Consider the following 55,475-nt stretch of genomic DNA (forward strand, 5'->3'; position numbering starts at 1 on the left):
CTTCAGCGGCGCGACGCTCGAGGGTTGCCGTTTCAAGAACGCCGTGCTCTCTCGGGCGCGCTTTGCCGGCGCCTCGATGGCGCGCTGCCATTTCGACGGCGCGAATCTCGGCAAGAGCGAGTTCACTGATTTGCGCGCTGACGGGTGCACCTTCGAGAGCACGATCTTCGAACAGTCGCGCTGGCGCCGCGCGCGTTTCGACGACTGCCGCTTCGTCCACGGCCGCTGGCGCTCGCTGCGGGCCGAGGATGCGGAGTTCACCAGGACGAGCTTCGTCAACTGCACCTTCATGCAGGCCTCGATGAAGGCCTTGCGCTGGCGCGCGTGCAGGCTCGAGCGCACGAGCTTCGTCGAAGCCGAGTTCGAGCAATGCGCGTTCCAGGACTGCGATCTCGCGCCGGTGCTGTTTCGCATGCTGCGCAAATGTGCGCCGACGGTCTTTTCGCAATCGCGCCTGCACCAGTCGTTCTTCTCGCCCGAGTGCGGCTTCGCGGGCTCGCGCTTCGATGGCTGCCGGGTCTCCGAGACCTCGCTGCGCGGCGTGGACCTGTCGGGCTCGGACTTCAGCGACGCCGTGCTCGACGGGCTCGATTTCTCGGAGGCCCGGCTCATGCGCTGCAGCTTCGAGCGCGCCTCCGCGCAGGAGGCGATGTTCATCCGCGCCGACCTGAGCGGCGCCAGCCTGCGTGCCGCGAACCTGGCGCAGTCGATCTTCAAGTCGGCCCGGCTCGACGATGCCTGCCTGGACGGCGCGAGCCTGTACCAGAGCGACTTCTCGATGGTCCGCACGAATGCGGGCACTTCGTTCGAGGCCGCATTGACGACCTGGATGAACACCAAGCCGGCGTTCCGGGCGGAGTGAAGCAACGCCGATGACATCATGGGAAGAACTCGCACAGCAATGCCGCCAGGGCAGGCCGACCGCATCGGCCGTGTTCGAGGGCGCGGCGCCCGCGGGGCTGGCCCTGGTGGGCGGCATCGTGCAGGACTGCAGTTTCCAGGCGGCCCAGCTGGCCGGCAGCAGCTGGAGCGACATGCAGTTCATCCGCTGCCGCTTTGCCGGCGTCGTCTTCGAGCGTCAGCGTTTCGAGCGCGCGCAGTTCATCTCCTGCGTCTTCGAGGATTGCACCTGGACGCAGCTCGAGGTGAGCGGCATGGCCATGGTCTCGTGCGAGCTGCGGCGCCTGGGCTTCGCGCATGCGCGCTTGGCCGATTCGGTGTGGAGCCGGTGCGTGGTCGCCGAGATGCATTTCGAAGGCGGCGAGTTCGACCGCTGCGCCTTCATGGACAGCGCCGACTTCGTGATGTCCGCGCAAGGCACGCGGTTTGCGCGCACCGTCTTTCGTCACGTGTCGCTCGTGCGCTGCGTGCTGCCGGGCTGCACCATCGACAACTGCGTGCTCATCGCCATCGAGGCGGCGGGCTTTTCGTTCGCCGGCATGGCGCTTGCGAAGACCCAGTTCACCGAGAGCGACCTGCGGCGCTGCGACTTCACCGGCTGCGACCTGCGGCAGGCCAACTTCAAGGGCGCGAACCTCGCGGGTGCGGTGCTGCTGCGCGCGATGGCCACGAACGCGCTCTTCATCGGGGCGAACCTGGAAGGCGTCGATGCCACGGGCGTGCAGTGCGCGCAGTCGATCTTCGACGGCGCCACGCTCACGCGCAGCCGCTGGCATGGCGCGTACATGGACCAGTCGATGCTCCGGCGCACCACTTGCCACGAAACCGTTTTTGCGGAAGCATCGCTCATCTACTGCGACTTCTCCCATGCCGGCCTGCGCGCCGCGGACTTTCGCGGCGCAAGGTTCGGACGCACGAACTTTCACCAGGCCGCCCTGGAGGCGACCCTCTTTTCGGACCGCGCCGGCATCCTGCCGGCCGATGACAAACTCAGCGAGGCAGAGAAATGGAAGCAACCCGAACACCGACAGGCCATGTTCCAGCGCACATCGACCAAAGGCCGCTGAGCCCCACCGGCGTGGTGCACGCCGAAGCCGAGGTGGTGGCGCAGGACCAGGGCAACGCGCTGCTGGTGCGGCTGGCGAGCGAGCTGGTCGCGGCACGGCGCGCCGTGAGTTGCCTCGTGGCGCCGATGCCGGGCGACAAGGTGCTGTTGAGCGGCGCGCGCGAAACGGGCCTGTGGGTCATCGCGGTGCTCGAGAGCCGCAACCCCGGGCAGCAGCTCCTGCTGGACGGCGACACGCGGCTGGTGGTGCGCAACGGCGACCTGAGTTTGCAGAGCGATAAAAACATCGCGCTGGATGCGGACTCGATCGGCCTGCGCGCGAAGTCCACGCTGAACATGCTGTGCGAGCGCGCGGTCTCCACCTGCGCGCAATGGCTCGGCCACGTCGGCCTGTACCGGCTGGTGGGCAAGGAGATGGAGACAGCGCACGAGCACGTGAGCACGCATGCAGCAACGGCCGTGCGCACCACCGAAATCAGCGAAACCGTGCGCGCAGGCCACCTGGATTGCCAGGTCGAGGGCGTGCTCGAGATGCACGGCCATGCCACCTTCATGAGCGGCAAGACGCTGCTCAAGTTCGACAGCGAACAAGTCCATCTGGGCTAGGAGCAAGACCATGTGCTTTGCCTGCTGTCAGCTCATGGGCTTCGACACCGGATTCCCGGATGTGTGCCTGACGCCGCCGGGGCCCGTGCCGGTGACCTATTTCAACATCGGGGCGGGCATGACCGCCATTCCGAACGTCACCAACATCCTCGTGCTGGGCATGCCCCAGCACAACATGGGCACGCGGATTCCGTTCACCAACGGCGACAACCCGGGCATCGCGCTGGGCGTGGCCTCCGGCTCGGTGATGGGGCCGACCCAACCGATCGCAAACTGCGCCTGCACGGTCATCGTCAAGGGAATGCCGGCGATGCGCATGGGCTCCGTGTCGCTCGCGAACCGCACCAACACGGTCTCCGTGCGGTCTTCGCCGAGCCAGGGCACGGTCGTGATCTGCGCGCCCTGAGCCTCACCGGCGGCTTGCGCGCGCGGCGCGAGCCTCGAGAAAAACTTCAGGCCGGCCGCGCCGTCCCCGCCAACGTCACCTGCTGCGGAAACCCCACCCACACCGCCAGCGCCGAGTAGTTGTCCTGCGACTTGTCCGCCTTCGCCTCGGCCGCGCGGCGCAGGAGGGCGAGCCATTCCTCCGCGCTGTCCGCCAGCTGCAACGATCGCTCCATCACCTGCTGCGAGATGAGCTGCCAGAGCCCGTCGGTGCACAGCAGGAATGCATCGCCATCGGCCAGCTGCTGCGATGCGGACACCGTGGTCTCCGCCGTCGCGCGCGCACCGAGCGCGCGGTACAGGAGGTTGGTCTTGACCAGGCGCTCGCCGCCATTCGCGCCGTTGCCCATCGCGGCTTCGCCCGAACGCTCCGACAGGCTGTGGTCTTCGGTGCGCTGCATCAGCGCGCCGCGGCGGAACCAATAAAGGCGGCTGTCGCCCACGTGGGCCCACGTGGCCTGGCCGCTCGCGCGGTCGACGAACAGCGAGACGATGGTCGCGCTCATGCGGCTCTGGTCGGCCAGTTCGCGCTGCCTGGCGAGGATGGCGTCGTTGGCCGCCTTCACCGCGTGGCGGATGTCGTCGGCCGCGACCGAGGGGTGGTCCACGAAGGTGTTGAGCGCGGTGTCCACCGCGATGCGCGCGGCGAGCTCGCCGCCCGCGTTGCCGCCGACGCCGTCGCTCACCACGAAGCAGGCGTTGTGCTCATCGAGGTGGTAGCCGATGGCGTCCTGGTTGCCGGAGCGTTCGCCTACGCAGGAGAACTGCGAGGTCGAGATGGGAACCGCGAAAGCGGCGCGGGTGGCTTCAAGCACGGCGCGCCTCCTTCAAGCGTTCCATCTCCCGGTCGTAGGCCTGCTGGAACGCGCGGCCGAAGACGGCCTGGAAATCGTCCTCGACGGCCGCAGTCGTTTCCGCGTGCAGTTGCCGCAGCTCGCGCCACAGGCGCGCCTCGCGGCCGCCGGGCAGCATCTTCTCGGCGAGGCTGCCGTCGTGCGGCGTGGTGCGGTTGAGCGTTGCGGGGTCGAAGCGCTGCAGCACGGTGAGCAAGGCCGCGCGCATGCCGGCCACCATGCCCAGCTGGTGCGACTGCAGGTCGCCGAGCGCATCGTGCACGGCGGCCTCCGGCGTGAGGAAGCCGGGCATGCGCGCGCCGAACATCTGCATCAGCACGGCGCGGCCGTTGGGCAGGATCTTGAACGGGTTGTTCTCCTCGTCCACGATCATCGTGATCTCGGCGCGCACTTCGCGCTTGAGCATCGCGCGCGAGGACAGGAGTTCGATGGTGCCGTCGGTGAACGCGCGCATCAGCCGGCCGAGGTGGCGCATGGCGTCGGCATCGAACGGCTGCTGGCCCGCGACGTCGGGCACGCCGGCGCCTTCGAGGAATGCCTTGAAGAGTTCGTCGGAAGAAGCGGGCGACGACGCCGCCGTCGTGGGCGGAAGCGCTGCGGCCACGGCGGACGGCGCGGTGGACACCGGTTCGGGTTCGGGCTCGGCGGGTTCCGGTGACGCGATCTCGACCGGCGGAACGACCTCTGCGGGTGCCGTCGCGACGGGTCGTACAGCGGCGGGCGTTTCCGGTTCAACAACCGGCGCGGGTGCCGATGCCGCTTGAGGAGGTGGCGGCGGAGGAGGAGGAGGCGGTGGTGGCGGTGGTTCAGGCGGCGGACTCGCCTCCACCTTCACCGGCTTCCCCGCCGGCGCATCGAACGGCACCGGATTCGGCGGCCTGAACTGTGCCCCCACTTCGCGTGCGTGGTTCGCGTGGTTGTACCCCTGCGCGGCGGGCGGATTCGTCAGCAGGTCTAGGGCCGGGTGCCTGTCGCTGAGCGGGTCTTCGTGGGTCAGCGCGGTGGGCCGCGGATCGGACAGCGGCGAGGGCGCGTTGCTGTCGGCCGCGAAGAACGAGAGCGGGTCCATGCCGCGCTTGAGCGCGATGTCGGACATGCCGTCCGCCGCCTCCGGGTTCAGCTCCGCGAGCGGATCGGCCGGGTTCCTTCGCGCCTGCGACGGCAGCTCGAAGGGCTCGTGCGCCAACGGGTCGGGCATCGGCGCCGGCGTGCTGTCGACGCGGCGCGGCGCGTTCGCAAGGATGGCGTCCCAGTCGGCTGCGGAAGGAATCTGCGACGTGACCGGTGCAGCCGGCTTCGCGAACGGCGATGGTGGCGGTGCCGTCGTGACCGCGGGCGCGGCGAACTGTTCCCTGGGCGGCGGTGCAACGACCGGCGCCGGCGCCGGTGCTGGAGCAGGCATCGCCACGGTCGTCGGCGGCGCATCGCCGATGGGCAGCGCGCCCGCGCCGAACAGGTCCGAGAACACATCGGAGACCGGTGTCTCCGGCAGCAGCGCATCCATCGAACTCGGCGGTGCCGATTGCACTGAAGGCGGACGCAGCGTTGCCGGCACATCGATCGGCGGCGGCGGTGGTGGTGGCGGTGGCGGTGGCGGCGGCGGCGGCGGCGGCGGCGGCGGCGGTGATGGTGTCGGCGGCGAAGGCGGCGGCATCGCTGCAACGCTCGCCGCACGCTGCGCACTCGCAGCCTCCAGCACATAGCTCCCGATGGCCACGCGGTCGCCATCCGCGACACGCGACTCCTCTTCATGCAGGAGCGTGCGCCCGTTCACGCTGATGGGCAGCACCGCGCTCATGTTGCGCAGCACCGCGGCGCCTTCGTCGTCGAAGCGCACGGTGGCCTGCAGGCGCGAGATCTGCCGCTGCTCGTCGGGCAGCACGAGGTGGTTGTCGGGGCTGCGTCCGATGGTGCCTCCGGGCGCTGCAAGCAGTGCCGAAGGGCCTGTTGTCACCGGCCTGCCGGCATGTTCGATCACGGTCCAGCGCATGGCGTCTTCCTGTTGATGGCGAGCGTCGTCGATGGTGTCGGTGTCGGCCGTGGCGGCCGCGCTGGTCAGCGCTTCATTCGCTTGGCTGCCTCGAAGGCGGGGCCCCACACCGGGTGCTTGCGCTCGGCGACGTTGAGTTCGAAGTTGGGGAATACATCCAGGATCTTGCGAAATTGCGTGCGGCATTCCGGGATCTGGTTGCTCACGCAATAGCTGAAGGCCTCCAGCTTCATCGCGCTCTGGCGCGTGGCGGGCTCGGCGCCTTCGAACACCGACACGCCGCCGCTCTTGAGCGTGGTGATGGCCTTGGCGTAGTCGCCTTCGTCATAGGCCTGCTGCGCGCGCTCGAGCGTGTCGCGCGCCACCTTCTGGCTCAGGCGTTCGGGTTGCGGTGGCGGCTCGGGCGTGGTCTGGCAACCAGTGACCAAAAGGAGCGTGAACGCCAGAGCAGGCAGACATGACTTCAATCTTCTCTCCTACCTTGCGAAGGGCAATGAAAGGCAATGCTTGAAAGGGTGTGCCGCGCGGTTGCGAGTGGTTGCGACAGTCGCGGCACCGGCACACGATGCGTCGTCGCCGATGTGCACGACTTCGATAATATAGGCCGCGAACCTCTGGGGGAGATCTCATGCAGCGACGAAGTTTGCTTCAAGGCGCACTTGCAACCACACCGTTGTTTGCGGGCCTCATCAGCGGATGCGCCTCAACAGCGAAATCCCTGCCCACACCTTATGCGGTCACCGTTCGTATCGACGACGGCGTGAACCCCGATGGTCGCGGCCACGCGGCGCCGATTCTCGTGAAGGTCTTCGAACTGAAATCTTCCGGTAACTTCGAGACGGCAGACTACTTCGCACTTCAGGACCGCGACCGCGAGACGCTCGCGACCGAACTCGTGAATGCGGACCAGGCCATCATGCGAAGCGGCGAAGAGCGCGTCTTCAAGCGGGAAGCGGGGCTTGATTCGCGCTCCATCGGCATCATCGCGGGCTATCGCAAGCTGGAGGCCGCGCGTTGGCGCATCGTGCTGCCGCTGAAGGAACCCAAGCAAACCAATCTCTACAAGGTGTGGCAGTTTTCGCCGAGCGAACAGGCCGTGCGCATCGCCATCCGGAAGACAGGCATCGAATTACTACCAAGTCGTTAACCGGCCGGCAAAGGTAGTCAAAAAGTGCGAAGAATTGGCGCGTGAAATGCGGTGCAAAACGCAACAAGCGGCGTGTAGCATCAGAGCAGACCGATCGATCGGGAGGCCGTTCATCAGCGCATCTCCCGCTTCCGTGTGAGCACTCCCCAGGAGGTTCTTTGGTGACAGTTCGCAACTCGGGCTCCGCACGTTTGGGCGCCCATCCGCAGGCATTGGGAAATCGCGTGGTGTGGTCCGAAGGCATGTACCTGCGGCCCCAGCATTTCCAGCAACTGGAGCGCTACGTCGAGCAGTACGTCACGCGCCGCACCGCGGGCCTGCAGGGCGCTTATTGGGGCTGGCTGCACCTGGACATCGACCGCGATGCCTATGCGCTCGGACGCGTGTCGCTGCTCGGCGGCGCGGGCGTGCTGCCCGACGGCACGCCGTTCTCCTTCGGCATCGAGGACGCACCGCCGCCCTACGAAGTGCCCAACGACCTGACCGACGAACTCATCGTGCTCGCGCTGCCGCTGCGAAGGCCCGGCAGCGAGGAAGTGATCTTTGCCGACGACGAAGGCTCGGCCGCGCGCTTCGGCGTCATCGAGCGCGAGGTGGCCGACGGCAATGCGGTGGCGCTCGGCCCTGCGGTGCTGCAGCTGGCCGCGCCGCGGCTGCGTCTCGCGCGTGCCTCGTCGCTCACCGCGGAGTGGCAGGCCATCGGCGCGGTGCGCGTGATCGAGCGGCGCACCGACCACAAGCTGGTGGTCGATGCCAACTACATTCCGCCGGTGCTCGACGCATCGGCGCACGCGATGCTGCGCAGCATGATCGCGGAGTTGCACGGCCTGCTCACGCAGCGCTCCGAGGCGCTGGCTTCGCGGCTCTCGCAGCCGGGGCGCGGCGGCGTGAGCGAGGTGTCCGACTTCCTCCTGCTCGAACTGGTGAACCGTTATCTTGCGACCACCTGGCATGCGCAGCAGGCGGTGCAGGTGCACCCCGAGCAGCTCTTCACCGACTGGCTCAAGCTGGCCTGCCATCTCGCCACGCACACCTCGCCCACGCGGCGCCCGGTGCTGTGGCCGGTGTACGACCACGACAACTTGAACGAGAGCATCCGTCCGCTGATGGAGGAGCTCCGGCGTTCGCTCTCGGCCGTGCTCGAGCAGAGCGCGATCGCCATCGAGCTGGAGGAGCGCAGCCACGGCGTGCGCGTGGGCCGCATGCCCGACCCGGTGCTGGTGCGCAATGCCGGTTTCGTGCTCGCGGTGCATGCGGACCTGCCGGCCGATGCGATCCAGCAGCGCTTTCCCACGCAGGTCAAGATCGGCTCGGTCGAGCGCATCCGCGACCTCGTGCAACTGCAACTGCCGGGCGTTACCGTGCGGCCGTTGCCGGTGGCGCCGCGGCAGATTCCGTACAACGCGGGCTACCACTACTTCGAGCTCGACAAGAGCGGCGACATGTGGCGCCAGCTCGAGAAATCGGGTGGCGTCGCGATGCACCTGGCCGGTGACTTTCCGGGTCTGGCCATGGAGTTCTGGGCCATCCGTCCGTGAGGGAGCCTATGAACGGTGTCAACGACATGGCCGTCGGTGCCGGCGGCTTCGTGCCGCCGAACCCGGGCGGCGGCAACAACAACAACAACGGCGATCCGTCCACGCTGCGCGGCCTCGGCCAGCAGCCCGAATCCTTCACCGCATGGCACGACGCGCGGCGCCCGCACGCGGGCGACACCGCGCTCGCGGGCAACAACGCGCTGGTGGCGGCCGCCAATCCGCTGCTCGACCTGATCCCGCAGATCCGCGCCACCGGCCACCACGATGCGCCCGCCCAATTGCGCGAGCACCTGGTCGATGAAGTGCGGCGCTTCGAGACGCGCGCGCAGCAAAGCGGCATCTCGCCCGAGGTGATCATCGGCGCGCGCTATTGCCTCTGCACGGCGGTCGACGAGGCTGCGGCGCTCACGCCGTGGGGCGGCAGCATCTGGTCGTCGCAGAGCCTCCTGGTGATGTTCCACAACGAGACCTGGGGCGGCGAGAAGTTCTTCCAGCTGCTCTCGCGCCTGGTGCAGAACCCGCAGCAGCACCTGCACCTGATCGAGCTCATCTACTTCTGCCTGGCCATGGGGTTCGAGGGGCGCTTTCGCGTCATCGACAACGGCCGCACGCAGCTGGAAACCCTGAAGCAGCGCCTGCTGCAGATCATTCGCCAGACGCGCGGCGAGATCGCGGTGCCGCTCTCGCCGCACTGGCAGGACGCGACCGCGCCGGTGCGCCGCACGCGCAACTGGCTGCCGGTGTGGGCCGTGGGCGCGGTGGCCGCGGTGCTGCTGGTGCTGACCTTCGCGGTGCTCACCTTCAATCTCGCGGGGAGTTCCGATGGCGCGTTCGCGGCCGTCAACGCGGTGCGCCTGCCGCAGACCGCGCGCGCGGTGGTCATGCAGGCGCCGCAGCCGCGCCTGCAGCGCTTTCTCGAGCCCGAGATCCGCGAAGGTTTGCTGACGGTGCGCGACGAGGCCGACCGCAGCGTGGTCGTGCTGCGCGGCGACGGGCTCTTCGCCTCGGGCTCAGACCGCGTGCTCGACCGCTATGCGCCGGTGTTGAGCCGCGTGGCCGATGCGCTGAATTCGGTGGAAGGCAACGTGCTGGTCAGCGGCTTCAGCGACGACCAGCCGATCAGGAGCGTGCGCTTTCCTTCCAACTGGCAGCTCTCGCAGGCGCGCGCCGATTCGGTCAAGAAGATGCTGGCCGCGCGCATCACGCGGCCCGAGCGCCTGCGCGCCGAAGGCCGCGGCGATGCCGATCCGCTCGCGCCCAACGACTCGGCGGCCAACCGCGCGCGCAACCGGCGCGTGGAGGTCACGCTGCTGGTGGCGCCCGTGGCGCCTTCGGCATCGGCAGCACCGGTGGCACCACAAGGGGGAACCCGCTGATGCTGCGTTCCATCTTCCGTTTCCTCATCGGCCGCGACCTGTGGATTTTTCTCGGCCTGCTGGCCGTGGCGTTCCTGATCTGGGTCATCGGCCCCGTCATCGCGGTGGGCCGCTACCGGCCGCTGGAGAGCGAGTTCGTCCGCATCGTCGTCATCGCGCTGATGTTCGCGATCTGGATCGTGCGGCTGGTCTATCGCAAGTGGCGCGAGCGCCGCCTGAACGCACAGCTGCTCAACCAACTGCGCGTGCCTTCGAAGAAGGAGAAAGAGGCCCGGCCCGAAGACGCGCCCGAGATCAAGGAATTGCAGAGCGGCTTCACCGATGCCACCGCGATCCTGAAGAACATGCGCTTCGGGCAGGGCGCCGACGGCAAGCCCGCGAGCCGCTTCTCGGTGTTCGACCGGCAGTACCTGTACCAGCTGCCCTGGTACATCTTCATCGGCGCGCCGGGCTCGGGCAAGACCACGGCGCTGGTCAATTCCGACCTGGACTTTCCGCTGGCCGACCAGCTGGGCAAGGCCGCGGTGCGCGGCATCGGCGGCACGCGCAACTGCGACTGGTGGTTCACCAACGAGGCGGTGCTCATCGACACCGCCGGCCGCTACACCACGCACGAGAGCAACCGCGAGACCGACGAGGGCGAGTGGAAGGGCTTTCTCGACCTGCTCAAGAAATTCCGCCCGCGCCAGCCGATCAACGGCGCGATCCTCACGATCAGCATCGCCGACCTGCCGCTGGCCGACGACGCGCAGCGCGCGCGCCACGCGATGGCATTGCGCAAGCGCCTGCTCGAATTGCGCAACGACCTGGGCATCGACTTTCCGGTGTACGTGCTGGTCACCAAGACCGATTTGCTGGCCGGCTTCAACGAGTACTTCGGCTCGCTGGGCCGCGCCGAGCGCGCGCAGGTGTGGGGCTTTACCTTCCCCATCGAGGGCAATCCGGCGGAAGCTGCGAAGGCCGACCTTCGCGAGCGCTTCCACCAGGAATACAAGCTCCTGCACCAGCGCCTGGACGAGCGCCTGCCCGAGCTCATGGCGGCCGAGCCCGACCCGATGCGCCGCGCTCAGGCCTACCTGCTGCCCCAGCAGTTCGCGAGCTTCGAGGACATCCTGGGCACCTTCCTGGCCGACGTGTTCAACCCCTCGAAGTTCGAGGCCGCCTCGATGCTGCGGGGCGTCTACTTCACCAGCGGCACGCAGGAGGGCACGGCCTTCGACCGCGTGATGGGCGCGATCAAGCGCTACCTGCAAGTGAACGCGCCGCCCGCGCCGCCGCCGGGTCCGGGCAAGAGCTACTTCCTGAAGGAACTGCTGCAGCAGGTGATCTTCCGCGACGCGGGCGTGGCCGGCACCAACCTGCGCTGGTACCGGCGCCGCCGCGCCATCGACATCGCTGGCTACAGCCTCATCGGCGTGCTGCTGGTGGTGCTGCTGGGCGCCTGCGTGAACAGCTGGCGCAACAACAAGGACTACGTGGCCGAGGTCGACAACAACGCCAAGGCCTTCAACAAGGCCGCGGCGCGCGGCGAGTTGCCGACGGTGGTCGATGCGAGCGGCGACCTCGCGAGTTCGCTGCTGATCCTGGACCGCCTGCGCGACCTGCCCAAGTCGGGCCAGTTCGACATCGGCGATCCGCCCGTCTCGCACCGCTTCGGCCTCTACCAGGGCGAGAAGCTGCAGGCCGCGACCGACGGCGTCTACCAGCGCGCGCTGGAGAGCGTGCTGCTGCCGCAGGCGGCGCAGCGCATCGAGCAGTCGCTGCGCGATGCCGCGAAGATCGATGCCGAGTACAGCTACGAGGCGCTCAAGGCCTACCTCATGCTGTACGACGCCGAGCGCTACGACGCCGACTTTTTGCAGGCGTGGCTCCTGACCGACGTGGACCGCAAGATCGGCGCCTCGCTCACGCGCGAGCAGCGCACCAACCTCGAATCGCACCTGAAGGCGCTGTTCGCGGGTCGCGTGGTGGCCTCGCCCTTCGCCAAGGACGACAAGCTCATCACCCAGACGCGCGAGCGCCTGGCCGGCGTGCCGCTCGCGCAGCGCTCGTATGCGCGGCTGCGCCGCATCCTCCTGCAGACCAGCCCGCCCAATGCCTTCACCATCGCCGAGATGGCGGGGGCCGAGTCGGCGCTGGTGATCCGGCGCGCGAGCGGCAAGCCGTTGACCGACGGCATCCCCACGCTCTTCACCTACCGCGGCTACTGGGACATCTTCGACAAGCGCATGGCCGAGACCACGCTCTCGCTGGAGCAGGAAGACCGCTGGGTGCTGCAGATCCGCGCGCCGGGCATCACCGACGTCACCTCGCGCGAGCTCCTGCTGCGCGAGGTGCGGCGGCTCTACCTCACCGACTACATCCGCGTGTGGGACGAGTACCTGGCCGACGTGCGGCTGGCCGAGAGCAAGTCGCTCCTGCAGAGCATCCAGATGACGCGCGTGCTCTCCACCGGCGAGTCGCCGATGTCGCGGCTCATCCGCGGCGCCGCGCGCGAGACCGACCTGCTGCGAAACCACGACGAGGCCGCGCGCAGCCTGCTGGACCAGGCGCAGAACCGCGTGGCCAGCACGCGCGAGCGCATCGAGCAGCTCATCGGCCAGCCCGACGGCAGCCAGCGCCGCAACGCCGCGCCCGACCGCCCCGAGTCGCTGGTGGACAACCACTTCGAGCCGCTGCGCCGCATGGTGACCGCGCCCAAGGCCGGCGGGCAGACGCCGCTGGATGCGACGGCCGCGCTCATCAACGAGCTCTACACCTTCCTCACCGCCACCGACACCGCGCTGCGCAGCGGCAACATTCCCCCGTCGAGCGATGCGGTCACCAAGGTGCAGGCCGAGGCGGGCCGGCTGCCGGTGCCGTTCCAGGGGATGCTCAATGACCTGTCGGCCACCGCGTCGTCCAAGGCCGCGGCGGTGACGCGGCAGAACATCGGCCAGAACGCGGCGGCGACCATCGGGCAGTTCTGCAACCAGGCCATTGCGGGGCGCTACCCGTTCACGCGCGGCTCGCCGCGCGACGTGGCGGCCGGCGATTTCGCGCAGCTCTTCGCGCCGGGCGGGATGATGGACGACTTCTTCCAGAAGAACCTCGCCTCGCAGGTGGACACCTCGGTGAACCCGTGGACCTTCAAGCGCGGCGTGGATGGCAGCGCGGCGGGGCGCTCGGCGTACCTGGATTCGTTCCAGCGCGCGCAGGCGATCCGCGACGTGTTCTTCACCGGCATGGCGGGCGGGCGCACGCCCTCGTTCACCATCGACCTGCGGCCCGAGGACATGGATGCGGCCATCACCCAGTTCACGCTCGACGTCGACGGCCAGACGGTGCGCTACGCCCACGGCCCGCAGGCGCCCAGCACCGTCAAGTGGCCGGGCCCGCGCAACAGCAACCAGGTGCGCCTTCAGGTGACCACCGCCAACGGCACGCCGGCCGGCGGCATCGTGACCGAGGGGCCGTGGGCGCTGCACCGGCTCTTCGACAAGGCCTCGATCTCGGCGGGCGGCGCGCCCGAATCGTTCAACGCGACGTTCGACCTGCAGGGCAAGAAGGTGGTGCTGGCGGTGACGGCCAACAGCGTCTACAACCCGCTGCGCCTGAACCAGATGAGCGGGTTCTCGTGCCCCGGGAAGTCATAGGCCATGAACAGCAGCATTCCCCCGCAGGCCTGGGTGCCCGTCGACGAGCAGATCGGCTGGTACGGCAAGCTGCCCGCCGCCGGCGACTTTCTCTACCGCCGCATGCCGCGCGAGCTGCAGGCCTGGTGGGACCGCTGGATGCAGAACGGCCTGGGCAGCTTCAAGCGCTGGCCCGACGCGATGACGCGCCACTACGCGGTCGCGCCGGTCTGGAACTTCGCCATTCCCGCGACGCACGGCGTGGACGCGGTGCAGTTCGGCTGCATCGCGCCCAGCTGCGACCGCGTGGGCCGCTACTACCCCGTGTGCGTGACCTTGCAGGTGTCGGCATCGAACTACCGCCCCGCCGTGCTCGAAGGCTCGGCCGCCTGGTACTGGCAGTGCGGCAGCGCCTTGCTGCAGGCCATTCGCCACGGCGTGGCGCCCGACCAGTTCGACGGCCAGATCCTGGCCGCCGCGCGCGAGGGCTTTCGCACGGCCAGCGGCGGCTCGGACGACATCCTCTCGATCCTGGGGCCTACAGCCGCTGGCGCGGCCGCCCAACAGCGCCTGGGCTGGCCCGAGCTTCCACTGTGCTTCGACCCCTTCGGCAGCACCAGCTACTGGTGGACCAACCAGGCCGACGGGTCACCGTTGCGGACCGCGGCCCATGGCGGCGGCCTCAACACACCGCTGTTCTCGAAATTGTTTTCGCAGGGGCACGTGCCATGGGCATGAAAAACCAGCTCCCTGCGGCAGGAGGAGATGCATGACGACGCACGGCACTGGCAACGGCGGCGGCGCAAGTGCGCCGTCCGATGCACAGGACACATCGGAGAAACCGCACCCGCTGGGCACGGGCCACCGGCTGGACGAGTTCGAGCTGCTGGAGGTGATCGGCGAAGGGGGCTTCGGCATCGTCTACCGCGCCTACGACCACTCGCTGCAGCGCGAGGTCGCGATCAAGGAGTACATGCCCGCCATGCTCGCGCGCCGCGTGGGCGACAACAGCGTGCACGTGCGCTCCGAGCGCCTCACGGCCACCTTCCAGGCCGGCCTTCGCAGCTTCATCAACGAGGCGCGCACGCTCGCGCAGTTCAGCCACCCGGCGCTGGTGCGGGTGCACCGGTTCTGGGAATCGAACTCCACCGCCTACATGGCGATCCAGCTCTACAAGGGCCGCACGCTGCGGCGCCTGGCCGACGACGAGCCCGCGAAGATCACCGAGCCGTGGCTATTGAACATGCTCGGCCCGCTGCTCGGCGCGCTCGAGACGCTGCACCGCAACCAGTGCTTTCACCGCGACATCGCGCCCGACAACATCTTCGTCCAGCACGATGACCTGCCGGTGCTGCTGGATTTCGGCGCGGCGCGCAAATCGATCGCCGACCTGGTCGACGAAGTGGCGGTGATGGTGAAGTCGGGCTACTCGCCCATCGAGCAGTACGCCGACGACAACACGCTGCTGCAGGGCGCATGGACCGACATGTATGCGCTGGGCGCCGTGCTGTACCGCGCGGTCACCGGCCACCCGCCGCCCTCGGCCGTGGTGCGCAGCGTGCAGGACGCGTACGTGCCGCTCGCCTCCATGGGCCGCGCCGACCTGAGCCCGGGCTTCTGCGCCGCGGTGGACCACACGCTGGCCGTGCACAGCAAGGACCGCACGCAGACCGTGGCCGCGTTCGCGGCCGAGCTGGGGCTGGTGAAGCTGGGCGACATCTACGTGAACGCGATGGCGGCGCCGACGGTGATCATTCCGTCCGCGCCGGTGGCGGCCACGCCGCCTCCGCCGCCGCTGTCATCGGTGTCGGCGCCGGCGCCGCTCGAAACGGCCGCCTTCGCTGCGCCACCCGCGGCAGTGGCAAAGCCGGTGAAGGCCGCCAAGGCGCCCGCATCGCCGAAGGGCGATGGCCCGCGCAAGCCCGGCCCCAAGCCCGTCGCGGGCGCGAAGTCGTCGGCCTTGCCGCGCTGGGGCGTGGTCGGCGTCCTGCTGGTCGCGCTGGTGTCCGTGGGCTGGTGGATCGGCCTGCGCATGACCTCGGACAAGCCCGACACGACGACGGCGATGGCACCCGTGCCGCCGCCTTCGGCGCCGATGTCCGACCCCAGCGCGCCGCCGGCCGCGATGCCGCAGCCGGGCACGAGCGCCGCGCCCGGCGCATCGTCGGGGACAACGCCCGGCGCAACGCCAGGCACAACGCCTGCGATCGCCGATGGCACGCCCACCGGTGTGGCCACGGTCATCGCCGGTGGCGCCACGCCGCCCGCATCGCCTGCCAGTGCACCGGCGGCAGGGGCGCCGATGGCTCCGCCGCCCGAGAGCACGCCCGCCGCCGCGCCGCCGCTCGAACCCCCAATGGCCGTGGCCACGCCCACCGTGCCGCCCGAAGCCGCCCAGGCCACCAGCGAGGTCGAGGACTGGAACCTCGCGCAGGCCGAGAACTCGCGCGAAGGCTACGAGGCGTACCTGCGCCGCTACCGGCGCGGCCCGCACGCCCGGGAAGCGCGCAACGCCATCGCCGAGCTGAACCGGCTGTCGCCGACGATGCCCGCGCCGCCCACCTCGGCGGCTTCGACGAACAACGTGCCGACCGTGGTGGCGGGCAGCGCATCGCCGACTGCTTCGGCCTCACCGGGCATGGGCCGCGTGCAGTTCAACATCCGGCCGTGGGGCCAGGTGCTGGTCGACGGCGCGGACCGCGGAGTGAGCCCGCCGCTCAAATCGCTGTCGCTGCGGCCGGGGATCTACAACATCGAGGTGCGCAATGGCGACCTGGAGCCGTACCGGCAGCGGGTGACGGTGCAGGACAGCCGGTCGGCGCCTGTGGTGGCGCACGAATTCAAGTAGCTGAATTGCGGGCGGGTCGAATTTCAGTTCCGCCAAATGAATTGAGGTTGGCGGTTTTTTGATATCGCCACGCACCGGGATCAATTGGCTCGTGCAATTGTTCACTGACCTTTAATTTGACTGCCGCGCGTGGTGGCTGCGCGCGAGCAGGTGGTCAATGTCGATCTCGGAAGAATCCCGAATTTGGCAAAAAAGCCTTCTTGCCCTGGAAGGACGTCGGCATAAACTGCGGTGTGGCCGTGTGAATTCAAGAGTTCGCGCATAAGGACGGACCCCAATCCTTTTCCTTGGAAATCGCGGTGAACGGCCAATTCCGCCAGCCAGGTGACGGAATAATCATCTCCAAAAGCTCTGACAACTCCCGCGACCGTCCCGGATGATCGCAAGATGGCGTGATAGCCCCTGGCGTACATCGCGTTTATTTCGCCATGGGAATAGTTGCCGCCCCATCCGATGGAGTTATAGATTTCGGCAATTCCATTGCACTCCGACGAGGATGGTGGCTCGCATATCTTCAGAATCACGTCTGTGGTTTGCAATTCGACTTCCCTGGTTTTTAGCTAATGGATAATTCGCGAAGTTAAATTGATATTTTTTGACGTCAGTTCCATTGGCATATCAACGAAACGCCGCGAATCTGTCGGTCACGCGACGGCGTGCAACCCCCTGCGGTATTGCACCGCCTCCGCCACGTGCGCGATCTGCACCGCTTCCGATGAATCCAGGTCCGCGATCGTGCGCGCCACCTTCAGCGCGCGGTGCGTGCTGCGCGCCGACCAGCCCAGCTTGGCCGCGGCGTTGTAGATGAACTTGAGCGCCGTGGCGTCCAGTGCCGCGTGCGTGTCGATGGCGTTGCCCTGCAGGTTCTGGTTCGCGTAGCCCTGGCGCCGCATGGCGCGTTCGCGGGCCGCCACCACGCGGCCGCGGATGCTTTCGGTCGATTCGCCCAGGGGCGAGTCGAGCAGTTGCTGCGCCGACACGGCGGGCACTTCGATGTGCAGGTCGATGCGGTCGAGCAGGGGGCCGCTGAGCTTGCCCTGGTAGCGCGAGACCTGGTCCGGCGTGCAGCGGCACGGCTTCAACGACGAACCGAGGTAGCCGCAGGGGCAGGGGTTCATCGCTGCGATCAATTGAAAACGCGCGGGGAATTCGGCGCGGCGCGCGGCGCGAACGATGGTGATGGTGCCGGTCTCGAGCGGCTCCCGCAGCGCCTCCAATGCGGAGCGCGCAAATTCGGGGAATTCGTCGAGAAAGAGCACGCCGTGATGCGCGCGTGAAATCTCGCCCGGCCGCGGCGGCGAGCCGCCGCCCACGAGCGCCACCGCGCTGGAGGTGTGATGCGGCGCAGACGTCGGCCGGCACATCCACCGCTCCGTCGCGAAGCGACCGCCCAGGCTGGCCACGGCGGCGCTTTCCAATGCTTCGTCGATGCTCATTGCCGGCAGCAGGCCGGCAAAGCGTTGCGCGAGCATCGACTTGCCCGAGCCCGGCTCGCCCACCATCAGCAGGCTGTGGCCGCCGGCCGCGGCGATTTCGAGTGCGCGCTTGGCGCCGGCATGGCCCTTGACCTCTGCGAGGTCGGCGTACGGCGATGCGGCGACGTCCGGCGTGACATGGATTCGCGCCCAGCCATCGTCGGGCGGCTCGGGGGTCGTGGCCTTGTCGTCCTCGGAAAGGAACTGCCGCACCACATCGAGCAGGTGCCTTGCGCCGTAGACCTCGCCGCCGGGCACCAGCGCAGCTTCCTGTGCGCTCTCGATGGGCAGCACCAGCTTCGTCGCGACGCCGCGCGTGTACAGCGCGAGCGCCATGGCCAGCGCGCCGCGCACGGGCCTGAGCTCGCCTGAGAGAGACAGCTCGCCCGCGAACTCGTGTCCCGCGAGCCGCGCGCCCTGGATCTGCCCGCTCGCCGCGAGGATGCCCAGCGCGATCGGCAGATCGAAGCGGCCGGAGTCCTTGGGCAGATCGGCCGGCGCGAGGCTCACCACGATCTTCTTGTTGTTCGGAAACTCCAGCCCCGCGTTCTGGATGGCCGAGCGCACGCGGTCGCGCGATTCCTTCACCTCGGTCTCCGCCAGCCCGACCAGCGTGAAACTGGGCAAACCGTTCGCCAGATGCACCTCGACCGTGACATCGGCCGCTTCAAGCCCAAGCAAAGCACGGCTTTGCACCAAAGACAGACTCATTCTTCTCCCTCTCCCCAAGATGGTGCGTCCATCTTTTTGTTGGCCCACGGCCGCGCGGCACGCTGGTGCCTGCAACCGATCGAAACATTCCTTGTAACGAATTGGCGCTCATCGGCGGGCGCCCGTTCCCTCTCGGGCGGCCGTATTCGTGCACTTTGGCACGCTCCCTGCTTTGAGGGTGTTCAGGTCCCACAACACTTTCTTACTTGCGAGGAGTTTCCCGATGACGCACCGTTCCGCCGTCCAGGCGCTGATCGTTCTGGCCACTGCATTGACCGCGTCGGGCGCCGCCCTGGCGCAGACGGCACCGGCAGACCCGGCGCCCGCCCCGGCGCCCTCGCTGACCGGCAATATCTCGCTGACCACGAACTACAAGTTCCGCGGCCAGGACCAGGACATGATCGGCCGCAACGACTACGCCAAGACCCGGGGCCTTAAGCCCGCCGTTCAAGGCGGCTTCGACTACGCCTTCGGCGACAGCGGCTTCTACGTGGGCAACTGGAACTCCAGCGTCAACTGGCTCAAGGGCAACAGCATCGAGACCGACCTGTACGGCGGCTACAAGTTCAAGGCCGGCCCGATCGACATGGACGTCGGTGCCCTGACCTACATCTACCCGGGCAACTCCGCGGGCAACACGACCGAGCTGTACCTGGGCGCCACCTACGCCAACGAAACCTTCGGCTCGTTCACCGCCAAGTACTCGCACACGGTTTCCAAGGACTACTTCGGCTACGCCGGCAACAAGGCCGGCTCGGGCCTGAAGGGCCGCAACACCGGCTACCTGAACCTGGCGTACAGCAAGGAAATCGTGCCCAAGGTCACGCTGAAGGCGGCCGTTGGCTTCACGAACATGTCCAGCGACATCCGGAGCCTCGGCTACAAGAGCTACGTGGACTACAACGTCGGCGCCTCGTATGACTTCGGCAACGGCCTGTCGCTCACCGGCTCGGTGCAGGGCGCCAACAAGAAGACCAACTACCAGGTCGTCGCGAACCCGGGCATCGACATCCCCGACTTCGGCACCTTCGGCACCACGTACTACTCGCCGAACAAGGCGCGCTTCATCCTCACGCTGACGAAGACGCTCTAAATAAAACAACGAGGTGCGGCCCAAGTTGCCGCACCATTTCATTTCCATCCAAAGGAGAAGTTCACATGAAGCTGGTCACAGCCATCATCAAACCGTTCAAGCTCGACGAGGTGCGTGAAGCACTCTCGGCGATCGGCGTGCAGGGGATCACCGTCACCGAAGTGAAGGGGTTCGGCCGCCAGAAGGGCCACACCGAGCTCTACCGCGGCGCGGAGTACGTGGTCGACTTCCTGCCCAAGGTCAAGATCGAAGCGGCCGTCTCCGACGACCTGGTCGATCGCGTGATCGAAGCCGTCGAAGGTGCTGCCCGCACCGGCAAGATCGGCGACGGAAAAATCTTTGTCTACAACCTCGAACAGGTCGTACGCATCCGCACCGGCGAAACGGGCCGCGAAGCCCTCTGATCGAGTCTGGCCCGAAAGAACAACGACTATGAAAAAACTGCTTGTCTCTCTTGCGCTCGGCTTGAGCGTTCTCGCCGCCGGCACGACCGGCTTTGCGCAAACTCCCGCCGCACCTGCTGAAGCGCCCGCCGCATCGGCGCCTGCTGCAGCAGCGCCCGCGGCCGCCCCGGCTGCTGCTGCGCCCGCTGCTGCTGCAGCAGCACCCGCTGCCGCTGAAGCCGCACCCGCCGCAGCGCCCGCGCCGTCCTTCAACAAGGGCGACACCAGCTGGATGATGCTGTCCACGCTGCTCGTGATCATGATGACCATCCCGGGCCTGGCCCTGTTCTACGGCGGCCTCGTGCGCAGCAAGAACATGCTGTCGGTGCTGATGCAGGTGATGGTCACCTTCTCGCTGATCGTGGTGCTGTGGCTCATCTATGGCTACAGCCTCGCGTTCACCGAGGGGAACGCCTTCTTCGGCGGATTCGACCGGCTCTTCATGAAGGGGATCTTCGATCCGGCCACCGGCGTCTTCGCACCCGGCGCGACCTTCAGCAAGGGCGTCTACATCCCCGAGCTGCTGTTCGCCGCCTTCCAGGCCACGTTCGCCGGCATCACCTGCTGCCTGATCGTGGGTGCCTTCGCCGAGCGCGCCAAGTTCTCGGCCGTGCTGCTGTTCATGGTGATCTGGTTCACCTTCAGCTACGCACCGCTGGCCCACATGGTCTGGTTCTGGATGGGCCCGGACGCCTACACCGCCGCCAACGTGGTGGACGCCAACAACGCCAAGGCCGGCCTGATCTGGCAGTGGGGCGCGCTGGACTTCGCAGGCGGCACCGTGGTGCACATCAACGCAGCCGTCGCCGGCCTCGTGGGTGCCTTCGTGATCGGCAAGCGCGTCGGTTACGGCAAGGAAGCCTTCACGCCGCACTCGCTCACGCTCACCATGGTCGGCGCCTCGCTGCTGTGGGTCGGCTGGTTCGGCTTCAACGCAGGCTCGGCCCTGGAAGCGGGCACCAGCGCCGTGCTCGCCTTCATGAACACCTTCTCGGCCACCGCCGCCGCCGTGCTCGCATGGTGCATCGGTGAAGCGCTGATGCGCGGCAAGGCCTCGATGCTGGGTGCCGCCTCGGGTGCCGTTGCAGGCCTCGTGGCCATCACCCCGGCCGCCGGCAACGTCGGCCTGATGGGCGCCCTCGTGATCGGTTTCATCGCCGGCTTCGCCTGCCTCTGGGGCGTCAACGGTCTCAAGAAGCTGCTCGGCGCGGACGACTCGCTGGACGTGTTCGGCGTGCACGGTGTCGGCGGCATCGTCGGCGCGCTGCTCACCGGCGTGTTCAACACCCAGGCGCTCGGCGGCCCCGGCCTCGTGGGCGACTGGGTCACGGCCAGCGTCGTGTCCAACGGCATCGGTGCCCAGGTCTGGATCCAGCTGAAGGGCGTGCTGCTGACCATCGTCTGGTCCGGTGTGGTGGCCTTCATCGCCTTCAAGATCGCCGACCTCACCATCGGCCTGCGTGTGTCGGAAGAAGAAGAGCGCGAAGGCCTCGACATCTCCGCCCACGGCGAAACTGCATACAACCGTTGATTCCCCACGGGGACGCCCTTCGGGGCTCCCCGGCCGGATGACCACCATCCTCTTTTTTCACAAGAACAATTCTTCGTAACGAGTTTTTCAAGCGAGGTCTCCTTTGGATGTTCAGCCCGCGAGCGCTCCGGCGCCAGCGGGCTTTTTTTTGCCCGTCGCCGCCATCGCGAGGGGCACAATCGCCACACCATGTGGACCTCCCTCGAAGACAGCCTCTGCGCGCTCGGCGAATCGCCGTTCTGGCACCCTGAAGAACGCGCCCTCTACTGGATCGACATCCCCGGCCGCGCCGTGTTGCGAACGCGCGGCGAGATCGGAACGCCATCCGCCACCGTCGAGCGATGGGCCCTGTCCACCGAGCCCGGCTGCATGGCGCCGGCCCGAAGCGGCGGCCTCGTGATCGCGCTGCGCGACGGCATCTACCGCGCGCGCGAATGGGGCGGCGAGCTGGTCGCGATGGCGCGCGTGGAACACGACGTGCGCACCATGCGCTTCAACGACGGCAAGTGCGATCCGCTCGGCCGGTTCTGGGGCGGCTCGCTCAACGAGGCGAAAGACCGCGCCAACGCCGCGCTCTATTGCTTCGATGCGCGCCCCGGCACCGATATCTCGCCCACGCTCTCGCAGATGGCCAACGAGTCCACCACCGCCAACGGCCTCGCGTTCTCCCCCGATGCGCGCACCCTGTACTGGGCCGACACCGCCGCGCACGTGGTCTGCGCATGGGACTGGGACGCCGAGGCCAACGCGCTCTCGCACGCCCGCGTGTTCCACCAGTTCGACGCCAAGCCCGAAGGCTGGACACCCGATTCGTCCGTTCGCTACGAAGGCCGCCCCGATGGTGCGACGGTCGATGCAGAAGGGCACTACTGGGTCGCGATGTTCGAAGGCGCGCAGCTGTTGCGCTTCGCGCCGTCCGGTGACATCGTGGCATCGGTGCCTGTGCCCGTGCAATGCCCGACGATGCCGTGCTTCGGCGGCGATGACCTCAAGACGCTCTTCGTCACGAGCGGCCGCAAAGGGCGTCCCGCCGCGGAGATCGAACGGCTGCCGGCATCGGGCACGGTGATCTCGATGCGCGTCGATACGCCAGGCTTGCCTGTCAATTTCTTCGAGGACTGAAGTGGGGCGTTCAGGGCGCGATCACGCCGACGGGGTGCCTTGCTCCGCGAATGTCCCCCGCCTTCGGCTCCTCCTTGATTTCGCTGCGCAAGGCACCCCATCGGCGTGCTCGTTTTCCAGTGCAGTCGCTGATCGGCCAGCACCACGACAGCGCTCGGCGTGCGCAGGGCATCGGGTGCTCCCCGCAGCGAAATCAAGGAGGAGGCCGCAGGCCGGGGGACATTCGCGGAGGGGAGTACCCGGTGGCCTGTGCACGCGCCCTGAACAAGAGGCCCGAGCGTAGACCCATGGTCCTTCAACACATCCCACCCATTCAGTGCCTGCTCACCTTCGAGGCCGTGGCGCGTTTGCGAAACGCAAGCCGCGCAGCCGATGAACTGTGCGTCACCCCCAGCGCCGTGAGCCACCGCATCCGCCAACTCGAAGCGCACGTCGGCTTCAAGCTCTTCGGCCGCAGCGACTTCAGCCTGACGGCCGACGGCGCCGCCTATCTTGCGAACGTGCGCACCGGCCTCGCCGCATTGCAGGCCACGCCGCTCGCGAACGCCGCACCGCGCGCCACGCGCCTGCGCATTGCCGTCACACCCACCTTCAGCCGCCAGTTCCTGATGCCCAGGCTCGAGCTGTTCCGCAACATCTATCCGGACATCGAACTCGTGCTGCAGGTGTCGATCCCGCTGCTCGACGTGACGGCCGAGCAGGCCGATCTTGAAGTGCGCTACGGCACCGGCGCGTATGCCGACTGCGAGCACCGCCTGCTGCTCGAAGAAGAAGTGGTGCCCGCCTGCAGCCCGAGCTACCTCAACGAGTTCGGCCCGTTCGATGGCTTTCGCACCGCGGCCGAGATCGCGAGCGCGCGGCTCATCCGCAGTCCGCTCGAACCTTGGGGCACGTGGTTCGCGCACTGCGGCATCGACCAGCCCGAGCCGCACGTCGGCTCGCAGTTCAATGACCTGGGGCTCGTCTACGACGCGGCCGCGAGCGGCTTCGGCGTGGCGCTGGTGCGCCAGAAGATGGGCGCCGCGTGGTTTGAATCGGGGCGGCTCGTGGCGCTGTCCGACCGGGCCGTGCCGTCGCCGCACCGGCACACCATCTGCTGGCAGCCCGGCACGCTGGAGCGCTGGGAGTGCGCGGCCTTCGTCGACTGGCTCGCGCAGAGCCTGCGCTGACCAGCCCGGCTCGCCGGCGAAGTTCTCTCAAGCGCCGCGCGAAAAAGCTTCAACCCGGCGCCGCCGCATTTCCGTAGAGTGCGGTACACCACGAGACATCCCGCCAGAACAAGAGAAAGACGAGGCCGCCGCATGAATGCGCCGCTCACCGCCGTCCAGCACGGCTCGCTACAGAAAACGGAGCGCCAGTCGCAGGTCGTGCGCGCGCTGCAGGCGCACCTGCCCGCGCATGCGCTGATCTGGCACGCCGAGGACACCACGCCCTACGAGTGCGACGGCCTCACCGCCTACCGGCAGCGGCCGCTCGTCGTGGCGTTGCCCGAGACCGAGGCGCAGGTCGCGGCCGTGCTCAAGACCTGCCACCAGTTGGGCGTGCCCGTGGTGGCGCGCGGCGCGGGCACCGGGCTCTCGGGCGGCGCGATGCCGCATGCGCTGGGCGTGACGCTGTCGCTGGCCAAGTTCAACCGCATCCTGAAGATCGATCCGGTGAGCCGCACGGCGGTCGTGCAGTGCGGCGTGCGCAACCTCGCGATCAGCGAGGCGGCCGCGCCGTTCAACCTCTACTACGCCCCCGATCCCTCGAGCCAGATCGCCTGCACGATCGGCGGCAACGTGGCCGAGAACTCGGGCGGCGTGCATTGCCTGAAGTACGGCCTCACGCTGCACAACGTGCTGCGCGTGCGCGGTTTCACCGCAGAGGGCGAGGCGATCGAATTCGGCGGCGAGGCGCTCGATGCGCCGGGCCTGGACCTGCTCGCGCTGGTCATCGGCAGTGAGGGCATGCTGGCCGTGACCACCGAGGTCACCGTCAAGCTCGTGCCCAAGCCGCAGCTCGCGCGCTGCATCATGGCCAGTTTCGACGACGTGCGCAAAGCCGGCGATGCGGTCGCGGCGGTGATCGCGGCCGGCATCATTCCCGCGGGCCTGGAGATGATGGACAAGCCCATGACCGCCGCCGTCGAGGACTTCGTGCGCGCGGGCTACGACCTCGACGCGGCGGCGATCCTGCTGTGCGAATCCGACGGCACGCCCGAAGAGGTCGAAGAAGAAATCGGCCGCATGACCGCCGTGCTGCGCGGCTGCGGCGCCACCGCCATCGCGGTGAGCAACAGCGAAGACGAGCGCATGAAATTCTGGAGCGGCCGCAAGAACGCCTTTCCGGCGTCGGGCCGCATCAGCCCCGACTACATGTGCCTGGATTCGACCATCCCGCGCAAGCGCCTGGCGGACATCCTGCTCGCGATCCAGGAGATGGAAAAGAAATACAACTTGCGCTGCTGCAACGTGTTCCACGCGGGCGACGGCAACCTGCACCCGCTGGTGCTGTTCGATGCGAACGACCCCGACGAGCTGCACCGCTGCGAGCTCTTCGGCGCCGACATCCTTGAGACCAGCGTCGCGATGGGCGGCACGGTGTCGGGCGAGCACGGCGTGGGCGTGGAGAAGCTCAACAGCATGTGCGTGCAGTTCACCGCCGGCGAGAACGAGCAGATGTTCGGCGTGAAGCGCGCGTTCGATCCGGCCGGGCTGCTCAATCCGGGCAAGGTGATTCCGACGCTGCAGCGCTGTGCCGAGTACGGCAAGCAGGTGGTGCGCGGCGGGCAGTTGCCGCATCCGGATCTGCCGCGCTTCTGAGAACGACGAGAACAAAAAAAAGAGACCATGGATTCAGCTCTCAAACAGATCGTCGAGCGCATTCGCGCCGCGGCGGCCGATGCCGCGCCGCTTTGCATTCGCGGCGGCGGCACCAAGGATTTCTACGGCGAGGCGCTGCAAGGCGACATCCTCGACACCACCGCGCTCACAGGCATCACGAGCTACGAGCCGAGCGAGCTCGTCGTCACCGTGCGCGCCGGCACGCCGCTCGCCGAACTCGAAGCCGCGCTGGCAGAGAAGGGGCAGTGCCTGCCCTTCGAGCCGCCGCACTTCGGCAGCAGCGGCGGCACGGTGGGCGGCATGGTCGCCGCAGGCTTGAGCGGCCCCGCGCGCGCCAGCGTGGGTGCGGTGCGCGACTACGTGCTCGGCGCCACGCTCGTCAACGGCCGCGCAGAAGTGCTGAGCTTCGGCGGACAGGTGATGAAGAACGTCGCGGGCTACGACGTCTCGCGCGTGCTCGCCGGCTCGCTCGGCACGCTCGGTTTGATCGCCGAGGTGAGCCTCAAGGTGCTGCCCGTCGCGCCCGCCGAGGCCACGCTCGAATTCGCCTGCGGCCAGGCCGATGCGCTGCGGCTGCTCAACGAATGGGGCGGCCGGCCGCTGCCGCTGAATGCGAGCTGCTGGTTCGAGAACGTCGGTACGGGCACGCTCTACCTTCGGCTGCGCGGCGCGGTCGCGGCCGTGGAAGCGGCATGCACGCACCTCGGCGGCGAGCGCAAGGACAACGCACGCGCCGCCGCCGATTGGCAGGCGCTGCGCGATCAGCAGTTGCCATGGTTCGATACGGCCAACGGGCCGCATGCACTCTGGCGCCTCTCGGTGCCGCAGACCGCGCCCGTGCTCGCCATCGATGGCATCGCGCCGCTGATCGAGTGGCACGGCGGACAGCGCTGGTACAAGGCGCCGCCAGATCGAGCCGCGCGCATCCGCGAGATCGCGCACACAGCGGGCGGACACGCCACGCTGTTCAGGACATCGGCCTCGGACGTCCCCCGCTTCGATGCGATGAGCGCCCCCATCGCCCGCATCCACCGCGCGCTGATGCGCGAGTTCGACCCGCACCGCATCTTCAACCGCGGCCGGCTTTTCGCAGACGAATAAAAAGAGACGACACCCCGCGATGCAAACCGAACTCGCCCCCGAATTCCGCGACACCGACGAAGGCCGCGAGGCCGAAGCGATCCTGCGCAAGTGCGTTCACTGCGGCTTCTGCACGGCCACCTGCCCGACCTACCAGCTGCTGGGCGACGAGCTGGACGGCCCGCGCGGGCGCATCTACCTCATCAAGCAGGTGCTCGAAGGCAAGGCGCCGACGCGCAGCACGCAGCTGCACCTGGACCGGTGCCTGACCTGCCGCAACTGCGAGAGCACCTGCCCGAGCGGCGTGCAGTACGGCAACCTCGTGGACATCGGCCGCAAGATCGTCGATGAGAAGGTGCCGCGTCCCGCGCTGGAATCGGCCACGCGCTGGCTCTTGAAGGAAGGACTGCCGTCGCCGCTCTTCGGCCCCGCGATGAAGCTCGGGCAGTCGGTGCGCGGCCTCCTGCCCGATGCGCTCAAGGCCAAGGTGCCCGCCAAGCAGGAGGCCGGTGCATGGCCCACCGCCATGCATGCGCGCAAGGTGCTGATGCTCGCGGGCTGCGTGCAGCCCTCGATGATGCCCAACATCAACAGCGCCACCGCGCGCGTGCTCGATGCGGCGGGCATCCAGGTTGTGATCGCGAAGGAGGCCGGCTGCTGCGGCGCGGTGAAGTTCCACCTCAACGACCAGGAGGGCGGCAAGGCGCAGATGCGCGCCAACATCGATGCGTGGTGGCCGCGAGTGGAGCGCAACGAGGTCGAGGCCATCGTGATGAACGCCTCGGGCTGCGGCGTCACCGTGCGCGAGTACGGTCACATCCTGCAGCACGATGCGGCCTACGCGGCGAAGGCGGCGCGCATCAGCGAACTGACGCGCGACCTGAGCGAGCTGCTGCCCGATCTCGTGCCGGCATTGAAGGCCCGCGTGCGCGCGCCCGAAGGCGTAATCGCCTACCACCCGCCCTGCACGCTGCAGCACGGCCAGAAGCTGCGCGGCGGCGTGGAGACGCACCTGCGGGCGCTCGGCTTCGACGTGCGCGTGGCCATGAACGAATCGCACCTGTGCTGCGGTTCGGCGGGCACGTATTCGGTGTTGCAGCCCGAACTGGCCTATCCGCTGCGCGACCGCAAGCTGGGGCACCTGAAGCAGCTGCAGCCCACCGTCATCGCCTCGGCCAACATCGGCTGCATCACGCACCTGCAAAGCGGCAGCGCAGAGACGCCGGTGCGGCACTGGGTGGAGCTGCTGGACGCCGCACTCGGCGCGCGAGGGTAGGGCCTGATCGCACAGCAGCGCAGGGCGCGGTCCGACTCGCGCGGCGGGCATCGGCGGCGCATCATGGCGGCACCGAATCTGCAAGGAGCCTGTGCCATGTCCCACGTTACCCAACTTCCGCTGCGACGCGTTCTGCTGGCCTGCGCTTGCGTGGCCGGTGCCATGGCGGCGCACGCCCAGTCCGCGATGCCCGCGTGGCAGGGCGCCGGCCCCACGCGCTACGTGTGCGGCGGCATCGGCTCCGACGAATCGAACGCCATGCGCGCGGCGATGAAGGAGCATCCGCTCTCGCTGCTGTTCGCGCGCGCCGACGGCGCCTACATGGCCAGCGTGGATGTCACGATCAAGGGCGGCGATGCCGGCTCGTCAGCCGCCATGGCCTTTCGCGCCGGCGGCCCGGTGTGCCTGATCGACATCCCCGACGGGCGCTACACCATCGATGTCACTACGCCCGGCGGGCAGGCCAAGAGCCAGGCGGTGACGGTGGGCGGCGGCGCGAAGACCGCCAGCTTCCGGTTCTGAAGAGAGCCGTCGGCCTTCAGCCGGCCGCCAGCGCCGCCTCGACATCGCGCGTGAGCGAGGCGGGCGTATCGAGCGGCGCATAGCGCTTGAGTACCGTGCCGTCGCGCCCGACGAGGAACTTGGTGAAGTTCCACTTGATGGCCGTCAGGCCCAGGAGGCCCGGCTTCTCCTTGGTGAGCCACTGGTAGAGCGGCGCGGCGTTGCTGCCGTTGACGTCGATCTTCTCCATCATCGGAAAACTCACGCCGTAGTTCTTGGTGCAGAAGGCCCCGATTTCCTCGTTGGTGCCCGGGTCCTGCGCGCCGAACTGGTTCGAGGGAAAGCCCAGCACCGCGAGGCCCTGGCCGGCGTACTTCTCGTGCAGCGCCTCCAGCCCGGCGAACTGCGGCGTGAAGCCGCATTTGCTCGCGGTGTTGACGATCAGCAGCACCTTGCCCTTGAAGGCGGAGAGCTTCACCGGCTTGCCGTCGATCTGGTTGGCCTCGAAGTCGTAGACGCTGGTCATGATGGGTGTTCCTCAGGTGGACGCAGAGGCGCGATCATCGCCCCGCGCGGGCGTTCGCGCAAACGCGGCCCAGACGGCGCCCAGCACGATCAGCGCGCCGCCCACGAGGATGCGCGGGTCCATCGTGGAGGCGCCGAGCGCGACCGACGAGACGCTGGCGAACAGCACCTCCGACAGCATGATCACCGAGGTCGCGCTCGCCGCGAGGCGCGCCGCGCCGTACTGCAGGCACACGTTGGCGACGACGAAGCCCGTGCCCAGCAGCGCGGCCCAGCCGAGCCAGCCGGGCGTGGCCTGCAGCGGCGAAGCGATGGCACCGATCGCGGTGCCGCCGAGCGCCGCGACGCCCGCCACGAACGTGCAGCCGCAGAACATCGCGAGCGCGCGCGATTCGCCCGGGGCTTGCCGCAGGTGGCGCAGCACGATGTTGGTCACCGCGAAGCCGAAGCCGGCCGCAAGGCCCAGCCAGTCGGGCAGGCTCGAGGGCACGGGCCAGTCGGTGCCCGGCGCCTTGAGCACCACCACCACGCCGGTGAGCGCCAGTGCCACGCGCGCGAGCGCGCCGCCCGTGGGCCGCTCGCCCAGGAGCAGCCAGCCCAGCAGCACGCTCCACAGCGGCATCAGGTAGAACAGCAGCACCACGCGCACCACGTCGCCCTGCGTCACCGCCCAGTTGAAGCCCACGTTGGTGAAGCCGGCCGCCAGACCCAGCACCGCGAGCATCGGGTAGGCCGCGAAGCCCTTCCATGCGTGGCGGCGCACGAGGGCCATCACGAGCGCCATCACGAAGGTGATAGCCAGGTAGATGAGGCAGGTGGTCCACACCGGATGCAGGCCGTGCCGCTCGATGTGCCGGAAGGGAAACCACGACAGCCCCCAGACGAAGGCGTTGAAGATCAGTGCGAGCGCGGGCATGGTGGCGTTGGAAAAATGAAGGCTTCGGCGCTCGGCGCGCCGGCCGTCTCACCAACGCAGTCGCGCAAGGTCAGTGATGTTTGTCGCTGCGGGCGATGGCAAGGAGGTGCTCGACTTCTTCCGGGTACTTCTTCACGTTGTTCTCGTGCCAGCGCTTGATGAGCCACATGCAGCCCGCCACCACGAGGCCGAAGGCGCTGATCGCGCCGTAGGCCGAGAGACCCAGCCCCGTGCACACGCTGTAGAAGCCGCCCAACAGAAGAATGCAGGCCTGCTCGTTGAAGTTCTGCACCGCGATCGATCGGCCCGCGCCCATGAGGTTGTGGCCGCGGTGCTGCAGCAGCGCATTCATCGGCACCACCAGGAAGCCGCCGAGGCCGCCCAGGATGATGAGGAACGGCACCGCGAGCCACACGTTGCCGATGAAGTTCATGCAGATGACCATGAGGCCCATCGCGATGCCCATCGGGATCACGCGGGTGGCCATGTCCAGCCGCATGCGCATCGAGGCCACGATGGCGCCCACGGCCGTGCCGATGGTCACCACGCCGGTGAGCGCCGAGGCCTGCGTCGTGTTGTAGCCCAGCGCGAGCGAGGCCCACGCGAGCACGATGTACTTGAGGTTGCCGCCCGCGCCCCAGAAGAGCGTGGTGGTGGCCAGCGAGATCTGGCCGAGGCGGTCGCGCCACAGGCGCGCGTTGCAATGCCAGAAGTCGGGCAGCAACGCGGCGATGTTGCGCACGAAGCTGTGATCGGGATTGGAGCGCAGCGGGCGCATCTCCACGCCCGTGTGCGGGATGCGCGTGTTGAACCAGGCGGCCAGCGCGTAGACGAAGATCAGCACCGAGATCGCGGCCTCGGCCGGCGAATCGATGCCGGTGTCGATCATCGGGAAATCGAAGGCCAGCAAGTGGCTGGAGACCGCATGGCCCACCAGCGTGCCGCCGAGCACGATGCCCAGGAGGATGGAGGCGATGGTGAGCCCCTCGATCCAGCCGTTGGCCTTGACCAGCTGGGAGGCGGGCAGCAGCTCGGTGAGGATGCCGTACTTGGCCGGCGAATACGCCGCCGCGCCCAGGCCCACGATCGAGTACGACAAGAGCGGGTGCGAGCCGAACAGCATCATCAGGCAGCCGATCACCTTGATCGCATTGCTGATGAACATCACCTTGCCCTTGGGCAGCGCATCCGCGAAGGCGCCCACCAGCGGCGCGAGCACCACATAGAAGACCGCGAAGATCGGCACCAGGGCCGCGCGTTGCCATTCGGGGGCGCCCGAACTTCGCATGAGATCGACGGCAACAACGAAAAGCGCTTGGTCGGCCAGCGACGAAAAGAACTGGGCCGACATGATCGTGTAGAAACCGCGCTTCATCGATGGGCTGGCTGGCCAGAGGGTCTGCTGGCGGTAGTGAAAAAGTGTCGCGTCCGGAGCGAATGGGCGGTTATAGCATGGGGGTACGACGCGCAAATGGGCATCCCTTCCGTATTCGACCCCATTCCCGGAAATGCTAAAACGTGGTCTGAATTTGCCCTTCATCCGTTTGCAGTCCGATCGCAGCCCGCACAGAGCACCTATGCCGCGCCCCATTCTCGCCACCGTCCACACCGCAGCCCTTCGCAACAACCTGGAGCGCGTTCGTCGCTCGGCCCTGGACGCCCGCGTCTGGGCGGTGGTCAAGGCCAACGCCTATGGCCATGGCATCGAGCGGGTCTACGAGGGCCTGCGCGGCGCCGACGGCTTTGCGCTGCTCGACCTGGCCGAGGCCGAGCGCGTGCGCGCCCTGGGCTGGCGCGGCCCCGTGCTGCTGCTCGAAGGCGTGTTCGATGCGCGCGACCTGGAGCTGTGCTCGCGCCTGGACCTCTGGCACACCGTGCATTGCGACGAGCAGATCGACATGCTCGCTGCGCACAAGACCCTCAAGCCGCAACGTGTTTTCCTGAAGATGAACTCGGGCATGAACCGCCTGGGCTTCACGCCTGAGCGCTTCGCCTCGGCCTGGACGCGCCTCAATGCATTGACGCAGGTCGACGAGATTTCGCTGATGACGCACTTCAGCGATGCCGATGGCGCCCGCGGCATCGCGCACCAGCTCGAAGCCTTCGAGCGCGCGACGCGCGACCTGCCGGGCGAGCGCTCCATCGCCAACAGCGCGGCCACCCTGCGTCACCCCGACCAGACGCGCGGCGACTGGGTGCGCCCCGGCATCATCCTGTACGGCAGCGCGCCCGACTTTCCGGTGAACGACGCGGCGCACTGGCAGCTGCAGCCCACCATGACGCTTTCCACGAAACTGCTCTCGGTGCAGACGCTCAAGGCCGGCGACACCATCGGCTACGGCTCCAACTTCACGGCCGAGGGGCCGCTCACCATCGGCGTGGCCGCGGTGGGCTACGGCGACGGCTATCCGCGCCACTGCAACACCGGAACGCCCGTGCTGGTGAACGGCGTGCGCACCCGCATGGTGGGCCGCGTGAGCATGGACATGATCACCGTGGACCTCACGCCCGTGCCCGATGCGAAGTTCGGCAGCGAGGTCACGCTGTGGGGCCGCTCGACGGTCACCGACGCGGTGCTGTCCATCGACGAAGTCGCGCAGGCGGCGGGCACCGTCGGCTACGAACTCATGTGCGCCGTGGCGCAACGCGTGCCGTTCGCGCCCGCCGAGGCCGACCCAGACACGCAGCAATGAAGGTCCTTTCCAACTGGCGCTCCATGCGCCTTTGGGAAACGCAGATCGAGCGCGACCTGCACCGCAGCCACAGCCTGCGCACGCACGGCATCCTGATCGGCACCTTCATGCTGCTGCTGATGTGGGGCGTGTCGGCACTGCAGATGCACCTGCTGCATGTGGACTCGCTGGCGGTGCGCTACTGCCTCACGCTGGGCGTGGGGTACCTCGGCTATCTGCTGGTGCTGCGCTGGTGGGCGCGGCGGCTCGTCGAGAACGGGGTGGGCGTCGATCTCGATGTGGGCGTTGGCGACGCTATCGACGCGGCCGACCTCGCATTGGATGTGGCCGCCAGCGCGAGCAACACCGGCTTCGGCGGCGCGGCCGACATGGCCGGCGGCGCGCTCGAACTGGCGGGCGAATCCGACGAAGGCGCGATCATCGTCGTGCCGGTGGTCGCCATCTTCCTGATCTGCGTGGCGGTGCTCTTTGGCGCGGGCTCGCTCGTGCTGCTGTATTTCAGCTGGGACGCGCTCCTGGCCGTGGCCATCGAGGTGGCGTTCTCGTATGTGTCGGCGCGCGCCGCGGTGCGCGTGGCGCGCGAGGGCTGGCTTGTGGCTGCAGTGCGGCTCACCTGGAAGCCGCTGCTGGGCGCGGTGATCTCCGCCGTGATCCTGGGCGCGCTGCTCGACCACTTCATGCCGCAGGTCAATTCGTTGCCCGAGGCGGTGCGCGTTCTGCTGAAGACGCACTGAGCCTTTTCCAACCGAAGCTTCAGCGCGCAGCCGCCGCGCCCCGCCAGCGAAAGCAGGCCTCCCGAATCAGCTGGACCAGCTCGCGCAGCGGCTCGGTCGCCCTGCTCTCGATGAACCGGATCGCGAAGTGCGCGGGCGGCAGATCCGGCAGGAAGCCGCCCGCCGGAATCGGGCGCAGTTCCGGCGGCATGGCCGATGGCGTGAGCACCGTCACGGCCAGCCCGGCGCACGCCGCCTCCACCACCGCACGGGCGCTGTGCGCCGTCAGCACAACCTGCCAGTTCGTGCCATGGCGCTGCAACGAGGCCAGCGCGGCCTCGCGGTAAGGGCAGGGCTCCGAGAGAAAGGCGAAGGGCACGGGCAGCTCCGGATCGAGCAGCGATTTTTCGGCGTAGGCCCACACCATCGGCTCGATCCACAGTGTCTCGCCCTGCATCTGCGCATCGCAGAACGCGCCCACCACGAGGTCCAGCGCGCCCAGTTCGACCTGCCGCGCCAGCGTGGTGCTGATGTCGCCGGTCACCTCCACGTGGATATCCGGGCGTGACTGCCGAAAGCCCGCGAGCGCGGCGTAGAGCCATTCGCCCGCGAAGCCCTCGGAGCAGCCCAGGCGCAGCGTCGTCGCGGGCTTGCGCGAGGCGCCCATCCTGAGCACCGCCTGCTCCTGCAGCGTCATGATGCTGCGCGCGTAGCTCAGCAGGATGGCGCCCTTGCGCGTGAGCGCGAGCGAGCGCGTGGTGCGCTCGAAGACGCGGCAGCCGGCCTGCTCCTCGAGCCGCTTGACCTGGGCGCTGACGGCCGATTGCGTCAGGTGCAGCACCCCGGAGGCACGGGTGACGCTGCCGTGGTCGGCCACGGCGATGAAGGTGCGTAGGAGGATCGAGTCGAGCATGGGTTTCAGTGCCGATGATGCTGAATGGTTGTGAATTATGTTGATTGTCTTGTGAACGGGCGCAGCTTAGCCTGCGGGCCCGTCAACATCCGAGGCAACCGCCACCATGAAGGAACTTCTCTACATCGAGGCCTCGCCACGCAAGTCGCGCTCCGCCAGCATCGAGGTCGCCCGCGCATTCATCGACGCGGCCCAGGTTCGGCACCCGGGCTGCAAGGTCACCGTGCGCGATCTCTGGGGCTCGCCGCTGCCCGAGCTTTCGCAGGACATGATGGACGCCAAGTACGCGGGCATCCAGGGGCTGGAACGGACGGCGGCGCAGCGCACGGCGTGGGAAGACATCGAGCGGCTGGCCGCGCCGTTCCACGCGGCCGACCACATCCTGCTGGCCCTGCCGCTGTGGAACTTCGGCATTCCCTACCGGCTGAAGCAGTTCATCGACCTGGTGACGCACAAGGACGTGCTCTTTCGCTTCGATGCCAACGGCATGTCGGGCATGCTCGCGACGCCCAAGGCCACGGTGGTCTGCGCGCGCGGCCTGGACTATCCGCTGGGCGACGGCGGATCGGCCCATGCGATGGATTTCCAGAAGCCCTACATCGAGACCTGGTTGCGCTTCATCGGCGTGAAGCAGGTCGACACGGTCGTGGTCGAGAAGACCTTGCTCGGCGCGGAGGTGGACACCGCCTCGCGCGCGGCGGCCAGGCAGGAGGCCGTCGCGCTCGCACGCGCGGCCTGAGCGCGCTGCGCCTCAGTACAGACCGAGTTGGCGCGTGCGCAGGCGCGCCAGCCCCAGCAGCGCATCGGTGAACGGCGTGGCCACGCCGGTCAGTTCGCCCAGCTCGCGCACCACGGTCACCAGCGCATCGAGTTCCACCGAGCGCCCGGCTTCCACGTCCTGCAGCATCGAGGTCTTGAACGCGCCGAGTTTCTTGGTCACCTCGTGCCGGTCTTCGGGGCTCTGCGTGATCTCGATGCCGATGCGCCGGCCGATCTCCTTGGCCTCCAGCATCACGGCCGAGATGAAGCCGCGCACATAGTCGTCGCCCATGATGAGGTCGGTGGTGGCACCGGTCAGCGCGCTGATGGGGTTGACCGTCATGTTGCCCCAGAGCTTGAACCACACGTCCTTCTGGATCTGCGGCGACAGCGTGGTGTTGATGCCCGCGCGGGTCAGCAGTTCGACCAGCGCCTGCACGCGCGGCGTGGCCTCGCCCGAAGGCTCGCCGACGATCAGCCCGTTGCCGAAGTGATGGCGCACCACGCCCGGCCCGTCGAGCGAGCAGCTCGCGTGCACCACGCAGCCGATCACGTTGTGCGCCGGAATGGCCTTGGCGATCGCGCCGTCGGGGTCCACCGCGGCGAGCCGGTGGCCCGTGATCTCGCCGCCGAAGCCGCCTTCGAGAAACCACCACGGCACGCCGTTCATCGCGACCAGCACGAGGGTGTCGCGCCCGATCAGCGGCCCGATGCGTTCGGCCACGGCCGCCAGCGCGGGCGCCTTCACGGCGATCACCACCAGGTCCTGCACGCCGAGCGCCTCGGGGTCGGCCACGGCGTTGACGGGCACGCGCGTGCGCACGTCGCCGCGCATCAGCGAGAGGCCGTCCTGCTGCAGCACCTGGAGCGTCGTGCCGCGCGCCACCACGTTGAGCCGTTCGCCGGCCTGCGCGAGGCCGGCACCGATCCAGCCGCCGATCGCGCCGGCGCCGTAAATACAAATCTTCATGGGAATGCTCGCCTCGATCTTTTCAGTTTCTTCAATTCCGGTACCCCGGATCGATGCGGTCGACTTGCCGCACCAGCGCATTGAACACGTCCTGCCCGGCGCCGTGCGCGGGGCTGAACTGCAGCGCGTCGCGCGTGCAGCGCTGCGCGATCTCCTCGCTCACCGGAATGGCCGCGCCCATCGAGAAGGTCGCCATCTGGATCTCGCAGGCGCGCTGCAGCGTCCACAGGATCGCGAAGGTCTGCGGCAGCGTCTGGCCCCAGGCCAGGAGGCCGTGGTTGCGCAGGATCACCGCGTTGCGGTTGCCGATGCTCTTCAACAGGCGGGGCCCTTCGTCGGCATGGATCGTGATGCCCTCGAAGTCGTGGTACGCCACCATGCCGTGCAGCTGCGCAGTATAGAAATTGGTCTGCTGCAGCCCGCCCTCGAAGCACGCCACGGCCACGCCGGCCGTGGTGTGCGTGTGCATCACGCAGTGCGCGCCGGGCAGGCCGTCGTGGATGGCCGCGTGCACCGTGAAGCCGGCCGGGTTCACCGGGTACGACGAGCCATCGAGCACCTTGCCGTGCAGGTCGATCTTCACGAGGTTGCTGGCGGTCACCTCGCTGTAGTGCAGCCCGAAGGGATTGATGAGGAACTGCTTCTCGCCACCGGTCACGCTGTCGGGCAGCCGCACCGTGATGTGGTTGTAGATCATCTCGACCCAGCCCAGCATCGCGAAGACGCGGTAGCAGGCCGCGAGCTCTTCGCGCGCGGCGCGCTCGTCGGGGTGGATCGAGGGATGGACCAGCGCCGAGGGCGTGGTGGCGAGTGGTGTGTTCATGGCAGTTCCTTCATGTGGTTAACCCTCTGCGGTGAAGCCGACTTCTTTCACGATCGGCGCCCACTTGGCGGTGTCTTTCTTCAGCAGCTCGGTCAGCTCTGCGGGCGTGGACGACATGGCGTCCAGTCCGAAGGTGCCCAGGCCGTCGATCACGTCCTTCTGCGCGAGCGCGTTCTTCATCGCGGTGTTCAGGCGCGCGACCACCTCGGGCGATGCCTTGGCCGGCAGGAAGAAGGCGAACCATTCGCTGTGCGCCATGTCCTTGATGCCCTGCTCGCCGAAGGTGGGTACATCGGGCGCGAAGCGGCTGCGCTTGGCGCCGGAGACGCCCAGGATGCGCACCTTGCCCGTCTGCAGATGCTGCGTGATGTCGCCGATCGGGCCCGAGACGGCCGAGATGTTGCCGCCCAGGAGGTCGAGCATCGCCGGCTGCGTGCCGCGGTAGGCGGCGTGCTTGAGTTCCACGTCGCCCTTCTTGCCCAGCAGCGCGCCGATGAAGTGCGGCGTGGAGCCCGCGGCCGGCGAACCGAAGTTGGCGCCGGCCGGGTTGGCCTTGGCCCAGGCGAGGAACTCGGGCACGCTCTTCACGCTGGCCGGCACCGACGGGCCGACTGCAAAGCCGAAGTCGAAGATGCAGCCGATGGTGACCGGGGTGAGGTCCACCATCGGGTCGTACGGCAGCTTCTTGTAGATGTGCGGGTAGATCGTGAGGATCGAGGTCGGCGTCTGCAGGATGGTCACGCCGTCGGCCGGCCGGCCCTTCACGTAGGTGACCGCGATCTGGCCGCCCGCGCCGGTGCGGTTCTCCACGACGGCCGCCTTGGCGTATTCGGGGCTGAGCTTCTGCGCCACGCGGCGGCAGATGGTGTCCGACGTGCCGCCGGCCGCAAAGCCGGTGACGATGGTCGCGGTCTCGATGCCCGCCTGCGCATAGGCTTGCTGGCCGATGCTCGCGAGCAGCGCCGAGGCGCCGGTGGTCTGAAGGATCTGGCGGCGTGTGAAGCTCATGATGTGTCTCTCTCCGGGTGGTGGTGGTTCGGGAGCGCGTATTTTTCCAGCAAGGCGCGGCGCGAGACCCCCGCGTTTACCTCACGTTCGACACGTTGCGACACGCTTTTCCCGACCGGAGAGCTCATGGTCAGAACATTCCGTTGCCGTTCGCGGCGGTTTCGGGCACGGGCTGGTTCACGTCCCAGTGCTCCACGATCTTGCCGTTCTCCAGCTTGAAGATGTCCACGATGGCGCTGCCGCGCGTGCCCGGCTCGCGCACCGCGTGCACATGCAGGATCACGTAGTCGCCCTCGGCGAAGGAGCGCTTGATCTGGCTGTGCGACTTCGGAAACTTCTCGCGCAGGAAGGCGACGAACTTGCGAAAACCCTCGGGGCCGTCGGCCGCCGTGGGGTTGTGCTGCACGTAGCGGTTGCCCACGTACTGCAGCGCGGCCTCGGCGTCCTTCTGGTTCAGACCCTTCTCGTAGAAGGCGAGCACGGCCTGGCGGTTGGCCTCCTGCTGGGTCTGCGTGACCGGGCGGCCGCCCGGCTGAGCGCAGGCCGCCAGGAACAGGGTGGCGGCTGCGAATGTCGCGGCCAGGATCGTGCGTTTCATCAGGAGCTCCCGGTGTGAAAGGACTTCAGTAGCCGTTGGGCGTGGTGGCGCTCGTGGCGTTCTTGTATTTCGCCGCGAGCTGCTTGGCTGCGGCCGTGAGCACGATGGTGTCCACGCCCACCGCCACGAACAACGCGCCGGCCGCGAGCCACTTGCGCGCCTGCTCCTCGGTGGTCGAGAGGATGCCGGGCGCCTTGCCGGCTTTCAGGATGCGCGCGATGGCGTCGGCGATCACAGCCTGCACCTCCGGGTGGTTGGGCTGGCCCACGAAGCCCATCGAGGCCGACAGGTCCGCCGGGCCGATGAACACGCCGTCCACGCCCGGCGTGGCCGCGATGGCGTCCAGGTTCTTCATCGCCTCGACCGTTTCGGCCTGCACCAGCAGGCAGGTCTGCGCGTTCGCTTCGTGCAGGTACTGCGGATAGGCCTGCCAGCGCGAGGCCCGCGCGAGCGCGCTGCCCATGCCGCGGATGCCCTCAGGCGGATAGCGCATGCCCTGCACCATGCGCGCGGCCTGCTCGGCGGTATCGACCATCGGCACCAGCAGCGTCTGCGCGCCGATGTCCAGGTACTGCTTGATCAGCGTGGTGTCGCCGGTCGGAATGCGCACGACGGGATGCGAGCGCTCCGCCTCGGGCTGCGCCGACCACGCGCTGGAGATGCCCTGCAGCTGCCCGAGCACCGAGCGCACGTCGTTGGGCGCGTGCTCGCCGTCGACCAGCAGCCAGTCGTAGCCGCAGCCGGCGAGGATCTCGGCGACGTAGCTGTCTGCCAGGCCGACCCAGAGGCCGATCTTTTGCTCGCCGGCCTGCATGGCCTGCTTGAAGGTGTTGATGGGGGTGTGCATGAACGTCTTTCTTTCAGGCAAGGCGAAACGAGATGGCGCCGAGAGGGCCGTAGTCGGCATGGAAGGTGTCGCCGGGCAATGCCGTGGTCGGGCGCGTGAACGAGCCGGCCAGCACCACCTCGCCGGCCGCGAGGTGTTCGTCCCACGGCGCGAGCTTGTTCGCGAGCCACGCCACGCCGGTGGCCGGGTGATTGAGCACGCCCGCGGCCACGCCGGTCTCCTCGATCACGCCGTTCTTGTAGAGCAGGGCGCTCACCCAGCGCAGGTCGACCGCGTCGGGCTTCACCGGCCGCCCGCCCATCACGATGCCGGCATTGGCCGCGTTGTCGGAGATGGTGTCGAACACCTTGCGCGGCGCCTTGGTGTGGCGATCGAACTGCTCGATGCGCGCATCGATGATCTCGATGGCGGGCACCACGTAGTCAGTCGCGGCCAGCACGTCGAAGATCGTCACGTTCGGCCCCTGCAGCTTCTTGCCGAGGATGAAGGCCAGCTCCACCTCGATGCGCGGCGCGATGAAACGCGCGAACGGGATGTCGCCGCCCTGCTCGAAGAACATGTCGTCCAGCAGCGTGCCGTAGTCGGGCTCGTCGATCTGGCTGGACTGCTGCATCGCGCGCGAGGTGAGGCCGATCTTGTGGCCCTTCACCGTGCGGCCCTGGGCGATCTTGTGCTTCACCCATTCGCGCGAGATGGCGTAGCCGTCCTCGACGGTCATCTCCGGGAAACGCTTGGAGAAATGCTCGACCTGCACGCGCGATTTCTCGCTCTCGTGCAGCTCGGCGGCCAGTTGGGCGATGGTGGCTTGGGGCAGCATGGCGGCTCGCTTCTTCTTGTGTCTTACGACTTGTTGAACAGGGGATGCAGGTTGCTGTGCTTGCCGTCGTACACCTGCCCGGGGCTCTCGTCGATCTGCAGCGTGATGCCGATGGGGCGCTTGTCGAAGATGGGCGCGAAATGCGCGCGCACGTCGGCGAGCAATTCGTCGCCGGCCTTTTTCTTCACTGCCTCCGAGCGGCCCGCGGCCATGCGGATGTTGAGGTACACGAAGGCGTAGTCGGCCTTGCCGTCGGCCACCGCGTAGTGCGCGGCCGGGTAGGCCAGCACGCGCGTGCCGCCGATGGGGAAGACCGGCTTGTCCGCCTCGTCACGTTGCTTGAGCATCGTGTCGGCGAGCGTGCGGCACAGGGCCGACATGTCGGTCTCGGCTTCGATGTTGGGCGTGTAGAGGATCACCAGGTGCGGCATGCGCGTTCCTTCTTGTTTTTCGTTCAGGCCACCGACATGACCGCGGCCGTGCAGGTCACCGCGAAGATCGGGATGGCCTGCATGTGGAAGATCTCGCCCTTGCCGCGCGCGGCCGCGGCCACGCTCAGGAAGGTGCGGATCTCGAAGCCGCCCTGGCCCGCTTCGCGGTAGGTGGCCTCGTCGTTGTAGTCGTCTTGCGAGAGGAGCGCCTCGCGGTCGTTGGCGCACCAGCGGCGCATGAACTCGGCGTCCCACTCGGCATTGACCTTGCCGGAATCGGGCGTGGCCGGCCAATGCGAGATGCCGCCCGTGCCCACCAGCGCGATGCGCTCGGGCGCCTTGTCGCAGGCGCGGCGCAGCGCTTCGCCGAAGGCCCAGGCGCGGTGCAGCGGCGTGAGCGGCGGACCCTGGCAGTTGATGTTCACCGGGATGACCTTGGTGTCGAAATCCGGCGTGAGGAAGTGCAGCGGCACCATGATGCCGTGGTCGAACTTCCACTCTTCCGCATAGGTCACGTCCACCGTCTGCATCACCTCGCGGATCAGGCGCTGCGAGAGCGCGGCATCGCCGGGCACCTTCGTCTTCTCGATGCCCAGCCACTTCGCGTCCTCGATCGGGCCCTCGTAGCTGTCGGCCATGCCGATGGCGTAGGCCGGCATGTTGTTCATGAAGAAGTTGGCGAAGTGCTCGGCGGCGATGACGATCACCGCATCGGGCTTCGTCGCGCGCATGGCTTCGCCGAAGCGGTGGAACTGGGCGTGGAACGCGTCCTTCACTGCCGGGTCCGCCAGATGCGCGCGGCCGGTGATGCCGGGGGCGTGGCTGCACACGCCTGCAAAAACCAAACTCATACGCCTGCCACCTTTTCGTCTGTGCCGGTTGTCATCGCGTAGATGCCTGCGCGCACGGGCCCGTACTTGCGCACGCCGTCGCGCATCGCTTCGAGATAGTCGGCCCATGCAATGCCCAGCAGCGGCGCGAAGTGCATCAGCAACTGCCCGTTGCAACCCAAGACATAGAGCTTGCCGATGTCGCCGCTGTCGATGGCTTCGCGTTCTTCATCGTCCAGGTCGTAGCCGGCGAGCAGCGCGGCACGCGCGTCGCCGCCTTCCGCGTAGCGGCGCTGCACTTCGGCTTCGCGGTTCAGCGCGAAGAGGAATTTCTGCATCGCATAGAGGCTCATCGTTCAGCCCTCGATCTGGATGTTGGCCTTGCGGATCACATCGCCGTACTTCGCGATCTCGCTCTGGATGAAGGCCGCGAAGCGCTCGGGCGTGCCCGACAGCGACGCGATGCCGCCCTTGCGGAAGGCCTCTGTCACGGCAGGGCCCGCGAGCGCGCGGTTCACCTCGTCGTTCATGCGCAGCACGATGGCATCGGGCGTGCCGGCGGGCGCCAGCAGGCCGTTCCACGAATTGGACTCGATGGCCACGCCCTGTTCGGCCAGTGTGGGTATGGCGGGCGCGTACTGCGAGCGCTGCGCCGTCGCCATGCCGAGCGCGACCAGCTTGCCGCTCTGGATGTGGCCGCGGAACTCGGGCCAGTTGCCGAACATCATGGTCACTTGCCCGCCGAGCAGGTCGGTGAGGGCGGGGCCCTGGCCCTTGTAGGGCACGTGCACGATGTCCAGCCCCATCTGCAGCTTGAGCATCTCGCCCGAGAGGTGTGCCGAGGTGCCGTTGCCGAAGGAGGCGAAGCTCAGCGTGCCGGGCTTGGCCTTGGCCAGGTTGCGCAGGTCGGCCAGCGTCTTCAGGCCGCTCGATGGATGCGTGGCGAGCACGTGCTCCGACATGCCCATGAGCGCGACCGGGCGCAGGTCTTTCTGCGTGTCGTAGGGGAGCTTGCGCACCAGCGTCTGGTTGGCCGTGAAGCTGTTGGCCACGCAGACGAAGCTGTAGCCGTCGGGCGCCGACTTGGCGACCGCATCGACACCGATCACCGTGCCCGCGCCGGGCTTGTTCTCGACGATCACCGCTTGCTCCAGCGTCTTGCCGAGCTCGACCGCCACGAGCCGCGCGACGAAGTCGGTGGTGCCGCCGGGCGTGAAGGGCACGACGATGCGCACCGGCTTGTTGGGCCAGTCGCCGCGTGCGTGTGCGAATGGCGCGAACGACGCCAGCGAAGGCAGGGCCGCGAGTGCGGCGGCGCCCTGCAGCAGCGCGCGGCGGCCGGTGTTCACGCCACGCCCCAGTGCGGAATGTGGTGCGAGCCCAACGACACCGCGACATTCTTCGGCTCGCAGAACACCTCGTAGCTCCAGGTGCCGCCTTCGCGGCCCGTGCCCGAGGCCTTGGTGCCGCCGAAGGGCTGGCGCAGGTCTCGCACGTTCTGGCTGTTGACGAAGCACATGCCGGCCTCCACGGCGGCGGCCACGCGATGCGCCTTGCCGATGTTCTCGGTCCACACGTAGCTCGACAGGCCATAGGCGATGTCGTTGGCCAGGCGGATCGCGTCGGCCTCGTCCTTGAACGGAATCAGGCAGGCGACCGGGCCGAAGATCTCGTCCTGCGCGATCTTCATGCGGTTGTCGACGTCGGCGAAGACGGTGGGCATCACATAGTTGCCGCGCTGAACGCGGTCCGGCAGGTTCGATGGTGCGTCCAGGCCGCCGCACAGCAGCGTCGCGCCTTCCTTCGGCCCGAGCTCGATGTAGCTGCGCACTTTGGCGAGGTGGGCCTGCGAAATCATCGGGCCGACGATGGTCTTCTCGTCGAGCGGATCACCCACCGTGATGCGCTTCGCCCGCTCGGCGAACTTCGCTGCGAAGTCCGCATAGATCGAATGCTGCACCAGGATGCGCGAGCCGGCCGTGCAGCGCTCGCCGTTGTTGCTGAAGATCATGAACACGGCCGCATCGAGCGCGCGTTCGAGGTCGGCGTCGTCGAAGATCACGAACGGGCTCTTGCCGCCCAGCTCCATGCTGAATTTCTTCAGGCCCGCGCTCTTCACGATGCGGTTGCCCGTGGCGGTGGAGCCGGTGAACGAAATCGCGCGCACGTCGGGGTGCGCCACCAGTGGCTCGCCCGCTTCCTTGCCGTAGCCGTGCACGAGGTTCAGCACGCCGGGCGGAATGCCCGCTTCGAGCGCGAGCTCGCCCAGGCGCGCGGCCGTGAGCGGCGAGAGCTCGCTCATCTTCAGCACCGCGGTGTTGCCGAAGGCCAGGCAGGGCGCGACCTTCCAGGTGGCCGTCATGAACGGCACGTTCCACGGGCTGATGAGCGCGCACACGCCCACCGGGTGGAACAGCGTGTAGTTCAGGTGCGTGGGCGTGGGGTAGGTGTGGCCGTCCACGCGCGTGCACATCTCGGCGAAGTAGTAGAAGTTGTCGGCCGCGCGCGGCACCAGCTGCTTGCCGGTTTGCGCGATGACCTGGCCGCAGTCGTTGGTCTCGGTCTGCGCGATCTCGGGCACGTTCGCGGCGATCAGGTCGCCGAGCTTGCGGATGAGCTTCGCGCGCTCGGGCGCGGGCATGCCGGCCCATTTCGGGAAGGCTTCCTTCGCTGCCGCGACGGCCGCGTTCACCTCGGCCTCGCCGCCCGAGGCGACCTCGGCCAGCACCTCCTGCGTGGCGGGGTTAACGGTTTCGAAGTAGTCCTTGCCGGCAACGCTCTTGCCGTTGATCAGGTGGTCGACTCTCATGCTTTTCCTTGGATGGTCTCGATGGTGTTCATGAGCGCGCCGACGTGCTCGATCTCGGTGACGACCACGTCGCCCGGCTTGCAATCGACCACGCCGTCGGGCGTGCCCGTGAGGATCAGGTCGCCCGGCGAAAGCGTCATGAAGCGGCTGAAGTACTCGATGAGAAAGGGCGCGTCGAAGATCATGTCGCGCGTGTTGCCCTGTTGCGTGACGGTGCCGTTGACAGTGGTGCGCAGCGCGAGCGCCATGGGGTCGGGCACATCGGCCGCATCGACGAACCAGGGGCCCAGCGGCGTGCAGGTGTCGCGGTTCTTCACGCGCAGGTTCGGGCGGTACCAGTTCTCCAGGTAGTCGCGGATCGCGTAGTCGTTGGCCACGGTATAGCCGCCGATGAAGTCGTACGCGTCGTCGCGCTTTACGTGGCGCGCGGTCTTGCCGACGACGATCGCGAGCTCGCATTCGTAGTGCATGAACTGCACGCCGGCCGGGCGGTGCGTGAGCTGGCGGTGGCCGATCAGCGTGCTCTGGCCCTTGACGAAGACCAGCGGCTCTTCGGGCGCCTTGAATTCCAGTTCCTTCGCGTGATCGGCGTAGTTGAGGCCGAGCGCGAGGATGGTGCGCGGGCGTGCGGTCGGTGCAAGCGGGGGCAGCCAGGTGAGCTGCTCTTGCGGCACGATGCGGCCGTCGTCGAGCCGCACGGCGGCGTCGGGCTGGCCGTTGAATTCGTGCGCGGTGCCGGTGTGTTCGCGGCCTTCGTGGATGACGCGTGCGTGCTTCATGCGGCGGTCTCCTGCACCAGCGTGTGGGTCAATGTCTCGAAGCCAGTCGCGGAGATCTCGATGCGGTCGCCGGCGCGTGCGAGCGGACGGCCCGCGTCGCAGCCGAGCATCAGCACGTCGCCGTGCGCGAGCGTCATGAACTCGCCGACGTCGGCGAGCAGCTGCCGCGCCGGGCGCACGAGCTGCGAGAAGTCGATCGAGTGCTTCAGGTCGCCATTGATGCGCACCTCGGCGCGGAAGTTCGCGGGGTCGGCCACGTCCTGCGCATCGCGCAGCGCGGGGCCGATGGCGAGAAAGCCGTCGAGGCACTTGAACTTCACCGGCGGCCGGAAGAAGCTCGCATGCGGAATCGACAGATCGTTCATCAGCACGAAGCCTTCGATGTCGCCCTCGGCACCGATCACCATGCCGATGCTCGCGCCGATCTCCACTTCGGGCACCGACGAAGGCACCGCGATGGCGCTGCCGTGCGGGCTCCAGGTGTTGGCGGTCTTCACATAGAGCACCGGCGCTTTCGGCGGCGCCTTGTGGGGCGGTGCGCTCATCTGCGGCGCGAGTGCCTCGACCTCGGCGCGGAAGTTCAGCAGCGTGCCGTACACGGTGCCGGTCGGAAGGAAATGCGCGGTGCTCATGCGGGCTGCTCCAGTGCGATCAGTTCGTCCAGCAGGTCGTAGAGCTGCGTGAGCTTGGCCTTGCCGAGCGACTTTTCCATCCAGTCGTAATGGGCTTCGATGCTGCTGCCCAGGCGCTTGACCAGCTTCATGCCGTGCGGCGTGGCCTCGACCACGGTGCGGCGCTGGTCCGCGGGGTCGCGGGCACGGGTGATGAGGTTGTCGCGCTCCATGCGCGCGAGCACGCCGGTGAGACTCGGGCCGAGGATGAAGGCTTCGCGCGCGACGCGGCCGGTGTCGACCGCGCCGTGCTCGCCGAGCACGCGCAGCACGCGCCATTGCTGGTCGGACAGGGCGTGCTCGCGCAGGCTCGGCCGCGTATGGGCCATCACGGCTTCGCGGGCCTGCAGCAGCAGGCGCGGCAAATTGCGGTGGGTGAACGTGGTGCTCAAGAACGGTGCCTTCTACGATTCTGCAAATTACTTAACATGTTAAATGATTGGCGGTTTCTTTCAAGCTGCCGGCCATCAGGGTTTGTGCGGACACCTAAACTCGACGGATGGCCAAGGACAAATCTCTTTTCGTCTGCAGCGAATGCGGCGGCACCAGCCCCAAGTGGCTCGGCAAATGCCCGAGCTGCGGCGCCTGGAACACATTGATCGAACAGGTGGCGGGCAGCAACGCACCGGCCAACAACCGCTTCGGCACGCAGTTCTCGCCGCTGGCGGGCGTCTCCGAACTGGCCACGCTCTCGGAGATCGAGGCGACCGACATCGCGCGCACGCCCACCGGCATCGACGAGCTCGACCGCGTGCTGGGCGGCGGCATCGTCTCGGGCGGCGTGACGCTCATCGGCGGCGACCCGGGCATCGGCAAGTCGACGCTCTTGCTGCAGGCGGTCGATGCGCTGCAGCGCGCGGGACAGAACGCGCTCTATGTGACGGGCGAGGAAAGCGGCGCGCAGGTGGCGCTGCGCTCACGCCGACTCGGGCTCGACCATTCGCAGGTGCAGGTGCTCGCCGAGATCCAGCTCGAGAAGATCATCGCCACGTTGGACGCCACGCGGCCCGCGATCGCGGTGATCGACTCGATCCAGACGGTGTACTCCGACCAGCTCACCTCCGCCCCCGGCTCGGTGGCGCAGGTGCGCGAATGCGCCGCGCACCTCACGCGCTTCGCCAAGACCAGCGGCACGGCCGTGGTGCTGGTGGGCCACGTCACGAAGGAGGGCGCGCTCGCGGGCCCGCGCGTGCTGGAGCACATGGTCGACACGGTGCTGTATTTCGAGGGCGACACGCATTCGAGCTTTCGCCTCGTGCGTGCCATCAAGAACCGTTTCGGCGCGGTCAACGAGATCGGCGTTTTCGCGATGACCGAGCGGGGCCTGAAGGGCGTGGCCAATCCGAGCGCGATCTTCCTGAGCCAGCATGCCGAGCCGGTGCCCGGCAGCGTGGTGCTGGTCACGCTGGAGGGCACGCGGCCGATGCTGGTGGAAATCCAGGCGCTGGTCGACAACGGCGGGCCGAGCCCGCGGCGCCTCTCGGTGGGCCTGGACCGCGACCGCCTCGCGATGCTGCTGGCGGTGCTGCACCGCCATGCGGGCGTGGCCTGCATGGACCAGGACGTGTTCGTGAATGCGGTGGGCGGCGTGCGCATCAGCGAGCCCGCGGCCGACCTGGCCGTGATGCTGGCCATCACCTCGAGCCTGCGCGGCAAGCCGCTGCCCAAGGGCTTCATCGCGTTCGGTGAAGTGGGGCTTGCCGGAGAGGTGCGCCCCGCGCCGCGCGGGCAGGAGCGTTTGCGCGAAGCCGCCAAGCTGGGCTTCAGCATCGCGGTGGTGCCCAAGGCCAACGCACCGCGCAAGGGTTCGAAGGAGATCGAAGGCCTGACCATCCACCCCGTCGAACGCATCGAAGAGGCGATGGACGTGGTCCGCCGCCTCGATTGATTCAGCTCGGGAAAAAAATGCCCGGCGCGTCAGTGACGCGCCGGGCCACCCTCCCTATCCCCCGATGTGCATCGTGAACGCCGGCCCGCTGTTGAGCACGCATTGGCCGCTGCCCAACGTGGCCGAGTTCATCGTGTACTGGCAACTCAGGTTGCCGCCGCGATTGCCGCTGGCGTTTGCCACACCGGCGCTTCGCGAGCCGGCAACCCGGGTCGCCTCTCCCTGAAACTGTTCACCGCCGATCAGTGCGTTGAAATGGCCGCGGCCGTTCATGTCGTTGGTCACCGTGCCTGCCACGGTTCCGTAGCGCGCCGCTTCGGCGTTCGACGGATACAGGCGTGCACTGAAGCTCTGCGCGATCGGTCCCGGTGCGACGGCATAGGCCTGCGAAGGCGGCGCCGCGGGTGCGGGTTGTGCGATGGGCACCACATAGCAACCGCTGAGGACGGCGGCCGTGAGCGTGGCGGCGAGAGTGAGACGAACGAAGGTGACGGAACGCGGAATGGTCATACGCTTTTCTGTGGCCCGGGTTGATGCCCGTGCGGTGAAATGTGCCGTCTTGCGCCACCATGGCATGTGCATTTCGGGGCGAGTACCGTTTTTCGCTCCCGCTGGTAGCCACGGCCGATACAGCAGATCGCATCGCCGATGCAGATGCGAACTTTCGAATGACCTGGCCTGGCACAAACCACGGGGCGGCGACAATGCGGCCCATGAATTTCCAGAAATTGCTGGTGCCCGTGGGCGGCATCGTTCTTCTCGCCCTGGCGTGGCGCAGCTACGGCTGGGCCGGTGTCGCGCTCACCGGCGGGGTCATCGTGATGTTCCTGCTGCTGCACTTCAACCGCGCGATGCAGGTGCTCAAGCGCGCTGCCGACCGGCCGGTGGGCTATGTCGCCAGCGCGGTGATGCTCAACGCCAAGCTCAAGCAGGGCGCGACGCTGATGCACGTCATCGCCATGACCCGCGCGCTCGGCGAGCTGCGTTCGCCCCCGGACACGCAGCCCGAGCTGTACCGCTGGACCGACACGGGCGGCTCGTACGTCGATGCCGTGTTCAACGCCGGCAAGCTGCAGAGCTGGGCGATGACGCGGCCCGAGACGCCGCCCGACGAAGAACCGCAGACGCCCGCAGCCTGATCGGCTCGGCGCGCTTCGGTCCTTCGCTTTTCATCCCGCGCGCGCCTTGCGCCCCGGCTGGCGCCATGGTGGATTCGCTTTCGCGTGGTGCCGCGCCTCCTTGGCGAACTCCGCGCAGGCATGCGTCATCAGGTCGGCCGAGCGGTAGACCAGGAACACATCGAAGTCCGGCAACGCGTCGGTGATCGGCAGCTTCTCCAGCAGGCCGGGCTGCAGCCGCAGCGGTCCCGCGCCGTGAAAGACGAAATCCGACCACATGCTGATCATGTCGGTCTGCGTGGCCAGCTGCAGGCCCAGGAGGTTCGAGGCGCTCTGCACCATGCGCCGCGGCATCCCCAGGCCGTGCATCTGCATCGTGCTGACCAGCGGGCTGCCCGCGTCGTCGATCGGGTCGAGCACCAGCCAGTCGGCGTCCAGCAGCGGCTGCAGCTTGCGCACGCGCCGCAGCGGATGGCCCGCGCGCACCGACAGGTGCATGGCCACCGAGAAGAGCGGCTCCCATTGGAATGCGTTGGTGCCCGGCCCGTTGCAGGTGGAGATCAGCGCGAGGTCCAGCCGCCCCTCGCGCAGTCCCTCGAAGATCTGCTGCGGACGCAATTCGAAGCAGCGCATGGCCACATTGGGAAAGCGCGGGCGGAACGACGCGATCGCATCGGGCAGTGGCCCGCTCGATGCGACGGCGGTGAAGCCGATATTGAGCTGCGCCTGGTCGTGCCCGCGGATCGCCTCGATGTCCTCGAGCGCGTGCCGCAGTTCCTGCTCCACCAGGCTCGCGCGCTTGACCAGCGCCACGCCGTAGGCCGTGAGGCTCACGCCGCGCGTGGAGCGCGACATCAGCGTCACGCCCAGTTCGCGCTCCAGTTCCGAGATGGTCTTGGAGAGCGCCGGCTGCGTGGTGTGCAAGCTGCGCGAGGCCTCGTGGATGCTGCCGTGCTGTGCCACGGCCAGCAGGACGCGCAACTGTTGCAGCTTCATCGTGGTGCCGCGTTCTCGAAAAAAGGGCGCGAAAGCGCGGCCTGGGGGGTTCCCCCGATGGCGTCGCGGGTCTCTTTCTGTCGGGGATTCCGTTTGGTTATCGGCATGAAAATTTGTGATTCTTCGCTGCTGCGCTTTGCCTGAATACTGCGCCGCAAAGGGCCCTGCCGGGCTCCTGTGCAAACCAGTCTTGGAGAGATTAGATGAGCGAAGCCACCTTGCCTGCAAGCCCGATACGGGGTTCTTCTTCCAGCGCTTCCCATGCCGAGGCCGGCGCCAGGGCGAAGGCACCGCAGGGCCAGTTCCGCTTGATCGCGGCGTGCTCGCTGGGCAATGCGCTGGAGATGTACGACTTCACGGTCTACAGCTTCTTTGCGCTCCTGATCGGCAAGCTGTTCTTCCCCTCCGACAGCGCCTACGGCTCGCTGCTGCTGGCCGTGGCCACCTTCGGCATCGGCTTTGTGATGCGTCCGCTGGGCGGCGTCATCATCGGCAACTACGCCGACCGCAAGGGCCGCAAGGCCGCGATGACCCTGACCATCGGCCTCATGGTGCTGGGCACGCTGTGCATCGCGTTCGCGCCCACCTATGCGTCGGCCGGCGTGTTCGGCTCGCTGATGATCGTGGCCGGCCGGCTGCTGCAGGGCTTCTCGCTGGGCGGCGAGGTGGGCGCGGCCACGTCCATGCTGATGGAGGCCGGCGGCGTGAAGGGCCGCGGCTTTCGCGTGAGCTGGCAGCTCGCGAGCCAGGGCATCTCGGCGCTGCTGGGCGCACTCACGGGTGCGGCGCTCTATGCCGCGCTGCCCCAGGCTTCACTGGAGAGCTGGGGCTGGCGCCTGCCGTTCCTGCTCGGCCTGCTGATCGCGCCGGTCGGCCTCTACATCCGCGCCAGGCTGGACGAGACGCACGTCGCGGGGCACGAAGAATCCAGTCCCGTGGTGCGCCTGCTGCGCGCCCATGGCGGCACGGTGCTCAAGGGCATCCTGGCCACCACCGCGGGCACGGCCACGATGTACCTGGTGGTGTTCTTCATGCCCACCTATATGATCCGCGTGCTGCACATGCCGCCGTCGCTCTCGCTGCTGTCGGGCTGTGTCACGGGCATCACGCTCTTCGTGGTGTCGCTCGCGGCGGGGCGCCTGGCCGACCGGCTTCCGAACCGCAAGCCGCTGGTGGTCGGTTCGCTGCTGTTCAGCGTGGTCGCGGTGGTGCCGGTGTTCTGGCTCATCAGCCACTACCCCAGCGTGCCCCTGGTGCTGGCCCTCTCGGCGCTGTTGACCGCGAGCGTGAACATCGGCACCACGCCCATGTTCCTGATGCTGCTGGAGATGCTGCCGCCCAGCGTGCGCGCGAGCGGCATCTCGGTGATCTACAGCGTGGGCGTGACCATCTTCGGCGGGTCCTCGCAGTTCATCGTGACCTGGCTGCTCGCGAAGACGGGCAACCCGCTGTCGCCGGCGTTCTACATGATGGCCTGCGGCATGCTGAGCCTGGGCGCGCTGCTGAGCCTGCGTGAGCGCAAGGCGGCCTGACACGCGAACGCAAAGCCGATCTTCCACTCGTTAAAAAAACGGACGCTTCTTCCATGACACGCGAACTCAGTCTCCAGACCACCCGGCTCCTGTCCCGATTGCTGCCGCAGGCCGACGTCGACACCCAGGCCTTCGTCGACATCCGCCGCCAGATCCATGCCAACCCGGAGCTCGGCTTCGAGGTGGGCGCGACCGCCGGACTGGTCGCGAACCTGCTGCGCGAATGGGGCTACGAGGTGCACACGGGCATCGGCAAGACCGGTATCGTGGCGCAGATGAAGGTCGGCAACGGCACGCGGCGGCTGGGTATTCGCGCGGACATGGATGCGCTCCCTGTCGTCGAGGCCACCGGCCTGCCGTACGCGAGCAAGACCCACGGCCGCATGCACGCCTGCGGCCACGACGGCCACACCGCCATCCTGCTCGCGGCGGCCAAGGCGCTGGCCGCGCGCCGCGATTTCGACGGCACGCTGAACCTGATCTTCCAGCCCGACGAAGAAAACCTCTGCGGCGCGCGCGCGATGATCGAGGACGGCCTCTTCGAGCGCTTTCCCTGCGATGCGGTCTACGCGCTGCACAACGCGCCGGGCGTGCCGGTCGGCAGCTTCCTGGTGATCGAGGGGCCGGTCACGCTGTCTTCGGATGTGGCCGACGTCACGATCAAAGGGGTCGGCGGGCATGGCGCCATGCCGCACCTCTCGCGCGATCCGGTGCCGGCCGCCGCCGCGGTGGTGACAGCGCTGCAGACCGTGGTGGCGCGCAACGTGACGCCGGGCGACACGGCCGTGGTGTCGGTCGGTTTCATCCGCGGCGGGGCCACGCACAACGTGATTCCGCAGTCGGTGGCGCTCGGCCTCAATGTGCGGGCCGCGCGGCCCGAGACGCGCGCGGCGGTCGAGCAGCGTATCCGCAAGATCGTGAGCCTCACGGCGCAGGCCCACGGGGTGGAGGCGGAAATCGACTACCGCCAGCTCGTGCCGCCGGTGGTCAACACCGCGGCCGAGTGCCGGTTGATGGAGCAAGTCTGCACAGAACTCGTGGGCGCGGAGCACGTCGTCACCGAGGCGCCCAAGGGCTTCGCGGGCAGCGAGGACTTCGCCTGGATGCTCGCCGAATTGCCGGGCTGCTATGTGCTGCTCGGCAACGGGGAGGGCGAATTCGGCGGATGCATGGTGCACAACCCCGGCTACGACTTCAACGACCAGGTGCTGCCGCTGGGCGCGGCGTGCTGGGTGCGCCTGGCGCAGACCTACCTGGTCGCCTGAGCGCCTGATCGCCGTCGGTCAGAACGGCGCGTCTTCCTCTTCCTCGGCGGCATCGGCCGGGGTGGAGGTGGTGGGTGCGGCCGCTTTGGCTGCGGGCTTCGGCGCTTCGTCCGCCGGTGCCGCGCCGAACGCCGCTTCGCCCCCCAGCGCATCGAGCAGCGCCGGCACGAGTTGGCCGAGCTCGCCGGTGGCGATCGCCACGTCGGCGTCGTAGTTGTCTTCCTTCTTGCCACCGGCCGCGCCGTCGCCCGTGCCTTCGAGGAACACGATCTTGCGGATCAGCATGCCGTGCGTGAGCTCGAACGACACGCGGTCGTCCCAGGTGAGCGCCAGACGCGTGGGGCGCTTGCCGTCGGTGATGTGCTTTTGCACTTCCTCGATGTCGAGCGGGTGCTTGGCGTAGCGCACCACGGCCTTCGAGTCGTCCGAGGCCTTGAGCTCGCACTCGCGGTCGATGGTGAAGCCGGCCGGCGGCTCCTGCGTCAAGAGCCAGTTGGCCATGGCGGCGGCCGGCTCGATCTGCGTGTTGATGAGCGCCACCGCAAAGCCGTCGAGCGACTTCACCAGGCTGGTGACCACTTCGTCGGCGCGCGAGGCGTTGCCGCTGTTGATCACCAGGCGGTTCTCGGCCTTGTCGATCCACACGGCCACGCGCGCGCTGCGGGTGAAGGCCATCGGCAGCAGCTCCAGGGTGATGTCTTCCTTGAGCTCCTTCTTTTCCTTCTTGCCGGGCTTGCGGCCGGTGGTGGCCTCGATCTGCGCGCAGCGCTCGTCCAGCTTCCTGCGCACCACGGAGCCGGGGACCTGCTTGCTCTCGATCATGTATTCGACGAGCCACTGGCCGTCGATGGATTCGACCAGCGGGCCGCCGGCTTCGCCGCGGGGCTCGGCCCAGCCGGCGGACTTTTCCTGCGAGGGGCCGCAGGGCTCGAAGCGGTGCTTGCCCAGCCCCTCTTCCGCCTCGGCCAACGTTTGGGACCAGGCAGGTTCGATGCGATAGACGATGACGTTCTTGAATACGGACACGGAAACCCTTTTTCCACTGGTTTGCACAACCGGCCATTGTCGGGCACCCCGTTCCGGGCGCCGCCGTAAAATCGAAAGCTTTTGCGACTGCCCCCGGTCGCACCCCCACACCGCTCCCAAAGGAATCAGGAAATGAGCTCGATCCCCCCCTCGCTGGACGACCGTGACGGCAAGATCTGGATGGACGGCGAACTCGTGGACTGGCGCGACGCCAAGATCCACGTGCTGAGCCACACGCTGCACTACGGCTGCGGCGCCTTCGAGGGCGTGCGCGCCTACAAGACGGCCGACGGCGGCACGTCCATCTTCCGCCTGGCCGAGCACACCGAGCGCCTGTTCAACAGCGCCAAGATCCTGCGCATGAAGATCCCCTTCTCGCAGGAGCAACTGAACGAAGCCCAGAAGCAGGTCGTTCGCGAGAACAAGCTGGAGAGCTGCTACCTGCGTCCCCTCATCTGGATCGGCTCCGAAAAGCTCGGCGTGAGCCCCAAGGGCAACAAGATCCACGCGATGGTCGCGGCCTGGTCCTGGGGCGCCTACCTCGGCGAAGAAGGCATGCGCCGCGGCATCCGCGTGAAGACCTCCAGCTACACCCGCCACCACGTCAACATCACGATGACGCAGGCCAAGTCGGTGAGCAACTACACGAACTCGATCCTGGCCAACATGGAAGCGCTGGACGACGGCTACGACGAGGCGCTGCTGCTCGACGCGAGCGGTTTCGTCTCGGAAGGCGCGGGCGAGAACATCTTCGTGGTCAAGGGCGGCGTGGTCTACACGCCCGATCTCTCGGCCGGCGCCCTGAACGGCATCACGCGCAACACGATCCTGCACATCTGCAAGGACCTCGGCATCGAGCTCGTGCAGAAGCGCATCACGCGCGACGAGGTCTACATCTCGGACGAGGCCTTCTTCACCGGCACGGCCGCCGAAGTGACGCCCATCCGCGAACTCGACCGCATCGAGATCGGCAACCGTGGCGACGGCGGCTCGCGCGGCCCGATCACCGAGAAGATCCAGTCTGCCTTCTTCGACATCGTGAACGGCAAGAATCCCAAGTACGCCCACTGGCTCACGAAAGTCTGAATCCCATGTCTACCAATGCAGTCGTCGAACTCCTGGCCAAGGAACTCAACCACCAGGGCGGCGTGTTCTGCCCCAGCCCCAAGGCGGACATGCAGCTCTGGAACAACCATCCCAAGGTCTACCTGGACGTGGCGCGCACCGGCGAGGCCAAGTGCCCGTACTGCGGCACGCTGTACCGGCTGAAGGCCGGCGAAGCGGTCTCTGCACGCCACTGACCTGACGTGACGCTTCGCGGCCTGCTGTGGCGCTTTGCCGCGGCTTACCTGGTGCTGCTGATCGTCGTGGGCGTCGCGCTGAACCTCGCGGGCGCCAGTTCCAGCACGGGCGGCAACGTGGCCGCCCTGCTGGCCGCCGTGACCTGGGTGTGCATGGACTTCGCCAAGAAGAATGGCCGCTACTTCACGCGCGAGGAAAAGCAGCGCGCCGTCATCGGCATGCTCGCCATCGACATGGCGATGCAGGCAGTCGTGACGGTGGCGATCGGCCTTTTCGCCGGCGCATCGGGCCTGTCGCTGGGGCCGGCCCTGCTGGTGCTGCTTTTCGTCGGCGTGCTGCACGCGCTGGTGATCTGGTTCTTCGTCGGCTTTGCCGGCAAGCAGCACGCGGCGGCCGAGGCCCGGCGCAAGGGCTGAGCACCGCGCCGGCGCGCCATTACTACCGGTATCGGTGATGGTGCGAGACAGGCGCCATTTCTAGCATCGACCCACTGGCGTTCAGACCAGATAGGAGTCGATTTGCGATGAAGAAATCTTTGGGTAGTTTTGCCGTGAGCGCGCTCGTGCTCGCTCTTTCAGGTTGCGGCGGCGGTGGAGGAGGAGGCGGCGGCGGTTTTCCGTTCATTCCCTCGGGCGTCGCCCCGCCCCCCGCCGATACGAACGTTGCGGTCTCGGGCACCGCCGCCACCGGCGCGCCGGCGGCCGGCAGCCTCGTGTCGCTGCGCTGCGCGAACGGCGTGGGCGCCTCGGCCACCACGGCCGCCGGCGGCACGTGGTCGGCGAAGCTCGATGCACCGGTGTTCCCGT

General features: G+C 67.8%; 56 protein-coding genes (1 of these 56 running past the window's edge). 30 read left to right on the forward strand and 26 right to left on the reverse strand.

What is annotated here, in order from left to right; translation table 11 throughout:
* The 4 genes from JC881_RS29450 to JC881_RS29465 form a co-directional block, all read left to right on the forward strand.
* Window positions 1–862: pentapeptide repeat-containing protein (locus tag JC881_RS29450; protein WP_198789330.1), on the forward strand; the 862-nt coding region annotated here is incomplete at its 5' end.
* Window positions 863–872: 10 nt separating this feature from the next.
* Window positions 873–1,967: a pentapeptide repeat-containing protein gene (locus JC881_RS29455; protein WP_198789331.1), complete on the forward strand. Its 1,095-nt coding sequence runs from the start codon at window positions 873–875 to the stop codon at window positions 1,965–1,967.
* An 11-nt stretch (window positions 1,968–1,978) separates the two neighbouring features.
* The gene (locus JC881_RS29460; RefSeq protein WP_198789332.1) at window positions 1,979–2,572 is read left to right on the forward strand and encodes a DUF3540 domain-containing protein; all 594 of its coding nucleotides are present in this window, start codon (window positions 1,979–1,981) and stop codon (window positions 2,570–2,572) included.
* Between the two features lie 10 nt (window positions 2,573–2,582).
* Complete coding sequence (locus tag JC881_RS29465; protein ID WP_198789333.1) at window positions 2,583–2,978, forward strand: DUF4150 domain-containing protein; 396 nt, start codon at window positions 2,583–2,585, stop codon at window positions 2,976–2,978.
* 46 nt (window positions 2,979–3,024) lie between these two features.
* Here JC881_RS29465 and JC881_RS29470 read toward each other — a convergent pair whose 3' ends face one another.
* The 3 genes from JC881_RS29470 to JC881_RS29480 form a co-directional block, all read right to left on the reverse strand.
* Window positions 3,025–3,831, reverse strand: a complete 807-nt coding sequence (locus JC881_RS29470) for a PP2C family protein-serine/threonine phosphatase (RefSeq protein WP_198789334.1) — start codon at window positions 3,829–3,831, stop codon at window positions 3,025–3,027.
* Window positions 3,824–5,860 carry a type VI secretion system-associated FHA domain protein TagH gene (gene tagH, locus JC881_RS29475; RefSeq protein WP_198789335.1) on the reverse strand — a complete coding sequence of 679 codons (2,037 nt, stop codon included), beginning with the start codon at window positions 5,858–5,860 and terminating at the stop codon, window positions 3,824–3,826. The genes JC881_RS29470 and tagH overlap by 8 nt, the downstream gene beginning before the upstream one ends.
* Before the next feature lie 65 nt (window positions 5,861–5,925).
* Window positions 5,926–6,327: a TssQ family T6SS-associated lipoprotein gene (locus tag JC881_RS29480; RefSeq protein ID WP_198789336.1), complete on the reverse strand. Its 402-nt coding sequence runs from the start codon at window positions 6,325–6,327 to the stop codon at window positions 5,926–5,928.
* 161 nt (window positions 6,328–6,488) lie between these two features.
* On the opposite strand from JC881_RS29480, the gene tssJ reads away from it, so the two are divergent.
* From tssJ to JC881_RS29510, 6 genes are all read left to right on the forward strand, one after another.
* Window positions 6,489–7,007: a type VI secretion system lipoprotein TssJ gene (tssJ, locus tag JC881_RS29485; RefSeq protein WP_198789337.1), complete on the forward strand. Its 519-nt coding sequence runs from the start codon at window positions 6,489–6,491 to the stop codon at window positions 7,005–7,007.
* A 158-nt stretch (window positions 7,008–7,165) separates the two neighbouring features.
* Window positions 7,166–8,545 (forward strand): type VI secretion system baseplate subunit TssK, encoded by a 1,380-nt coding sequence (tssK, locus tag JC881_RS29490; protein WP_198789338.1) that lies wholly within the window; start codon window positions 7,166–7,168, stop codon window positions 8,543–8,545.
* An 8-nt stretch (window positions 8,546–8,553) separates the two neighbouring features.
* Window positions 8,554–9,921: a DotU family type VI secretion system protein gene (locus JC881_RS29495; protein WP_198789339.1), complete on the forward strand. Its 1,368-nt coding sequence runs from the start codon at window positions 8,554–8,556 to the stop codon at window positions 9,919–9,921.
* Window positions 9,921–13,556: a type VI secretion system membrane subunit TssM gene (tssM, locus tag JC881_RS29500; protein WP_198789340.1), complete on the forward strand. Its 3,636-nt coding sequence runs from the start codon at window positions 9,921–9,923 to the stop codon at window positions 13,554–13,556. Before JC881_RS29495 ends, tssM begins: the two co-directional genes overlap by 1 nt.
* Before the next feature lie 3 nt (window positions 13,557–13,559).
* Entirely contained in the window at window positions 13,560–14,273 is a 714-nt protein-coding gene (gene tagF, locus JC881_RS29505; protein ID WP_198789341.1) for a type VI secretion system-associated protein TagF, read from the forward strand.
* A 31-nt stretch (window positions 14,274–14,304) separates the two neighbouring features.
* Window positions 14,305–16,383 (forward strand): serine/threonine-protein kinase, encoded by a 2,079-nt coding sequence (locus JC881_RS29510; protein ID WP_198789342.1) that lies wholly within the window; start codon window positions 14,305–14,307, stop codon window positions 16,381–16,383.
* Window positions 16,384–16,484: 101 nt separating this feature from the next.
* On the opposite strand, the gene JC881_RS29515 is transcribed toward JC881_RS29510, so the two are convergent.
* Together JC881_RS29515 and JC881_RS29520 are read right to left on the reverse strand one after the other, a co-directional pair.
* The gene (locus JC881_RS29515; protein ID WP_198789343.1) at window positions 16,485–16,922 is read right to left on the reverse strand and encodes a GNAT family N-acetyltransferase; all 438 of its coding nucleotides are present in this window, start codon (window positions 16,920–16,922) and stop codon (window positions 16,485–16,487) included.
* 105 nt (window positions 16,923–17,027) lie between these two features.
* Window positions 17,028–18,569, reverse strand: a complete 1,542-nt coding sequence (locus JC881_RS29520; protein WP_198789344.1) for a YifB family Mg chelatase-like AAA ATPase — start codon at window positions 18,567–18,569, stop codon at window positions 17,028–17,030.
* 223 nt (window positions 18,570–18,792) lie between these two features.
* Between JC881_RS29520 and JC881_RS29525 the strand changes: the two genes are divergently transcribed.
* The 9 genes from JC881_RS29525 to JC881_RS29565 all read left to right on the forward strand — a co-directional run bounded on the left by JC881_RS29525 (window position 18,793) and on the right by JC881_RS29565 (window position 28,461).
* Window positions 18,793–19,662, forward strand: a complete 870-nt coding sequence (locus tag JC881_RS29525) for a TorF family putative porin (protein ID WP_198789345.1) — start codon at window positions 18,793–18,795, stop codon at window positions 19,660–19,662.
* A 65-nt stretch (window positions 19,663–19,727) separates the two neighbouring features.
* Window positions 19,728–20,066, forward strand: coding sequence for a P-II family nitrogen regulator (glnK, locus tag JC881_RS29530; RefSeq protein ID WP_007833403.1), 339 nt, complete (start codon window positions 19,728–19,730; stop codon window positions 20,064–20,066).
* 28 nt (window positions 20,067–20,094) lie between these two features.
* Window positions 20,095–21,636 carry an ammonium transporter gene (locus JC881_RS29535; protein WP_198789346.1) on the forward strand — a complete coding sequence of 514 codons (1,542 nt, stop codon included), beginning with the start codon at window positions 20,095–20,097 and terminating at the stop codon, window positions 21,634–21,636.
* A gap of 189 nt (window positions 21,637–21,825) precedes the next feature.
* Window positions 21,826–22,758, forward strand: a complete 933-nt coding sequence (locus tag JC881_RS29540; protein WP_198789347.1) for an SMP-30/gluconolactonase/LRE family protein — start codon at window positions 21,826–21,828, stop codon at window positions 22,756–22,758.
* A 287-nt stretch (window positions 22,759–23,045) separates the two neighbouring features.
* Complete coding sequence (locus JC881_RS29545; RefSeq protein ID WP_198789348.1) at window positions 23,046–23,927, forward strand: LysR substrate-binding domain-containing protein; 882 nt, start codon at window positions 23,046–23,048, stop codon at window positions 23,925–23,927.
* Window positions 23,928–24,059: 132 nt separating this feature from the next.
* Entirely contained in the window at window positions 24,060–25,562 is a 1,503-nt protein-coding gene (locus tag JC881_RS29550) for an FAD-linked oxidase C-terminal domain-containing protein (RefSeq protein WP_198789349.1), read from the forward strand.
* Between the two features lie 27 nt (window positions 25,563–25,589).
* The gene (gene glcE, locus JC881_RS29555) at window positions 25,590–26,684 is read left to right on the forward strand and encodes a glycolate oxidase subunit GlcE (protein WP_198789350.1); all 1,095 of its coding nucleotides are present in this window, start codon (window positions 25,590–25,592) and stop codon (window positions 26,682–26,684) included.
* Between the two features lie 19 nt (window positions 26,685–26,703).
* Entirely contained in the window at window positions 26,704–27,939 is a 1,236-nt protein-coding gene (gene glcF, locus JC881_RS29560) for a glycolate oxidase subunit GlcF (RefSeq protein ID WP_198789351.1), read from the forward strand.
* A 96-nt stretch (window positions 27,940–28,035) separates the two neighbouring features.
* Entirely contained in the window at window positions 28,036–28,461 is a 426-nt protein-coding gene (locus tag JC881_RS29565) for a carboxypeptidase regulatory-like domain-containing protein (protein ID WP_198789352.1), read from the forward strand.
* A gap of 16 nt (window positions 28,462–28,477) precedes the next feature.
* On the opposite strand, the gene JC881_RS29570 is transcribed toward JC881_RS29565, so the two are convergent.
* The 3 genes from JC881_RS29570 to lplT form a co-directional block, all read right to left on the reverse strand.
* Complete coding sequence (locus tag JC881_RS29570; protein ID WP_198789353.1) at window positions 28,478–28,966, reverse strand: glutathione peroxidase; 489 nt, start codon at window positions 28,964–28,966, stop codon at window positions 28,478–28,480.
* Between the two features lie 12 nt (window positions 28,967–28,978).
* A complete protein-coding gene (locus JC881_RS29575; RefSeq protein ID WP_198789354.1) occupies window positions 28,979–29,881 on the reverse strand; it encodes a DMT family transporter in 903 nt (300 codons plus the stop codon).
* Between the two features lie 70 nt (window positions 29,882–29,951).
* The gene (gene lplT / locus JC881_RS29580) at window positions 29,952–31,256 is read right to left on the reverse strand and encodes a lysophospholipid transporter LplT (protein ID WP_198789355.1); all 1,305 of its coding nucleotides are present in this window, start codon (window positions 31,254–31,256) and stop codon (window positions 29,952–29,954) included.
* Window positions 31,257–31,458: 202 nt separating this feature from the next.
* Between lplT and alr the strand changes: the two genes are divergently transcribed.
* Window positions 31,459–32,574, forward strand: a complete 1,116-nt coding sequence (gene alr, locus JC881_RS29585; protein ID WP_198789356.1) for an alanine racemase — start codon at window positions 31,459–31,461, stop codon at window positions 32,572–32,574.
* Window positions 32,571–33,308, forward strand: a complete 738-nt coding sequence (locus tag JC881_RS29590; RefSeq protein ID WP_198789357.1) for a hypothetical protein — start codon at window positions 32,571–32,573, stop codon at window positions 33,306–33,308. The genes alr and JC881_RS29590 overlap by 4 nt, the downstream gene beginning before the upstream one ends.
* Before the next feature lie 19 nt (window positions 33,309–33,327).
* Here the strand turns inward: JC881_RS29590 and JC881_RS29595 are convergent, their stop codons facing one another.
* Entirely contained in the window at window positions 33,328–34,200 is an 873-nt protein-coding gene (locus JC881_RS29595; RefSeq protein ID WP_198789358.1) for a LysR family transcriptional regulator, read from the reverse strand.
* Between the two features lie 106 nt (window positions 34,201–34,306).
* Here JC881_RS29595 and JC881_RS29600 point away from each other — a divergent pair, with 106 nt between their 5' ends.
* On the forward strand, window positions 34,307–34,939 hold the full coding sequence (locus JC881_RS29600; RefSeq protein ID WP_198789359.1) for an FMN-dependent NADH-azoreductase: 633 nt from the start codon (window positions 34,307–34,309) through the stop codon (window positions 34,937–34,939).
* 12 nt (window positions 34,940–34,951) lie between these two features.
* Here the strand turns inward: JC881_RS29600 and JC881_RS29605 are convergent, their stop codons facing one another.
* The 14 genes from JC881_RS29605 to hpaR all read right to left on the reverse strand — a co-directional run bounded on the left by JC881_RS29605 (window position 34,952) and on the right by hpaR (window position 45,934).
* A complete protein-coding gene (locus tag JC881_RS29605; protein ID WP_198789360.1) occupies window positions 34,952–35,929 on the reverse strand; it encodes a 2-dehydropantoate 2-reductase in 978 nt (325 codons plus the stop codon).
* Between the two features lie 31 nt (window positions 35,930–35,960).
* On the reverse strand, window positions 35,961–36,752 hold the full coding sequence (locus JC881_RS29610; RefSeq protein ID WP_198789361.1) for a class II aldolase/adducin family protein: 792 nt from the start codon (window positions 36,750–36,752) through the stop codon (window positions 35,961–35,963).
* An 18-nt stretch (window positions 36,753–36,770) separates the two neighbouring features.
* Window positions 36,771–37,760: a Bug family tripartite tricarboxylate transporter substrate binding protein gene (locus tag JC881_RS29615; RefSeq protein WP_198789362.1), complete on the reverse strand. Its 990-nt coding sequence runs from the start codon at window positions 37,758–37,760 to the stop codon at window positions 36,771–36,773.
* Window positions 37,761–37,890: 130 nt separating this feature from the next.
* Window positions 37,891–38,358 (reverse strand): nuclear transport factor 2 family protein, encoded by a 468-nt coding sequence (locus JC881_RS29620; RefSeq protein WP_198789363.1) that lies wholly within the window; start codon window positions 38,356–38,358, stop codon window positions 37,891–37,893.
* A gap of 25 nt (window positions 38,359–38,383) precedes the next feature.
* The gene (gene hpaI / locus JC881_RS29625; RefSeq protein WP_198789364.1) at window positions 38,384–39,205 is read right to left on the reverse strand and encodes a 4-hydroxy-2-oxoheptanedioate aldolase; all 822 of its coding nucleotides are present in this window, start codon (window positions 39,203–39,205) and stop codon (window positions 38,384–38,386) included.
* Window positions 39,206–39,218: 13 nt separating this feature from the next.
* A complete protein-coding gene (hpaH, locus tag JC881_RS29630; RefSeq protein ID WP_198789365.1) occupies window positions 39,219–40,022 on the reverse strand; it encodes a 2-oxo-hept-4-ene-1,7-dioate hydratase in 804 nt (267 codons plus the stop codon).
* Window positions 40,023–40,045: 23 nt separating this feature from the next.
* Window positions 40,046–40,453, reverse strand: a complete 408-nt coding sequence (locus JC881_RS29635; protein WP_198789366.1) for a 5-carboxymethyl-2-hydroxymuconate Delta-isomerase — start codon at window positions 40,451–40,453, stop codon at window positions 40,046–40,048.
* A 23-nt stretch (window positions 40,454–40,476) separates the two neighbouring features.
* A complete protein-coding gene (locus tag JC881_RS29640; protein ID WP_198789367.1) occupies window positions 40,477–41,304 on the reverse strand; it encodes an extradiol ring-cleavage dioxygenase in 828 nt (275 codons plus the stop codon).
* Window positions 41,301–41,636, reverse strand: coding sequence for an aromatic ring-opening dioxygenase subunit LigA (locus JC881_RS29645; RefSeq protein ID WP_198789368.1), 336 nt, complete (start codon window positions 41,634–41,636; stop codon window positions 41,301–41,303). Before JC881_RS29645 ends, JC881_RS29640 begins: the two co-directional genes overlap by 4 nt.
* Window positions 41,637–41,639: 3 nt before the next feature.
* Window positions 41,640–42,632, reverse strand: a complete 993-nt coding sequence (locus JC881_RS29650; protein ID WP_198789369.1) for a tripartite tricarboxylate transporter substrate binding protein — start codon at window positions 42,630–42,632, stop codon at window positions 41,640–41,642.
* Window positions 42,629–44,092: a 5-carboxymethyl-2-hydroxymuconate semialdehyde dehydrogenase gene (hpaE, locus tag JC881_RS29655; protein WP_198789370.1), complete on the reverse strand. Its 1,464-nt coding sequence runs from the start codon at window positions 44,090–44,092 to the stop codon at window positions 42,629–42,631. The genes JC881_RS29650 and hpaE overlap by 4 nt, the downstream gene beginning before the upstream one ends.
* Window positions 44,089–44,871 (reverse strand): fumarylacetoacetate hydrolase family protein, encoded by a 783-nt coding sequence (locus JC881_RS29660; protein WP_198789371.1) that lies wholly within the window; start codon window positions 44,869–44,871, stop codon window positions 44,089–44,091. The genes hpaE and JC881_RS29660 overlap by 4 nt, the downstream gene beginning before the upstream one ends.
* Window positions 44,868–45,503, reverse strand: a complete 636-nt coding sequence (locus JC881_RS29665) for a fumarylacetoacetate hydrolase family protein (RefSeq protein WP_198789372.1) — start codon at window positions 45,501–45,503, stop codon at window positions 44,868–44,870. Before JC881_RS29665 ends, JC881_RS29660 begins: the two co-directional genes overlap by 4 nt.
* Entirely contained in the window at window positions 45,500–45,934 is a 435-nt protein-coding gene (gene hpaR / locus JC881_RS29670; RefSeq protein WP_198789373.1) for a homoprotocatechuate degradation operon regulator HpaR, read from the reverse strand. The genes JC881_RS29665 and hpaR overlap by 4 nt, the downstream gene beginning before the upstream one ends.
* Before the next feature lie 107 nt (window positions 45,935–46,041).
* Between hpaR and radA the strand changes: the two genes are divergently transcribed.
* Window positions 46,042–47,430, forward strand: coding sequence for a DNA repair protein RadA (gene radA / locus JC881_RS29675; RefSeq protein WP_093440937.1), 1,389 nt, complete (start codon window positions 46,042–46,044; stop codon window positions 47,428–47,430).
* Window positions 47,431–47,484: 54 nt separating this feature from the next.
* On the opposite strand, the gene JC881_RS29680 is transcribed toward radA, so the two are convergent.
* Window positions 47,485–47,940, reverse strand: coding sequence for a hypothetical protein (locus JC881_RS29680; RefSeq protein ID WP_198789374.1), 456 nt, complete (start codon window positions 47,938–47,940; stop codon window positions 47,485–47,487).
* A gap of 194 nt (window positions 47,941–48,134) precedes the next feature.
* Here JC881_RS29680 and JC881_RS29685 point away from each other — a divergent pair, with 194 nt between their 5' ends.
* Entirely contained in the window at window positions 48,135–48,569 is a 435-nt protein-coding gene (locus tag JC881_RS29685; protein ID WP_198789375.1) for a glycerate kinase, read from the forward strand.
* A 30-nt stretch (window positions 48,570–48,599) separates the two neighbouring features.
* Here the strand turns inward: JC881_RS29685 and JC881_RS29690 are convergent, their stop codons facing one another.
* A complete protein-coding gene (locus JC881_RS29690) occupies window positions 48,600–49,544 on the reverse strand; it encodes a LysR family transcriptional regulator (protein WP_198789376.1) in 945 nt (314 codons plus the stop codon).
* 203 nt (window positions 49,545–49,747) lie between these two features.
* Here JC881_RS29690 and JC881_RS29695 point away from each other — a divergent pair, with 203 nt between their 5' ends.
* Window positions 49,748–51,076, forward strand: coding sequence for an MFS transporter (locus JC881_RS29695; RefSeq protein ID WP_198789377.1), 1,329 nt, complete (start codon window positions 49,748–49,750; stop codon window positions 51,074–51,076).
* Window positions 51,077–51,129: 53 nt separating this feature from the next.
* Complete coding sequence (locus JC881_RS29700; protein WP_198789378.1) at window positions 51,130–52,341, forward strand: M20 aminoacylase family protein; 1,212 nt, start codon at window positions 51,130–51,132, stop codon at window positions 52,339–52,341.
* An 18-nt stretch (window positions 52,342–52,359) separates the two neighbouring features.
* Here JC881_RS29700 and JC881_RS29705 read toward each other — a convergent pair whose 3' ends face one another.
* On the reverse strand, window positions 52,360–53,367 hold the full coding sequence (locus JC881_RS29705; protein WP_198789379.1) for a recombination-associated protein RdgC: 1,008 nt from the start codon (window positions 53,365–53,367) through the stop codon (window positions 52,360–52,362).
* Window positions 53,368–53,499: 132 nt separating this feature from the next.
* Between JC881_RS29705 and JC881_RS29710 the strand changes: the two genes are divergently transcribed.
* The 4 genes from JC881_RS29710 to JC881_RS29725 all read left to right on the forward strand — a co-directional run.
* Entirely contained in the window at window positions 53,500–54,453 is a 954-nt protein-coding gene (locus JC881_RS29710) for a branched-chain amino acid transaminase (protein ID WP_198789380.1), read from the forward strand.
* 5 nt (window positions 54,454–54,458) lie between these two features.
* A complete protein-coding gene (locus JC881_RS29715; protein WP_198789381.1) occupies window positions 54,459–54,668 on the forward strand; it encodes a zinc-finger domain-containing protein in 210 nt (69 codons plus the stop codon).
* 6 nt (window positions 54,669–54,674) lie between these two features.
* Window positions 54,675–55,085: an ABZJ_00895 family protein gene (locus JC881_RS29720; RefSeq protein WP_198789382.1), complete on the forward strand. Its 411-nt coding sequence runs from the start codon at window positions 54,675–54,677 to the stop codon at window positions 55,083–55,085.
* A 107-nt stretch (window positions 55,086–55,192) separates the two neighbouring features.
* Window positions 55,193–55,475 carry the 5' portion of a hypothetical protein gene (locus tag JC881_RS29725; protein WP_198789383.1) on the forward strand. It continues 1,187 nt past the right edge of the window, so only the first 283 of its 1,470 coding nucleotides appear in the window; it begins with the start codon at window positions 55,193–55,195; the stop codon falls past the right edge of the window.

Origin of the sequence: Variovorax sp. IB41, assembly GCF_016405905.1 — a bacterium.
Taxonomy (GTDB): domain Bacteria; phylum Pseudomonadota; class Gammaproteobacteria; order Burkholderiales; family Burkholderiaceae_C; genus Variovorax.

What these genes read in the sequence shown, in the direction of transcription:
- JC881_RS29455 (WP_198789331.1), top strand. Translation starts at nt 873, where the DNA reads ATGACATCATGGGAAGAACTCGCACAGCAATGCCGCCAGGGCAGGCCG.
- JC881_RS29465 (WP_198789333.1), top strand. Translation starts at nt 2,583, where the DNA reads ATGTGCTTTGCCTGCTGTCAGCTCATGGGCTTCGACACCGGATTCCCG.
- tagH (WP_198789335.1), bottom strand. Translation starts at nt 5,860, where the DNA reads ATGCGCTGGACCGTGATCGAACATGCCGGCAGGCCGGTGACAACAGGC.
- tssJ (WP_198789337.1), top strand. Translation starts at nt 6,489, where the DNA reads ATGCAGCGACGAAGTTTGCTTCAAGGCGCACTTGCAACCACACCGTTG.
- JC881_RS29495 (WP_198789339.1), top strand. Translation starts at nt 8,554, where the DNA reads ATGAACGGTGTCAACGACATGGCCGTCGGTGCCGGCGGCTTCGTGCCG.
- tssM (WP_198789340.1), top strand. Translation starts at nt 9,921, where the DNA reads ATGCTGCGTTCCATCTTCCGTTTCCTCATCGGCCGCGACCTGTGGATT.
- tagF (WP_198789341.1), top strand. Translation starts at nt 13,560, where the DNA reads ATGAACAGCAGCATTCCCCCGCAGGCCTGGGTGCCCGTCGACGAGCAG.
- JC881_RS29510 (WP_198789342.1), top strand. Translation starts at nt 14,305, where the DNA reads ATGACGACGCACGGCACTGGCAACGGCGGCGGCGCAAGTGCGCCGTCC.
- JC881_RS29520 (WP_198789344.1), bottom strand. Translation starts at nt 18,569, where the DNA reads ATGAGTCTGTCTTTGGTGCAAAGCCGTGCTTTGCTTGGGCTTGAAGCG.
- JC881_RS29525 (WP_198789345.1), top strand. Translation starts at nt 18,793, where the DNA reads ATGACGCACCGTTCCGCCGTCCAGGCGCTGATCGTTCTGGCCACTGCA.
- glnK (WP_007833403.1), top strand. Translation starts at nt 19,728, where the DNA reads ATGAAGCTGGTCACAGCCATCATCAAACCGTTCAAGCTCGACGAGGTG.
- JC881_RS29535 (WP_198789346.1), top strand. Translation starts at nt 20,095, where the DNA reads ATGAAAAAACTGCTTGTCTCTCTTGCGCTCGGCTTGAGCGTTCTCGCC.
- JC881_RS29540 (WP_198789347.1), top strand. Translation starts at nt 21,826, where the DNA reads ATGTGGACCTCCCTCGAAGACAGCCTCTGCGCGCTCGGCGAATCGCCG.
- JC881_RS29545 (WP_198789348.1), top strand. Translation starts at nt 23,046, where the DNA reads ATGGTCCTTCAACACATCCCACCCATTCAGTGCCTGCTCACCTTCGAG.
- JC881_RS29550 (WP_198789349.1), top strand. Translation starts at nt 24,060, where the DNA reads ATGAATGCGCCGCTCACCGCCGTCCAGCACGGCTCGCTACAGAAAACG.
- glcE (WP_198789350.1), top strand. Translation starts at nt 25,590, where the DNA reads ATGGATTCAGCTCTCAAACAGATCGTCGAGCGCATTCGCGCCGCGGCG.
- glcF (WP_198789351.1), top strand. Translation starts at nt 26,704, where the DNA reads ATGCAAACCGAACTCGCCCCCGAATTCCGCGACACCGACGAAGGCCGC.
- JC881_RS29565 (WP_198789352.1), top strand. Translation starts at nt 28,036, where the DNA reads ATGTCCCACGTTACCCAACTTCCGCTGCGACGCGTTCTGCTGGCCTGC.
- JC881_RS29570 (WP_198789353.1), bottom strand. Translation starts at nt 28,966, where the DNA reads ATGACCAGCGTCTACGACTTCGAGGCCAACCAGATCGACGGCAAGCCG.
- JC881_RS29575 (WP_198789354.1), bottom strand. Translation starts at nt 29,881, where the DNA reads ATGCCCGCGCTCGCACTGATCTTCAACGCCTTCGTCTGGGGGCTGTCG.
- lplT (WP_198789355.1), bottom strand. Translation starts at nt 31,256, where the DNA reads ATGAAGCGCGGTTTCTACACGATCATGTCGGCCCAGTTCTTTTCGTCG.
- alr (WP_198789356.1), top strand. Translation starts at nt 31,459, where the DNA reads ATGCCGCGCCCCATTCTCGCCACCGTCCACACCGCAGCCCTTCGCAAC.
- JC881_RS29590 (WP_198789357.1), top strand. Translation starts at nt 32,571, where the DNA reads ATGAAGGTCCTTTCCAACTGGCGCTCCATGCGCCTTTGGGAAACGCAG.
- JC881_RS29595 (WP_198789358.1), bottom strand. Translation starts at nt 34,200, where the DNA reads ATGCTCGACTCGATCCTCCTACGCACCTTCATCGCCGTGGCCGACCAC.
- JC881_RS29600 (WP_198789359.1), top strand. Translation starts at nt 34,307, where the DNA reads ATGAAGGAACTTCTCTACATCGAGGCCTCGCCACGCAAGTCGCGCTCC.
- JC881_RS29605 (WP_198789360.1), bottom strand. Translation starts at nt 35,929, where the DNA reads ATGAAGATTTGTATTTACGGCGCCGGCGCGATCGGCGGCTGGATCGGT.
- JC881_RS29610 (WP_198789361.1), bottom strand. Translation starts at nt 36,752, where the DNA reads ATGAACACACCACTCGCCACCACGCCCTCGGCGCTGGTCCATCCCTCG.
- JC881_RS29615 (WP_198789362.1), bottom strand. Translation starts at nt 37,760, where the DNA reads ATGAGCTTCACACGCCGCCAGATCCTTCAGACCACCGGCGCCTCGGCG.
- JC881_RS29620 (WP_198789363.1), bottom strand. Translation starts at nt 38,358, where the DNA reads ATGAAACGCACGATCCTGGCCGCGACATTCGCAGCCGCCACCCTGTTC.
- hpaI (WP_198789364.1), bottom strand. Translation starts at nt 39,205, where the DNA reads ATGCACACCCCCATCAACACCTTCAAGCAGGCCATGCAGGCCGGCGAG.
- hpaH (WP_198789365.1), bottom strand. Translation starts at nt 40,022, where the DNA reads ATGCTGCCCCAAGCCACCATCGCCCAACTGGCCGCCGAGCTGCACGAG.
- JC881_RS29635 (WP_198789366.1), bottom strand. Translation starts at nt 40,453, where the DNA reads ATGCCGCACCTGGTGATCCTCTACACGCCCAACATCGAAGCCGAGACC.
- JC881_RS29640 (WP_198789367.1), bottom strand. Translation starts at nt 41,304, where the DNA reads ATGAGTTTGGTTTTTGCAGGCGTGTGCAGCCACGCCCCCGGCATCACC.
- JC881_RS29645 (WP_198789368.1), bottom strand. Translation starts at nt 41,636, where the DNA reads ATGAGCCTCTATGCGATGCAGAAATTCCTCTTCGCGCTGAACCGCGAA.
- hpaE (WP_198789370.1), bottom strand. Translation starts at nt 44,092, where the DNA reads ATGAGAGTCGACCACCTGATCAACGGCAAGAGCGTTGCCGGCAAGGAC.
- JC881_RS29660 (WP_198789371.1), bottom strand. Translation starts at nt 44,871, where the DNA reads ATGAAGCACGCACGCGTCATCCACGAAGGCCGCGAACACACCGGCACC.
- JC881_RS29665 (WP_198789372.1), bottom strand. Translation starts at nt 45,503, where the DNA reads ATGAGCACCGCGCATTTCCTTCCGACCGGCACCGTGTACGGCACGCTG.
- radA (WP_093440937.1), top strand. Translation starts at nt 46,042, where the DNA reads ATGGCCAAGGACAAATCTCTTTTCGTCTGCAGCGAATGCGGCGGCACC.
- JC881_RS29680 (WP_198789374.1), bottom strand. Translation starts at nt 47,940, where the DNA reads ATGACCATTCCGCGTTCCGTCACCTTCGTTCGTCTCACTCTCGCCGCC.
- JC881_RS29685 (WP_198789375.1), top strand. Translation starts at nt 48,135, where the DNA reads ATGCGGCCCATGAATTTCCAGAAATTGCTGGTGCCCGTGGGCGGCATC.
- JC881_RS29690 (WP_198789376.1), bottom strand. Translation starts at nt 49,544, where the DNA reads ATGAAGCTGCAACAGTTGCGCGTCCTGCTGGCCGTGGCACAGCACGGC.
- JC881_RS29695 (WP_198789377.1), top strand. Translation starts at nt 49,748, where the DNA reads ATGAGCGAAGCCACCTTGCCTGCAAGCCCGATACGGGGTTCTTCTTCC.
- JC881_RS29700 (WP_198789378.1), top strand. Translation starts at nt 51,130, where the DNA reads ATGACACGCGAACTCAGTCTCCAGACCACCCGGCTCCTGTCCCGATTG.
- JC881_RS29710 (WP_198789380.1), top strand. Translation starts at nt 53,500, where the DNA reads ATGAGCTCGATCCCCCCCTCGCTGGACGACCGTGACGGCAAGATCTGG.
- JC881_RS29715 (WP_198789381.1), top strand. Translation starts at nt 54,459, where the DNA reads ATGTCTACCAATGCAGTCGTCGAACTCCTGGCCAAGGAACTCAACCAC.